General features: G+C 50.2%; 41 protein-coding genes (1 of these 41 running past the window's edge). 21 read left to right on the top strand and 20 right to left on the bottom strand.

What is annotated here, in order from left to right:
• The 3 genes from betB to betA form a co-directional block, all read left to right on the top strand.
• Positions 1-295, top strand: partial view of a betaine-aldehyde dehydrogenase gene (gene betB, locus ACXAFR_RS20315; protein WP_475180257.1) — the 3' end only. The gene continues 1,166 nt to the left of window position 1, outside the view; the window shows 295 of its 1,461 coding nt (coding positions 1,167-1,461); its start codon lies off the left edge, out of view; the stop codon is at positions 293-295.
• 340 nt (positions 296-635) lie between these two features.
• On the top strand, positions 636-2,921 hold the full coding sequence (locus ACXAFR_RS20310; RefSeq protein WP_475180255.1) for a TonB-dependent receptor: 2,286 nt from the start codon (positions 636-638) through the stop codon (positions 2,919-2,921).
• 84 nt (positions 2,922-3,005) lie between these two features.
• Complete coding sequence (betA, locus tag ACXAFR_RS20305) at positions 3,006-4,688, top strand: choline dehydrogenase (RefSeq protein WP_475180253.1); 1,683 nt, start codon at positions 3,006-3,008, stop codon at positions 4,686-4,688.
• Positions 4,689-4,852: 164 nt separating this feature from the next.
• Here betA and ACXAFR_RS20300 read toward each other — a convergent pair whose 3' ends face one another.
• From ACXAFR_RS20300 to ACXAFR_RS20285, 4 genes are all read right to left on the bottom strand, one after another.
• A complete protein-coding gene (locus ACXAFR_RS20300) occupies positions 4,853-5,368 on the bottom strand; it encodes an acyl-CoA carboxylase biotin carboxyl carrier protein subunit (RefSeq protein ID WP_475180251.1) in 516 nt (171 codons plus the stop codon).
• Between the two features lie 30 nt (positions 5,369-5,398).
• Entirely contained in the window at positions 5,399-6,904 is a 1,506-nt protein-coding gene (locus ACXAFR_RS20295) for an ATP-binding protein (protein ID WP_475180248.1), read from the bottom strand.
• 31 nt (positions 6,905-6,935) lie between these two features.
• Positions 6,936-8,498: an acyl-CoA carboxylase subunit beta gene (locus ACXAFR_RS20290; RefSeq protein WP_475180244.1), complete on the bottom strand. Its 1,563-nt coding sequence runs from the start codon at positions 8,496-8,498 to the stop codon at positions 6,936-6,938.
• Positions 8,499-8,561: 63 nt separating this feature from the next.
• Positions 8,562-10,511, bottom strand: a complete 1,950-nt coding sequence (locus ACXAFR_RS20285; protein WP_475180241.1) for a 3-oxoacyl-ACP synthase III family protein — start codon at positions 10,509-10,511, stop codon at positions 8,562-8,564.
• A 934-nt stretch (positions 10,512-11,445) separates the two neighbouring features.
• Here ACXAFR_RS20285 and ACXAFR_RS20280 point away from each other — a divergent pair.
• The 5 genes from ACXAFR_RS20280 (at position 11,446) to hpaI (ending at position 19,506) form a co-directional block, all read left to right on the top strand.
• On the top strand, positions 11,446-14,346 hold the full coding sequence (locus ACXAFR_RS20280; protein WP_475180239.1) for a chemotaxis protein CheB: 2,901 nt from the start codon (positions 11,446-11,448) through the stop codon (positions 14,344-14,346).
• A complete protein-coding gene (locus ACXAFR_RS20275; RefSeq protein WP_475180236.1) occupies positions 14,333-16,906 on the top strand; it encodes a sensor domain-containing protein in 2,574 nt (857 codons plus the stop codon). The genes ACXAFR_RS20280 and ACXAFR_RS20275 overlap by 14 nt, the downstream gene beginning before the upstream one ends.
• A gap of 277 nt (positions 16,907-17,183) precedes the next feature.
• The gene (locus ACXAFR_RS20270; protein WP_475180235.1) at positions 17,184-18,071 is read left to right on the top strand and encodes a LysR family transcriptional regulator; all 888 of its coding nucleotides are present in this window, start codon (positions 17,184-17,186) and stop codon (positions 18,069-18,071) included.
• Between the two features lie 115 nt (positions 18,072-18,186).
• Positions 18,187-18,588 (top strand): GlcG/HbpS family heme-binding protein, encoded by a 402-nt coding sequence (locus ACXAFR_RS20265; RefSeq protein WP_475180231.1) that lies wholly within the window; start codon positions 18,187-18,189, stop codon positions 18,586-18,588.
• A gap of 57 nt (positions 18,589-18,645) precedes the next feature.
• The gene (gene hpaI / locus ACXAFR_RS20260; RefSeq protein WP_475180227.1) at positions 18,646-19,506 is read left to right on the top strand and encodes a 4-hydroxy-2-oxoheptanedioate aldolase; all 861 of its coding nucleotides are present in this window, start codon (positions 18,646-18,648) and stop codon (positions 19,504-19,506) included.
• Between the two features lie 55 nt (positions 19,507-19,561).
• On the opposite strand, the gene ACXAFR_RS20255 is transcribed toward hpaI, so the two are convergent.
• Together ACXAFR_RS20255 and ACXAFR_RS20250 are read right to left on the bottom strand one after the other, a co-directional pair.
• Complete coding sequence (locus ACXAFR_RS20255) at positions 19,562-20,575, bottom strand: MsnO8 family LLM class oxidoreductase (protein ID WP_475180224.1); 1,014 nt, start codon at positions 20,573-20,575, stop codon at positions 19,562-19,564.
• Between the two features lie 163 nt (positions 20,576-20,738).
• Entirely contained in the window at positions 20,739-22,445 is a 1,707-nt protein-coding gene (locus ACXAFR_RS20250) for a sigma 54-interacting transcriptional regulator (protein WP_475180221.1), read from the bottom strand.
• A gap of 351 nt (positions 22,446-22,796) precedes the next feature.
• On the opposite strand from ACXAFR_RS20250, the gene ACXAFR_RS20245 reads away from it, so the two are divergent.
• The 8 genes from ACXAFR_RS20245 to ACXAFR_RS20210 all read left to right on the top strand — a co-directional run bounded on the left by ACXAFR_RS20245 (position 22,797) and on the right by ACXAFR_RS20210 (position 29,984).
• Positions 22,797-23,156, top strand: coding sequence for a 2Fe-2S iron-sulfur cluster-binding protein (locus ACXAFR_RS20245; RefSeq protein ID WP_475180218.1), 360 nt, complete (start codon positions 22,797-22,799; stop codon positions 23,154-23,156).
• 6 nt (positions 23,157-23,162) lie between these two features.
• Positions 23,163-24,086, top strand: a complete 924-nt coding sequence (locus ACXAFR_RS20240; RefSeq protein ID WP_475180216.1) for a catechol 2,3-dioxygenase — start codon at positions 23,163-23,165, stop codon at positions 24,084-24,086.
• Between the two features lie 466 nt (positions 24,087-24,552).
• A complete protein-coding gene (locus tag ACXAFR_RS20235; RefSeq protein ID WP_475180214.1) occupies positions 24,553-26,013 on the top strand; it encodes a 2-hydroxymuconic semialdehyde dehydrogenase in 1,461 nt (486 codons plus the stop codon).
• A gap of 67 nt (positions 26,014-26,080) precedes the next feature.
• On the top strand, positions 26,081-26,866 hold the full coding sequence (gene dmpE, locus ACXAFR_RS20230) for a 2-oxopent-4-enoate hydratase (protein ID WP_475180213.1): 786 nt from the start codon (positions 26,081-26,083) through the stop codon (positions 26,864-26,866).
• A 47-nt stretch (positions 26,867-26,913) separates the two neighbouring features.
• The gene (locus tag ACXAFR_RS20225; RefSeq protein WP_475180210.1) at positions 26,914-27,831 is read left to right on the top strand and encodes an acetaldehyde dehydrogenase (acetylating); all 918 of its coding nucleotides are present in this window, start codon (positions 26,914-26,916) and stop codon (positions 27,829-27,831) included.
• Between the two features lie 11 nt (positions 27,832-27,842).
• Positions 27,843-28,865, top strand: a complete 1,023-nt coding sequence (gene dmpG / locus ACXAFR_RS20220; RefSeq protein WP_475180207.1) for a 4-hydroxy-2-oxovalerate aldolase — start codon at positions 27,843-27,845, stop codon at positions 28,863-28,865.
• A 5-nt stretch (positions 28,866-28,870) separates the two neighbouring features.
• Positions 28,871-29,662, top strand: a complete 792-nt coding sequence (dmpH, locus tag ACXAFR_RS20215; protein WP_475180205.1) for a 2-oxo-3-hexenedioate decarboxylase — start codon at positions 28,871-28,873, stop codon at positions 29,660-29,662.
• Between the two features lie 130 nt (positions 29,663-29,792).
• Positions 29,793-29,984, top strand: a complete 192-nt coding sequence (locus tag ACXAFR_RS20210) for a 2-hydroxymuconate tautomerase (protein ID WP_475180202.1) — start codon at positions 29,793-29,795, stop codon at positions 29,982-29,984.
• Positions 29,985-30,034: 50 nt separating this feature from the next.
• On the opposite strand, the gene ACXAFR_RS20205 is transcribed toward ACXAFR_RS20210, so the two are convergent.
• Positions 30,035-30,859, bottom strand: coding sequence for a SphA family protein (locus ACXAFR_RS20205; protein WP_475180200.1), 825 nt, complete (start codon positions 30,857-30,859; stop codon positions 30,035-30,037).
• A 318-nt stretch (positions 30,860-31,177) separates the two neighbouring features.
• Between ACXAFR_RS20205 and ACXAFR_RS20200 the strand changes: the two genes are divergently transcribed.
• The 3 genes from ACXAFR_RS20200 (at position 31,178) to ACXAFR_RS20190 (ending at position 34,238) form a co-directional block, all read left to right on the top strand.
• A complete protein-coding gene (locus ACXAFR_RS20200) occupies positions 31,178-31,576 on the top strand; it encodes a bacteriohemerythrin (RefSeq protein ID WP_475180195.1) in 399 nt (132 codons plus the stop codon).
• 308 nt (positions 31,577-31,884) lie between these two features.
• Positions 31,885-33,033 carry a DUF2891 domain-containing protein gene (locus ACXAFR_RS20195; protein WP_475180193.1) on the top strand — a complete coding sequence of 383 codons (1,149 nt, stop codon included), beginning with the start codon at positions 31,885-31,887 and terminating at the stop codon, positions 33,031-33,033.
• Entirely contained in the window at positions 33,030-34,238 is a 1,209-nt protein-coding gene (locus tag ACXAFR_RS20190) for an Nramp family divalent metal transporter (protein WP_475180191.1), read from the top strand. Before ACXAFR_RS20195 ends, ACXAFR_RS20190 begins: the two co-directional genes overlap by 4 nt.
• A gap of 80 nt (positions 34,239-34,318) precedes the next feature.
• On the opposite strand, the gene ACXAFR_RS20185 is transcribed toward ACXAFR_RS20190, so the two are convergent.
• Positions 34,319-34,771, bottom strand: a complete 453-nt coding sequence (locus tag ACXAFR_RS20185; RefSeq protein WP_475180188.1) for an acyl-CoA thioesterase — start codon at positions 34,769-34,771, stop codon at positions 34,319-34,321.
• Between the two features lie 458 nt (positions 34,772-35,229).
• Here ACXAFR_RS20185 and ACXAFR_RS20180 point away from each other — a divergent pair, with 458 nt between their 5' ends.
• Positions 35,230-35,835 carry a glutathione S-transferase family protein gene (locus ACXAFR_RS20180; RefSeq protein ID WP_475180186.1) on the top strand — a complete coding sequence of 202 codons (606 nt, stop codon included), beginning with the start codon at positions 35,230-35,232 and terminating at the stop codon, positions 35,833-35,835.
• Positions 35,835-36,326, top strand: a complete 492-nt coding sequence (locus ACXAFR_RS20175) for a GNAT family N-acetyltransferase (protein ID WP_475180183.1) — start codon at positions 35,835-35,837, stop codon at positions 36,324-36,326. The genes ACXAFR_RS20180 and ACXAFR_RS20175 overlap by 1 nt, the downstream gene beginning before the upstream one ends.
• A 70-nt stretch (positions 36,327-36,396) precedes the next feature.
• On the opposite strand, the gene ACXAFR_RS20170 is transcribed toward ACXAFR_RS20175, so the two are convergent.
• From ACXAFR_RS20170 to ACXAFR_RS20115, 12 genes are all read right to left on the bottom strand, one after another.
• Positions 36,397-36,714, bottom strand: a complete 318-nt coding sequence (locus ACXAFR_RS20170) for a Rieske (2Fe-2S) protein (RefSeq protein WP_475180181.1) — start codon at positions 36,712-36,714, stop codon at positions 36,397-36,399.
• A gap of 14 nt (positions 36,715-36,728) precedes the next feature.
• The gene (gene nirB / locus ACXAFR_RS20165) at positions 36,729-39,197 is read right to left on the bottom strand and encodes a nitrite reductase large subunit NirB (RefSeq protein ID WP_475180179.1); all 2,469 of its coding nucleotides are present in this window, start codon (positions 39,195-39,197) and stop codon (positions 36,729-36,731) included.
• Positions 39,198-39,274: 77 nt separating this feature from the next.
• Entirely contained in the window at positions 39,275-39,622 is a 348-nt protein-coding gene (locus ACXAFR_RS20160; protein ID WP_475180176.1) for a hypothetical protein, read from the bottom strand.
• A 190-nt stretch (positions 39,623-39,812) separates the two neighbouring features.
• Positions 39,813-41,933 carry a molybdopterin oxidoreductase family protein gene (locus ACXAFR_RS20155; protein ID WP_475180174.1) on the bottom strand — a complete coding sequence of 707 codons (2,121 nt, stop codon included), beginning with the start codon at positions 41,931-41,933 and terminating at the stop codon, positions 39,813-39,815.
• A gap of 398 nt (positions 41,934-42,331) precedes the next feature.
• Positions 42,332-43,465 (bottom strand): PQQ-dependent sugar dehydrogenase, encoded by a 1,134-nt coding sequence (locus ACXAFR_RS20150; protein WP_475180171.1) that lies wholly within the window; start codon positions 43,463-43,465, stop codon positions 42,332-42,334.
• 139 nt (positions 43,466-43,604) lie between these two features.
• Positions 43,605-45,011 (bottom strand): efflux transporter outer membrane subunit, encoded by a 1,407-nt coding sequence (locus ACXAFR_RS20145; RefSeq protein WP_475180169.1) that lies wholly within the window; start codon positions 45,009-45,011, stop codon positions 43,605-43,607.
• Positions 45,012-45,016: 5 nt separating this feature from the next.
• Positions 45,017-48,097 (bottom strand): efflux RND transporter permease subunit, encoded by a 3,081-nt coding sequence (locus ACXAFR_RS20140; protein ID WP_475180166.1) that lies wholly within the window; start codon positions 48,095-48,097, stop codon positions 45,017-45,019.
• Entirely contained in the window at positions 48,094-51,171 is a 3,078-nt protein-coding gene (locus tag ACXAFR_RS20135) for a multidrug efflux RND transporter permease subunit (RefSeq protein ID WP_475180162.1), read from the bottom strand. Before ACXAFR_RS20135 ends, ACXAFR_RS20140 begins: the two co-directional genes overlap by 4 nt.
• A gap of 8 nt (positions 51,172-51,179) precedes the next feature.
• The gene (locus ACXAFR_RS20130) at positions 51,180-52,502 is read right to left on the bottom strand and encodes an efflux RND transporter periplasmic adaptor subunit (RefSeq protein ID WP_475180158.1); all 1,323 of its coding nucleotides are present in this window, start codon (positions 52,500-52,502) and stop codon (positions 51,180-51,182) included.
• A 212-nt stretch (positions 52,503-52,714) separates the two neighbouring features.
• Entirely contained in the window at positions 52,715-53,890 is a 1,176-nt protein-coding gene (locus tag ACXAFR_RS20125; RefSeq protein WP_475180432.1) for a PepSY-associated TM helix domain-containing protein, read from the bottom strand.
• 82 nt (positions 53,891-53,972) lie between these two features.
• Positions 53,973-56,285, bottom strand: a complete 2,313-nt coding sequence (locus ACXAFR_RS20120; protein ID WP_475180154.1) for a TonB-dependent siderophore receptor — start codon at positions 56,283-56,285, stop codon at positions 53,973-53,975.
• A 398-nt stretch (positions 56,286-56,683) separates the two neighbouring features.
• A partial coding sequence (locus ACXAFR_RS20115; protein ID WP_475180152.1) for a FecR domain-containing protein occupies positions 56,684-57,671 on the bottom strand: 988 nt, incomplete at its 5' end.

Below are 57,671 nucleotides of genomic sequence, written 5' to 3'. Positions count from 1 at the left end.
GTCGGTGTTGAGTTTTGACGATGAAAATGAGGTTGTAGCCCGCGCGAATAATACCGAGATGGGGCTGGCCGCTGGGGTCTTTACTCGGGACATACAGCGGGCTCATCGCGTGATCGCCAAGTTGCAAGCAGGAACTTGCTGGATCAACAACTACAACATAACCCCGAGTCAAATGCCTTTTGGTGGCTACAAACAGTCGGGTATTGGCCGGGAAAACGGTATGGCGGCCATAGAGCATTACACACAAATTAAATCTGTCTATGTCGAGCTTGGTGATGTAGACGCGCCTTATTAAGGCACCATTAGAACAATAAAAAAGGATATCTCCACGCCAATAGAAATGTTGCAGGGGGCACGCCCGGTACGGCTTCAGAGTAGAGATCCGGGCTGTGTCCAAAGACCATGGTTGTTGAAGTATTTATCGTAAGCGCAGGCTAACGTATTCGCATTTCCAGACTATTGCGACCATACTTTTCACATTTACGACATGGACGTGTTAAACACCATTCGGTGGTTTGACTCGGTATTTGTATTCCTGTAGCTTATTTTTATTGAATGCTCAATATAAAAAGAATCAGAGAGATACCAGAGAGAAAACAACGACTTTTAAATTCGCTTGTATGGGAAGGGTATCAATGAGACAAGTTAGTCAACTGGTAAAGGGGTCACTGGCAACCGCAGTCGCCATGGTCATCAGCAGCACCGATGCTGCGACATTCGATATAGAAGAAATTGTTGTTACGGCGCAAAAACGGGAGCAAAGCCTGCAAGACGTAGGTGTCTCCGTTTCTGCATTTTCTGGCGAGCAAATGCAGGCCCTGGGCTGGACCAACAGTATGGATGTTGCTGCACAAACGCCCGGGTTGGTTGCCACCAGTAACACCGGAGACGCTGCGAACATAGCGCTGTTTTCGATTCGCGGGGTCAACCAAGGGGATTTCGCTGAAGGTCAGGAAGCCCCCGTCGCGATTTATAACGATGAAGCCTATCTATCTTCTCCGGGAGCCTCAGGGGCACCTGCGTTCGATATTGAGCGTATTGAAGTGCTCAGAGGCCCCCAGGGGACGCTCTACGGTCGCAATGCCACCGGCGGCCTGGTGCATTACATCAGCAACAAACCCACGGAAGAATTCGAGGCGTCTATCGATTTAACCCTCGCTCAGTACGGCCAGCAGGGTGTTACCGCGACGGTGAGTGGGCCACTGAGTGATGGCGTTCGAGGACGTCTTGCGGTGTACCACAATGAAGACGACGGTTACGTAGATAACGAGATAGGTCCGGACTATCGCTCCGATGATACTTGGTCTTACCGAGGCATGTTGGATATCGACGTCGGGGCTGATTCGTCTCTCTTATTGATCGGTCGGGCGACGGATATTGATACTCGTGGCGGTGTTTATGACGCTCGTGCGACCAAATCCGGTGCCATTGGGCCGGTTTTCTGTCAGGCGGGAGATACCGATTGTGGTGCCGGGTTGCAGCTCGATAGCGAAGGCAATCCTGTGGCTGGCGCGCAGAACTTTTTTGGCGGAGACAAGATCGTCGCCGGGAGTCTGTTTGATCCAGCGAACGGTCAACTCGATGATGGCATTGGCGATGAGCTTGACGGTGCCTACGATTTCGACAGTGGCGTCGATCGTACCTCCGGTAGTTTTACCGGCATTTTTACCACGGGTTTTTCGAACGGTATCAATTTAACCAGCGTCACTGATTACACGGAGAGCGACAAGGAGTATCGGGAAGACGACGACAGCACCCGTTATAATCTAGTGACCTATGCCTCCACGGCAGACGTCAAGCAGTTCTCGCAGGAACTGAGGATCGATGGCGAACTGGACAATCTTCGCTGGATTTCCGGTCTCTACTATCTGCACATCGACAACGAGTTTTCCGGGGCCTTTCAGTTCCCGTCAGATGCGTATTTTCCCGAGTATTTTGCGGACGCGACGACTGAAACCTTTTCGGTTTTTGGGCAGATCGATATGGATTTGACCGACTCGTTGCTGCTTACCGCCGGGCTGCGTTGGACCCAGGATGACAAGGATATGTCTTATCTGATGACGGGTGAAGGCGCTGTTTATGCCGATGGCTCAAACTATCTTTATACCGGTGATACCTATCATTTCACTCGTACCGACGATGAATTTTCCGGAAAGCTGCAATTGGACTGGTCGCTTACCGACAATCAACTGCTCTATGCGGGCTTCAACCGTGGTATCAAGGGTGGTGGTTTTAATACACCTTCCGACGGTGTTGCTGAAGGCACGGAAGAAGCCATTGGGTATGATCCCGAGATCCTGAATTCCTACGAAATCGGATCAAAGACCACGTTTGCAGAAGGGCGCGGACGTCTGAATGCCAGCGTGTTCTATTACGATTATGAAAACTATCAGGCATTTTTCTTTTCGGGCACGACCAGCTTGCTGATCAACTCAGAGGCAACCTTTTACGGCGGTGAAGTCGAGCTGACCTACAGTACCGATAACGGTTGGGATTTTCTGCTTGGGTTCAGCGCTCTAGATACGGAAGTTAACGGTGTATCAAACGATGGCAGCCAGCAGATTGTCGATCAGGAAGCGCTATTGGCCCCGGACATCACAGCCAATATGATCGTCAGGAAAGAGTGGGAATTGAGTCAGGGGCGTATCGCTGCACAGGTATCGGTAAACCATGTGGGTACCGAATATTTTAACCTGGTGAATTCTGAGGCAACCGAGATTGGTGACTATACCCTTGGAGATGTCAGGCTGACTTATTTCTCTCCGGATGATCGCTGGGAAACCAGTCTCTATGTCAATAACGTCACTGATGAGCGTGCCGAAACCTATGGCTATGATATTACCGGCTTCGGAAACTACTCAATCTATGTGGTCAGTCCGCCAAGATGGGCCGGCATTAACGTTAAATACAACTTTTTCTGATTCTTTATAACAAGAGCCACTCGCGCCGGTGACAGTTTATTGCCACCGGCTATATTTCTATTGGGTTACGGGGATGTCGCCGATATGAAAGCGCGTCATTATGATTATATTATTGTCGGTGCCGGGTCTGCTGGCTGTGTGCTGGCAAACCGCCTTACGGAAGACGGCCATCATCAAGTGTTACTGATCGAAGCGGGCGGCAGTGATAAGAGTCTTTTTATCCAGATGCCAACCGCTCTCTCTTATCCAATGAACATGGATAAATACAACTGGAATTTTGATTCTGAGCCTGAACCTCACGTTGATAACCGTCGCTTGCATTGCCCCAGGGGTAAGGTGCTGGGAGGATCTTCGTCGATTAACGGGATGGTTTATGTTCGCGGGCACGCTCGCGATTTCGATCAGTGGCAGCAGGAGGGCGCGCTCGGCTGGGACTACCGGCATTGTCTGCCTTATTTTAAACGTGCCGAAACCTGGAAAAAGGGCGGCGACAGCTATCGTGGCGGCGACGGACCTTTGGGGGTTTGTGCGGGTAATGATATGCAAAACCCGCTTTATCGAGCGTTTATCGACGCAGGCGCCGAGGCCGGTTACCCAACCACCGAAGATTACAACGGTGAGCAACAGGAAGGGTTTGGCGCCATGCACATGACTGTGCGGGATGGTGTTCGGGAATCCACCGCTCGTGCTTATTTGCGGTCCGCTCTTAAACGATCAAATCTTACCGTGGTAAAACACGCTTGCGTCGACAAGGTGCTGACCGAGCGTGGACGTGCAATTGGGGTCAGCTATCGAGTGGGGAACCAGGAGCATCGCGCATTCGCGGAAAAAGAAACCCTGCTTTCTGCGGGGTCGATAGGTTCGCCAACGCTTTTGCAGCGGTCTGGCATTGGGCCTGAAGGGGTATTGCGCAAAGCGGGTGTCGACGTTGTTCATTCGCTGGCCGGTGTTGGTCAAAATCTTCAGGATCACCTCGAGGTTTATTTTCAATACTACTGTAAACAGCCAATCACACTGAATGCCAAGCTCGACCTTGTCAGTAAGGGGCTCATCGGTACACGTTGGATCTTGCGTCGCGATGGCTTGGGTGCAACCAACCATTTTGAATCTTGTGCGTTTATTCGCTCAAAAGCCGGCCAGGAATGGCCCGACATTCAGTACCATTTTTTGCCCGCCGCCATGCGTTACGATGGCGGTGCTGCTATCAAAGGTCATGGCTTTCAGGTGCATGTCGGTCCGAACAAGCCTCACAGTCGTGGGGAGGTTAATATCCTGTCGGCGGATCCTCTGGCAAAGCCCAGCATTCGTTTCAATTACCTGGAAGATTCAAGAGACGTTGAGGACTGGCGTTCGTGTATACGGCTGACCCGTGAGATTCTGAATCAACCCGCGCTGGATGCGTATCGCGGTGACGAAATTCAACCGGGAGCGTCCATTACCAGTGATCAGGACATTGATGCCTGGGTGCGGCAAAACGTGGAAAGTGCTTATCATCCGTCCTGCAGTTGTAAAATGGGCAGCGACAGTGATCCAATGGCTGTGGTGGATTCGGAGTGTCGCGTGATGGGTGTCGAGGGTCTACGGGTTGTCGATTCGTCGATTTTCCCAACAATCACGAACGGCAATCTCAATGCACCAACCATTATGGTCGCCGAAAAAGCTTCCGATCATATTCTGGGGAAATCAATGTTGGCGCCCATGGATAATGCCGTATGGATTGATCCGGAATGGGCGACTCGACAACGTGCTGGCAAGCCCTCACGTTAGCAGCCTGTAGATATTCTCTCCACGCGGCCTCTAAGGCGTAAAAAAACAGGCTCAATTCGGGCATTTACCACACATAAATGCCCTTATTGCGCCTGCTTTTGTTTTGCAGACCAGTCTCGAAAACGAAAATCCGCAGGCTGTAGGAAAGGTTAACGACTTGCGATTTAGAGCACCTCGAACAACAAGTCGCCTTTCATAACCATATCGCCTTCTTTAATCTGTGCGTAGCTCAGCTTGCCGCTCTTGGGAGCGAGAATTTCATTTTCCATTTTCATGGCTTCAAGAATGAGTATGGGTTGTCCTTCAACAACCTCTGTCTCGTTATTAACGAGGAAAACGACCACCTGTCCGGGCATGCTGGCCTGCATTTGACCAGATATCGCTTTGGGCGGTGCGCTTGGCCGGTAACGGGTCGACTCAATGCGTTCCAGTTCCACCTTGTAAGGAACACCTTTTAACACCACTTCATCCGGAAGGCCATCAGAGCGATGTCGAACGCTCACATGGTAGATTTTACGGTTTATCATGACGACTTTAAGCGCGCCGCTGGTATCCGTATCCAGAACTCTTACCTGATAGGTATTGTTGCCAACGGTAACCGGAGACTCTTCCAGAAAATCGTATTTGCCATCGATTTCCACAAGGTGGCTGACGTCGGTGCTCTTAATTTGATATTTCATAATCTCGTATGTCCCGGGATATCCGTCAAGTTAGCGATTTAGCCAATCTGTGGCCATGTCCCAGATCTTTGAACGGGCGTTTTGTCGAACCTGGTCGAGAAGAATTTGATGATTGGCATCGCGCTGAATAGACAGAGCCGCAATGAGAGCAGCCACGGCAGATTCATCGGTGGTACGAAAATTCTCGAAAATGCTCTCGCGACTGGCGGCGTCGGTAATCAGGCTGGTATCGTATTTGTTCTGAATAAAATCCGGATAACGCAGCAGGGCGCGCAACAATGGAATATTAGTGCGAATACCATCAATATGAGCGCCGTCGACCGCTGTGCGGAGCTTGTCGATGGCCTTCGCCCGATTCTTTTCTTTAACCATGATCATGCCAATGATCGGGTCGTATTCCGTGCCCACACGATCACCAGAGAAAACATTGGTCTGACTGTAGACGCCATCGCCGAAGGGCAACAACAGACGCTCGACAATACCGGGCGAGGGGGCAAACCCCTGATCAGGATCTTCCGCCGATAAAAAAACACTCATGGCAACGCCGCTGGTCGCAATGTCATTCTGCCGAAAAGAAAGAGATTGTCCTGTGGCCAAGCTCACCTGCTCTCGAATGATGTCGACGTCACTCAGCAGGGAAGATACCGAATGCGATGGCTGGATGTAGTCGTTTAACTCCAGAAAATACGCTTGATTGCCATCGTACAAGAAATCAGCGGATACAAAGCCAGTAATGTCGAGTCGATCCAGCAGGGTTTGCACCGCAATTCTTAAACGATTGCGTACCGCTTCCGGTAAGGCTTCGCTCGGGGTTTCCACCACGACCTTGCGGAAGCGTCGTTGAATGGTGCAATCACGTTCTGGAAAAAACACCACATTGCCAAAGGTATCTCGAGCAACCGGAATCTCGAGCAAGCGCGCATTGGGCAGGTATTTTTCTAAATAGACCTGGGGCGTGTGCAACAGTATACGGTCGGTCTGTGCCTGAATACCACGCAGGTGAGCCTCGATATCCGCTAGCCGTTCAACCAGACGTATGCCCAAGCCTCCATAACCTTCGCAAGCTTTCATCATTAGGGGCAGGCCGAGTTCCTCCGCCTGGTGATGTAAGTCGCTGAGACTTTCCAGTGGCCCTGTACCCGGCAGAATGGGTATGCCGGATTTTACCGCCAAGTCGCGTACCGCGGGTTTGTTTTCTAACTCGATCTCATGATTGTGGCTGGCCCCAATAAACTTGATACTTTTTTCGGCAAGGCGCTGTCGAAATTCAACATTTTGGGCTAGAAATCCATAGCCGGGATGCACGGCTTCGATGTCGAGTCGTGTCGCCAAGTCGACAATCTGATCGATATCCTGATAGGGAATTCTGGCGTTGCTGGTATGCAGCTCATGAGCTTCGTCGGCATTGCGGACACCGGCGCTGTGGCGATCTGCGCTATCGTAGACGGTGACTGCGCGACACCCCAGTTCCTTTACCGCTCTGACACAGTTCGCCTGAATGAGTCCGCGATTAGCGATAAGTACACTTGAAAACATAATATTACCGGTCTCTGTTGGTGAGTTTGCGCTACAGTGGAATGTTGCCGTGTTTACGGCGTGGCAATATCTGTTTTTTGTTGAAGTGTGACTTCAAGTATTTGATGATCACACAGCGACTTTGGGCGGGCTCGATAATATTATCCACGTAGCCGAGCGATGCCGCGAGCTCTGGAGTTGCGAACTTGTCGGTGTATTCCTGCTCCAATTCGACAGCGCGCTGGCTTTTATCTTCCGCCTCTGCGATCTCTTTCCGGAAGATAATATTGACGGCGCCTTTGGGGCCCATGACCGCAATTTCTGAACCAGGCCACGCCAGCACCATGTCGGCTCCAAGGTGTTTGGAACACATACAGATATAGGCTCCACCATAGGATTTACGCATTATTATGGTTAGCTTGGGTACCGTCGCTTCGGCATAGGCATAGAGCAACTTGGCACCGTGCCGTATAATACCGTTGTATTCTTGATCAGTACCTGGCAAAAAGCCGGGCACATCCACGAGCGTTAACAGGGGAATATTAAACGCGTCGCAGAAGCGAACAAATCGAGCCGCCTTGTCGGAGGCGTCCACATCGAGGCACCCGGCAAGGTGTTTGGGATTGTTACCGACAATACCAACACTGATGCCATCAATACGGGCGAAACCTATATTGATATTGGCCGCAAAGCGCTCCTGCAATTCAAAGTAACTGCCAGCGTCGACGATGCGATCAATAACGTCGTGTATGTCGTAGCCCTTGTTTGGGTTTGAAGGGACGACATGAGCCAGATCTTCCCCATGGAACTTAGGCATCTCCGGTTCGAAACGTGTCGGCGTCTCTTCATTATTTGAGGGCAGGTAAGACAGCAGTAGTTTAACCCAGTCGAGCGTGGTTTCATCATCCGCACCGACGTAGGTGGCGACCCCAGATTGTTTGGCGTGGACATCGCCGCCGCCGAGTGTGTCTTTGGTCACTTCTTCACCGGTGACTGTTTTAATGACATCCGGCCCGGTGATGAACATGTACGAAGTGTCTTCAACCATTGCGACAAAGTCGGTGATCCCTGGGGAATACACTGCACCGCCAGCACAGGGACCCATAATGACGCTGATTTGTGGGATAACGCCTGATGCGGCGGTATTCCGGAAAAATATTTCACCGTAACCGCATAGAGAGCCAATACCTTCTTGAATGCGTGCACCGCCCGAATCATTTAGGGTAACCATAGGAGCGCCGTTGGTGATAGCCATGTCCATAATGTTGGCGATCTTACGACCATGCATTTCGCCAAGGGATCCGCCGGACACGGTAAAATCCTGAGCCGCCATATATACCAGGCGTCCATTGACCAATCCAAATCCGGTGATCACGCCATCGCCAGCAGGACGTGATGCATCCAATCCGAAATTGGTACTTCGATGTTGAATAAAGCCACCGACTTCTTCGAAGGTCCCCGAGTCAAAGAAATAATCAATGCGTTCCCAAACGGTGAGCTTACCTTTTTCCCTTTGTGACGCTAAACGCTTTTCTCCGCCACCCAGTTTCATGGAGGCTTTGCGGTCGCGGAGTTTTTCAATCCTTTCTAAATTGGTGTTGTCGTGGGAAAGCATTTGTATAGCCTCTTGGTCCTAAGTCGCAAAAATGTTGGCAAAAAGCCAGTTGGATCCAACGAGTTAAGCAAAGCCTTGTTGTACATCGTCCAAGGTGGAACTGTTGGTTGGAAAGATTCGTTTTTTCTTTTGTGGATGCTCAGCCGTGGTGATAACCGCGGGATCAATCCGCAACACCGCATAGCCGCCGACGGCGCCAGCACCAAATCCCGGAGCGAAAATTCGCATGGGTTTATCGATGACGCCTTCGTTTACCGCGTCGAATATGGCCAGTGGAATACTGGCGGCTGATGTGTTGCCGACCCGCTCGATGTTGAAATAGAGTTGGTCGCTGCGCAATCCACCGTTAGTTGCCAACTCGGTTACCATGGTTTTATTGGCTTGGTGGGGAACGACAAGATCAATTTCATCAATGACGCTCGCGCCTCCATGATTCCCGGGAAGTTCTCGCAATTCGCCAATCATTTGTAGCAGATAGCGTTGCGCCAGGGCCTTAACCGGTGGGCCGTAAACCGTAATAAAATTGTCAAAGTCTGGATTCGGCCAGACAATGGCGTTGACCTCTTTTTGGGGGCCACTGGCGTAGGTCTGAACGATGTCGATGTCGCTTTCGCCATCTTCGCTTGGCGCGATCACCATCGCGGCAGCGCCATCTCCAAACAGCATGCGGGAGGTTCTAACATTGCCAACTTTATCCGAAAACTTCTCTGCGCAAACCAGTAATACCGGCCGGTTAACTTCCTGCAAGAGGCGAACCGCTTCTGAGATGCCATAGGGCATGCCAGCGCAGGCCGCGACGATATCAGACGAATTATGGGTTTGATATAAACCCAGTTCTGCGGATAACCAGGTCGAGACGGACGGGATCAAACGGGTGCTGGTACAAGAACAGAAGAGTACGGCGCCAATCTCCTCGGGTTTCCGGTCGGCGTGAGTCAGCGCGCTGCGAGCGACTTCTAGCGCCATATCTTCGAGCCGACGATTGGTGTAGCAGCGTGCTTCTATCCCGGTTTTGGCAGAAATTTCTTCTGCGGTCATCGGCGACCAATTCATCGCGGCATTGCGAATCAAATCCTCGTTCGTACAGATTTGGTCTCCCGCCAGCGCAGACAAGGCTTCGATTTTGGGCAGTACTTTAAAGTGCTCTTTGACGATGACCGGCGGGTAGGGCCGTAGCGGCTGCACCGGTTCTACGCTTAGAGGCTTAGACGCTGACGAATGGGTCTCTTTGCGGGAATCTTTAACCCGGTGAATAAAATCGAGAACTTCTCTGTTGCGTGGTTCAAACACGATAACCACATCGTCGTCGTTTATTTCGTCAGGTCGAGCCAGGCGCTGTTGCGAGCGATTCCATGGGTATTGATTGTGCAGTAGCATCGCCCAGCGGTGTAGCGCTTCCAGTTCGGGCACCGAATTGTCGCAATCGATAATCTGCTGCTCTGTAAATACCGGAAAATCCGGATCGTAATCACTGATCGCCACGGTTAAGTTAACCGAGCTTGCAATAAATTCCGCCACCGTCGGCTTGATCGGCGGCATATAGGATGCATGATGTCGTTTATGGCGCACCACTTCGAAGAGTAAATTGAAAATCGTATCTTCAGAACTGGTGGCGTCCGGGTGAGTCGTCGGTAGTGATTCGTAGGAGGATTTAATGGCCGCGATTTTTCGATCACCATTTTCCCAGGGAATTTGAACGGGCAAGAACAGAGAGTCCCGGTTTTTGGGAACATCTCGCCAGCGCATAGGGCGCTTGTGGTAGAGGGTTAACGCGTTACGATTTACCCAATAGAGATTGAGAGCGATATCGTGTAGCAGTTCGATGCGGCTCTTGTAGGCCTCCGATTCGTTTTTCTTTAAGATCTCTGTTCCCGTCGGGGCTTTTGACTCCATGTCTCTGCGGATAATCGCTTCGAGTTGTTCCAAAGATGAAATAACCGAGAAGTCGATTTCCGGAAATAAGTGAGAAGGTAAAACGATGTTTCCGCTTTGGTTGATCAGGAAAGACTTCATTGTCAAGAACCAGCCGTTTTTTGTTGACGATGAGAATACGAGTTTGATGATGATTAATAAATACAGTTTTTGCGCTTTAATAATAAATTCTTGTAACGCAAAAACAGTAAAACAGCAGCGCTGACACTCGTATTTTTCAACGCTGGCGGCTCGTCAACGAGGACGATGGAGAACGTATTGGGGGACTGGTTATCCGGAGTTTTTGAAGCAAGTCGACTCCGGTGATGCTGGGCTCCGATACCACGAGATGGAGGCGAGGTCACCCGTATATGTTGAATCCATTCCTACTGATGTCATCCCTGCTGATACTGCGCCCTTAGGCGAGAGCGAATGAGTGCTTGACCGTGGCCAGTTTGCTGGCCCGTTCATCATGAACGGACCGAAACATGGTCAACATTGGCTTACGCGCTCGATTACGCAAATCAGCGCCGACATGATCAGTTTGTTGACTCACGCGAACTACAATACCTACTAAATGGGATGGTTGCAAGACTCTTCACGCGACGCTTTCGTCTCACTAATTACGGCCTTTCCTGTAGGGATTTTCGCGCCGAACACATAAGCGTAGAGGGGCGATGAAAAACCTCCTGGACGCAAAAACGGCAGTATACGTTAGATCGCATTTTTTAGAGCAAAGTGCTCCAGTGATGTACTTCCACCAAATCTAAATAGGTGGACGACAGAAGCGTTTATTCTGATTTCGACTTCGACTAATTAGTTTACAGGTCACCAACACTGTGAGCGTTTGAAATCTTGTAGCGTGGATTCGGCGCTCCTAAAAAGAGTGCATTAGCGTGAATGAATCGAGATGTGGTGACTGGGTTTCGATTGACGTCTAAAGCGCCTCAAAAGGTCGCTAAATTTTGTAATATAGCGTATAGAAATAGAATCAATAAAAATCCGGTCACCGGGTCTTACAGACCTAAAGGACATCATGGAAGAAACAGCGAGCGAAATCACACCGGCATCTTGGCTGGTAGCTATCGGCGCATCGGCGGGTGGCTTAGAGGCTCTACAGCAATTCTTTAGTGCCTGCCCCGAAGATCTTCCCGCAGCGTTTGTCGTCATTCAACATTTGTCTTCTGAATACAAAAGCATGATGGATGAGCTCATTGCCCGCTGCACCAAAATGAACGTGTATCTCGCCGATGAAGGTATGGTTCCCGAAGCAAAAAATGTGTACTTGATCGCGCCGGGAACAACGCTTCAGCTCGTAGGTTCAAACTTTAAAGTTACTCCGAAACCAAACCAGACGTTTTCACTGCCCATTGATATTTTTTTTGATTCTGCCGCAAAGGAATACGGGCGTCATTGCATTGGTATTGTGCTTTCCGGTACAGGATCTGATGGCAGTCGTGGAATTCGGTCCATTAACAGCCAAGGTGGTTTGTGTATTGTGCAGGACACTCTTGAGGCCAAATTTGATGGCATGCCATCGAGCGCATTAACCACTGGGGTCGTTGATCAGATATTACAGTGCAAAGAAATGCCTGCGATGATAAACGATTATTTGGAGCACCCATTTTCCCGTTCAAGATCCTCTCAAAATCCTGCCTCAGTCGCTCAAACCAAAGAAGATGCCGTCGCAGAAATCATCGAATTACTGCGCAACGATCATCGGTTGGATTTTTCAGAATATAAACCTGCTACTATCATGAGGCGCATCGAAAAGCGAATTCAGGTCAATAAGCTGGATTCGTATCTTGCGTATACGCTGAAGTTGGCAAAAGATGCAGATGAGCTGAAAAAATTGCGGCGTGAATTGTTGATTCCCGTGACGCGATTTTTTCGTGATAGAGAGGTGTTCGATCGACTGGCAACGAAAATAATACCTAAAATCGTTTGTCATTTGGAGCCGAAAGAAGAAATTCGTGTATGGATTGCAGGTGTCAGCACTGGTGAAGAAGCTTATACCTACGCGATGCTTTTTAAAGAAGCCGTTGAAGAGATTGATGGCGACAATCCGATCAAAATATTTGCAACGGACGTCAGTAAGGAGTGTCTAGAATACGCGTCTTACGGTGATTTTCCGGAATCCATCAGTGTCGAAATACCCGAGTTGTTGCTTTCCAAGTATTTTTCGAAGAACCAGCAAGGTTATCGAATCAGTTCAAAATTGAGAAAAAGTGTACTATTTGCGCAACACAATTTATTGATCGATGCGCCATTTACACGAATGCATCTTGTCAGTTGTCGCAATACACTTATTTACTTTAAAAGTGATGCTCAAAAAAAAGCACTTCATAAATTACAGTTCTCATTATTGAAAGAAGGTTTTTTGGTGCTGGGTGAAAGTGAGACGCTATCAACCAACATTTCAGCCTTTTATATCGTGAGCGAAAAACTAAAAATATACCAAAGAAATATAAATTCATTAGCAATGGCACCGGTCGATAGCTTAGAGGCAGGCATAATCGCTAGCGAAGATAAACGTAAAAGTACAGATGTTCTCACGGGATCGTTTAGTAATGCTTCGCGAGAGCTCACTGCGGCGACAGATATTCTTCTCGAAAATTTTTCCCCGTCCTCCCTGCTCACCAATAAAGACGGTGTAGTTATTCATTTTTATGGTGATATTTCTTCTTTAGTTCGAGTCAGGCATGGTTCAGCGGAGCTGAATTTGTCGAAATTATTACCCACGGAAATCGCCACAGTAACCGCAGCTTTGCTTCACCGATCCCGTAAGGAGTGTCATCGAGTCATCTCAGAGACATTGGCTGTTACTGACTTTAACAAGAAGCAGCGTTATATAAAGATTTCTGTTATTCCCGTGGTTGTACCTGGCAATAGTGTTGCAAATCTCTCATTAATCAGTTTTCTTGAAGCTGCGGAAAAGACTACGGATAATCCGCTGACCGTAGACGAAAAAGTCACTGCGCGAATTGAGGCACTGGAATACGAGCTTAATGCGACCAGAGCCAGCTTGCAGTCAACCATCACGGAGCTAGAGACGTCAAATGAAGAGTTACAGGCGACCAATGAAGAATTGATTGCGTCTAACGAAGAGTTACAAAGTTCCAACGAAGAATTACAGTCGGTCAACGAAGAACTCAATACCGTTAATACCGAGTATCAAGAAAAAGTTGGAATTCTCCATCGGATAAATGCTGACCTAGATACAATGTCTCGTGCGGCTGGGATTGCAAGCGTGTTTCTGGATCAGGACTTGCGGATTACTCGTTATACACCGGATATTAATAAATTATTTAAATTGCGTGAGCAGGATGTTGGGCGTCCGATCAACGAAATTGTTTATAATTTGGATTTTACCGATTTTGAGGCAACGCTTGTTGATACCCTTGAGTCTCAGAGAGGCGTAGAGCGGGAAATTTTCAGTACAGACAATGTGCCCTATTTGATACGGATTCTACCTTATCGAATCAGTTCAACGGGATTTGTTGGTGTCGTTATTTCCTGCATTGATATCAGTGCTCTCAAATCGTCGGAACTGTTGCAAGAGACGATTAACTCACTGCCTGAGCATATTGCGGTTCTAGATGATATTGGTCAAATCGTGCTGGTTAACCAAGCTTGGGATAGGTTTGCAAAGATAAATGGTGATGCAAACTTAAGCTGTTGCAGCATTGGCTCTAACTACCTGGATGCCTGTCAGAAGGCTATGAAAACGGATGTGTTGGCGAAAAAGGCTTTTTTTGGTATTAAAAGTCTTATTGAGAAGCGAGAAAATACGTTTACGTTAACATATCCCTGCCATTCTGCCGAAGAAAAACGATGGTTTTCACTAAACGCCCGCTCGATTCACCATCAAAAATATTCCGTCGTGATCAGCCATTTTAATATTACCGAATGGGTAACAGAAGATGCCATCGAATAAAAGTCGGGTTGATGCACTGCGCCAGCGTGCTATTGATGTACTCAAGCGGAAAAACGAAGAAGATCTTTTGATGTCAACCTCGCAATTTTTTGAAGAGGTTCAAATCTATGAAGCCGAGCTTGAAATTCAAAACGATGAGCTCAAAAAAAGTCAACAACAACTGCAAGAGCAACTCTTTCACTATCGGCAATTGTTTCATTCTCTTCCCGGGATTTCGTTACTGATCGGCAAGAAGGGTGAAGTGCTCGATGTAAACGGGCAGGGGATGAGTGCTCTAGGTTTTCGTGCGCCTGAAATGATGCGTAGTAAGTCGCTGCTTAGATTTATGGATAGAGACACGGGTCAGTGGTTAATTCAATTGTTGCGCGGAGATGTCAGTTTTTCAATCGATGACATCATTTATCCGGTTTTAAGAAGTCGAAAAGGACAAACCATTCCTTGTCGAGGGAATTTTGTTCGGTTGCCAGAAAAAAATTCTTTGGATGCCAGTTTTATTTTCAGTCTAATGGATATTAGAAGTGAAGTTGCCTTGGAGAATGAGAATGATCTGTTTCGGTTGATCCTCGATAACAGCCAAAATATGATTTTCGTTGTTAACCATGACTATGAAATTTTGTTGGCCAACAAGGAACTTGCGCGATTTACCCAAATGAAGGGCGCGGATCCTTGTGGTCAGAATCTACAGGATTGCATGCCGGAATCCTATATCAACAAAATGACGCAATTCTATGATGGTTTGTTTTTAAGGGGTATACCGACGTCATTCATCTACGAAAGTTCTGTTCAGACGAATAAACAGACTCTTTCAACCACAGGGTTTCCGTTACGTGATTCTGAGGGAAAGATATTCGCGGCAGGGTTTATTACATCGGATATCACTGAGAGGACAGAAATAGAGGAACAGTTACAAACGGCAATGCAGATCTTTGGTGAAGGATCGGAAGGGATTCTCATCTGTAATTCAGATATTGAGATTAATAGCGTCAATAAAGCGTTTATTACGATGACGGGGTGTTCCGAGAGTGAACTTATCGGATCGGTTCCCGAGTTTTTACGTGAAGATTTTCGCAACGACGGAGCCCGTGAGGAGCTTTTGCAAATTTTGGCCGAAACGGGTCACTGGGAAGGTCAAATTGCCAATCAGCGCAAAACCGGTGATACCTTTCCCGCGTGGATTAGTATTTCTCGTGTTCCGAGATTTGGCAAAACTCGTAACTATATTGTTTTGTGTAGCGATTTGACAGAGCGAATCAACGCCCAGAAAGATATTGAAAAATTAGCGTTCTACGACGCGCTAACGGGCATGGCGAATCGAACACTGTTAAAGGATCGATTGGAGCAACTTATTCGCAACTACAATCGCAGCAACATTGGGTTCTCGTTGATCTTTGTTGATCTAGACCAATTTAAGGAGATCAACGACGTGCATGGTCACGATACGGGCGACAAAGTTCTCAAAGAGATCGCCCTTAGAGCGGGAAAACTCTTTCGTGATACAGATACCTTATGTCGACTTGGTGGCGATGAATTTGTCTTTGTACTGCTCGATTCTGATGTGGGGATTACCCAATTTAAAGTTCAGCAATTGTTGCTGGAGATACAAAGGCCGATCAATGTTGATAATTTAACCTTGGAGGTGACAGCATCCGCAGGTATCGTTCGATTCCCGGAAGACGGTGCGACCTACAACAGTTTAATGCAGTATGCAGATTTTGCGATGTACCATGCGAAATCTGCAGGTAAAAATCAATACAGTGTTTTCGAGCGTGAGTTAATTGAGGAAATGCAGAATAAAGTCAATTTGTCATCCGCCTTAAAAGAAGCCTTGGACAAAAACGAATTTTCTGTAAATTTCCAACCCATTTTTAATGGCGGTGGTGCCATTGTCGCGGTTGAGGCCTTGTTACGTTGGAATAACCCGAATTTTGTTGGTGTCGGACCAGAGAATTTTGTTCCAGTTCTAGAGCAGAACCGGTATATCGTTGACGTTGGAGAGTGGGTGTTAAGGCATTCTGTCGCGTTTATGGCGAAACTGAATCAAGATTTAGATATGAGGATATCCTGTTGCGTGAACATTTCGTTGATTCAGTTTTCACAAGATAATTTTCCGGACGTTCTTCAGGACATTCTTAATAGCTTTGAATTTCCGGCAGAGCTTTTGGAATTGGAAATTACGGAACGCATTGCGATGGAAGAGCCCTATAAAGCAAAGCAGATGATTGAACGGATTAAACAATGCGGTATTCGAATTGCGATGGATGATTTTGGTACGGGTTATTCATCTTTAGCCTATCTCAAACAGTTGCCCATTGATATCTTAAAAATAGATCAGTCTTTTGTTCGGGATATTGGAAAAGATCGGGATGATGAAGCGATTTGCCAGGCGATCGTCCATTTGGCGGAGACCCTCAATCTTAAGACGATTGCCGAAGGTGTTGAAAACGAAGAACAGCTCAGCTATCTAAAGTCGATAAACTGTAATTACTTTCAAGGTTACCGACTTTGCCATTATCTGACAGAGCAGGAGGTCTACGGCTTCCTCAGTCAGTACCATCACTGATCTTATCTCTGATAGACTCCACAGACGGTTGATTTTCTATCCTGGCCTCTGTAGTGAGCCCTGTGGTAAGCCTTACGGTAAAAGAGATACGTTCATCCCGGTTATTTTTCATACCGAAACGTTCTTTTTTCGCCCAGCAGGACAGCCTCGTACAAATCAACCACCCGCTTACGAAAAAACGTTATTCTATTGACTAAATCGTAACATGTACGCTGCGTATTTTTGTCATTAGGGTGTTTTTTCGGTTTAGGGCGTTTTTGAGTTACTTGAGGTCGTTATGAATTATCAGGATCTATTCCTATTTATTAAAGTGGCTGATAAAGGCAGTTTGGTGGCTGCTGCGCGTTATCTCGGTGTCCCTTCATCGACGCTCAGTCGACGTTTGCAAAATTTCGAGAGTGATCTTGGCTACAAGCTTATTCATCGCAGTCCAAAGACCTTTGGGATGACGGCAGCGGGCCAGCGTCTCTATGAGTCGCTGGGTCCGACGGTGCGAGAGCTGGAGACCCGGACCGAAGATGTCAACAGCGAGCTCTCATCGCTTTCTGGCGATATTAAAGTCACGGCTCCCGTCACCTTTGGCCATCATTTTGTGAAGCCCTGGGTGTTGGATTTTATGCGGGATAATCCACGTATTACCGTTGAGGTATTTCTAACCAACGAGAATTTGGATCTCGCCCGCAACAGCATTGATATCGCTTTTCGTATCGGCCCTGTGACTCTGAACGATTGGATTTCCAGGCAGCTTTTCCAAACGCGAATGGTGCTCTGCGCGTCGCCCGAATTTGTCTCACGGTATGGAATGCCTACGCATCCGCGAGATCTAACCGAATTGCCCATGGTCGTTCTCAAGCGTTTTCCATTGTGGCGGTTTCACGATGGGGAGGAGAACACAGAGACCTTTAGCCCCAAGCCGAGTTTGAGAACGGATGAAATCACCTTTGCGCTAGATGCCGTCAAAGAGGGCCTTGGGGCAAGTTGTATACCGGAATATACGGTCCATCAGGCGATTGAAAACGGCGAATTATTACCACTTATGTCAGGGTGGCATTGTGAGCATAGGCCTGCGAGCATACTTTATCCTCATCGCGAAAATCTGCCGTTAAAAACTCGTGCTTTCATTGATTTTGTCGTAGGTAAGGTCCGCAGCAGTCAAGACAGTTAATCGAACAGTTCGCCAATTATGGGATCAGCAGATCTCATTTTTATCTCTGTTATTCACCCTATAGAAACCCGTATAAAGGGCGCTCGGATTGATTTGGATAGCAAGAGGGGAATCAATGGCTGCTCTGTCGAGCGTGAAAATACAGGCAACAATCGATGCTGCCGTCTCAAAAGCCCAGGATCTAGGGCTCAGTGTCTGTATTGCAGTTGCTGATTCTGGTGCGAATATTCAGGGTTTCTTACGCATGGATGATGCGTTGTTGGGGTCTGCCGATGTCTGTCAGAGCAAGGCGAAAACAGCGGTGTTGTTTCGCTGCCCAACCGATGATTTTGGAGCGGCGATAGAGTCGGAAAAGTTAGTCGGTATGAGTTTAACGAACGGTGGTCTGGCCGCCTTTGGTGGCGGCTTACCGGTTTTTGATCAAGGTCGATTGATCGGTGGTATCGGCGTTTCTGGCGCGACGGCTGCGGAAGATAAGCAGATTGCCGAGTACGCGTTATCCTCACTGGTGGAATAACGCCGTTAAGTATCTTTGATCCTTTCGTCGCACAATAGACCTTTTTGGGGAGTTTTCATGCCCGCACCGATTAATCACTTCAAATGCGCCATACAGCTCTCGGATGACCGTGTGGCAGAGCCTCAAATTGGTTTGTGGCTGGGGCTGGCCAACAGTTACTCGGCAGAGCTTTTGGCGGGTGCTGGTTTTGACTGGCTGCTGATCGATGGTGAGCATTCTCCCAACGAATTGCGCTCTATGCTGGAACAGCTTCAGGCGATAGCCCCTTATCCAACGACGCCCATCGTTCGTCCTGCGTGGCCAGATGCCGTTCGTATCAAACAGATTTTGGATTTGGGTGTTCAAACACTCTTGGCGCCAATGGTCGAATCGGCTCAACAAGCTCAGGATATTGTCGCTGCCACGAGATATCCACCCGAGGGGATTCGAGGTGTTGGTGCGCCTTTAGCGCGCGCTTCCCAGTTCAATCGCACTCACGATTACCTGGAGACGGCCAATCAGCAGATTTGCGTTCTTATCCAAATAGAGACGGTTGCTGGTATTGAGAGCCTTGATGAGATATTAGCGGTGGAGGGCGTCGATGGTGTCTTTATCGGGCCCGCAGATCTCAGTGCCTCGATGGGCTACCTCAGTGATCCGGGCCATGCCGATGTGCAGGACGTTATCGAAGACAGCATCGCGCGTATCCTAGCGGCGAATAAAGCGCCGGGAATTTTGATTGGCGATAGAGTTCTGGCTCAGCGGTATATTGACTTGGGCGCTTTGTTTGTCGGTGTGGGTACGGATACCGGCTTACTTTTGAAAAGCTCTGCGGAATTGGTGGCGTATTTTAAAGAGGCTTCACCGGCTTCTAAGGAGGCCTCACCAACTGTTAATGAGGATTCACCGAAGCAGAAAAAGCCCTCATCGGTCTATTGAGACATCCTGAAGAACTCCCTGATTCTTGAATCTCCTCCGCGATACTAAAGCGGCATTACAGCGCCGCCGCTTTGGCCAATAACCTAAGGCTGTCCAGTTTCTCTCGTTGCGTATAAGTGACGCACACGATCGCGATTTCACCTGTGTCGAACTGTTTGCTGAGTTGATGAATCTCGTCGAGGCAATCGTCCGGTGTACCTACGGTATAGCCCTCCAAGATATGATCAAATCTCGCTTGTTCCATGGCTGACATGTTGCGGTAGCGATCCTGAACGTTTTCCGGTGATAAAAAGGGTTCTTCGATACCCACTTGCATGCTGTATTTGCGATAGGCGGCCGTGCTCGCGCGCAGTGTTGCTTCTTCTTTGGTTTCTGCACAGATACAGGCAATGGCCAAAAGGGTTTGTGGCTCTCCGCCATGGCCGGCCTGGTTCCACGCATCGCGATACTCGCGAAATATCGACGGTGCGCAGTGATCCGGTGCGATAAATCGAGCAAGTCCCAACCGGTACCCCAATTGCCCTGCCAATCTGGCGCTGCCGCCGCTTGATCCAAGCATCCAGCGCTCGGGCATCGCACAATTGTTTGGCATGACGGTGAGGTTGGCATACGGGTGGCCGTCTGGGAGATCCCCATCCAACAGCGCTGCCAACAGTTGGGCTTGTTCCGCATATATGCTGCTGCCGACCGGGCGAGAGGGCCACGCCAATGCGGATGTACTTAAATCGCCGCCCCCTGGTGCGCGACCAATGCCCAAATCAATACGGTCTTTATGCAAGGACGCGAGCATGCGGAAGATTTCCGCCACTTTGTAGGGGCTGTAATGAGACAGCATGACACCGCCGCTACCTACGCGAATGCGATCTGTAACCGCAGCGATGCTGGCGACCAGTATTTCAGGACAGGGGTTGGCAAAATGCAGGCTGTTATGGTGTTCGGCGACCCAGATGCGATGGTAACCCAAGCGGTCACACTGCTGTGCTAATTCAATAGTTAATGCTGGCGCTTCGTCGGCTGCATGGCAGGCGTGCACCGGTGATTGATCCACAACAGAGAGTTTTAACGTCATTGGTTGATGTCTCGACCTTGATTTCTTTTGGCTGTGCCGCCGGGCAAAAATTACGTAACAGCGGAATCTGGTTTTCAGGTGAACAGGTTAACCTTCTAACCGCTAGACTCAAGGGGTCGAAATGGGATTTCAGAGGTGCATAATTGGGCGGAAAATGCTTTCGTCAATCACTTCGTGCAGAGCGTTTTTTGATTCGATAATCGAGGGACGGGCGAGTGACCTTTAAGGCTTTGGCTGTATGGGAAATGACTGAGTCACAGCGTTGCATGGCTCGATCAATCATCATGTCTTCCAGTTCTTCCAATCCAACCGACAAGTCCAATAGCTCGTCGATCAACCGTTCTTTTTCCAAGCCTGTGCCGGTCTGTGTTGAGTGATCCTCAAGGCGACCGTCACTGTCTAATCGATGAGTAGTCCGTGTCGATTCAAAATGGGTGGGGAAGAGGCTTTGAGTATCAATTGAGTCATTGGCGTCCGTGAGAATCACGCCGCGTTCTATGGTGTTTTCTAATTCACGAATATTACCCGGCCAGTCATAATTTTGCAGAAGCTGTATTGCACGATCGGTGAGCCCGAGTGTGCGCTTTTCATACTGTTGGTGGTACTTGCAGAGGAAGTGCTCGACGAGTAGTGGCAAGTCTTCTTTGCGCTCACGCAGTGGCGGCACGTGCACCGGAAAAACGTTTAAACGAAAAAACAGATCCGAACGAAATCGGCCTTGCTTTACGGCTTCCTCCAGATTCTCATTGGTGGCGGCGACGATGCGAACATCAATGGTGCGGGTTCTGGTGTCGCCAACCCGCTCGATTTCTCCTTCTTGCAGAACACGCAGTAGCGCCGCCTGTGCTCTGGGGGTTAACTCAATCACTTCATCCAAAAAAATGGTGCCGCCGTCGGCGCGCTCGAAACGTCCCTCGCGACTTTGCGTGGCACCAGTGTACGCGCCTTTCTCGACACCAAAGAGTTCCGCTTCAATCAAATCCGGTGGAATACAGGCACAATTAACAGCCACAAAATGGGATGATGCTCGGTCACTGGCGCGATGGATATTTCGCGCAAGAACCTCTTTACCAACGCCGGTTTCACCCGTTAAAAGAATGGTGACTTTCCCCGCAGAAGCGGCTTTATGAACGAGCTCGCACACTTCTCTAAACTTAGGCGAGCGGCCAACGGTAGAAAACACAAAGCGATCGTCGGAGCGATTGAAACGATTTTTTAATTTTTCGAATTGAGTGCGAAGCAGTTCTAACTCGTCGATCAGGGGGCTGGGCTCAAGAAATCGCTTTAACTCTTCGGCGTCTTCCCATTCTTCAATAGGTCGGCCAACGTTGATGCAGTGTTCAGCGCCGCAGGCGACACACTGGGTTTCTTTAAAGAGGATCTGACGCCCCATGTAATGACTGGTGTAGCCACTGGCGTAGCCGAGCAATGTCCAGCAGACGGCTTCTTCACTGGGACCATATTCTAAGAGGTGCTGTTCCGCCTCCCAGGAATCGTGCCAGTAAAATTCTCCATAGTAAGCCCCAGTTTCAAGGTCAAAAGACAATTCGATGGGCTCCACATTGGCTTGCCCTTCAAGCTTGTGCAGTTGCGGGCCAACGACGAAGCTCTCTGGTGCATCTAGGTCATTGCGCAGTCGGTGGGCGAGTTTGGCGTCGTGGCAGCCGGCGTTGTAGCCAAACCGCATTAAAACGCTTTTGGCTCTATCCCAGCCAAGCATGGTAATCATTTCTTTCCGTAATTGACCAAAAACCCGAGAGTGAACCAGAAGCATGCGGCTCTCATCCATCCAGATCGTACCGCTTTCAGGTTCGAATTTGATGCTGTCGAGGAGATCTCTGGAATTGGGTTCGGGTAACGGTTTTCCCATGATTACGTTTTTCCTGTTGTTATTGTCGTTTGACCTTATGTCAGGCGGTCAGTGCCTGTGGGGTTCATCATATCCTGAATTCGGCTTGATCAAATCACCTTTTGCTAAATCATTATCGGGATATAGCCTTCCCATTAATGGAAATGGCGTATTAATCATCTTATGTAGAAAATAAAAAACGTTTTAAAACAAATAGATAGGTGATTTTTATCGAATTAATTATGGGTTTGGTACACGGGTTGCTCAAGTCGCTTCGATAAACAAAATTACGTGAAAATTGGCCTCTGGTTGCTGTCTACAGCCAGCTGTGCGATCGGAGTCATATAACAACAATGGGGGTAGCTCTGACCGATGCAAAATTCTCCGCTTAGCCACACTTATCTCGTCACAGTAGACGAAGAGCATTCGTTTTACGCAGATCAACAACACTCTGTTCTGCATTGTATGGAGCGCCGTGCGCGTTCAGGCATTGAAGTGGGATGTCGGGGTGGAGGCTGCGGACGCTGCCGAATCAAAGTCCACTCAGGCAGCTATGAATCCAAAAAAATGAGCCGTGACCACATTCCCGCAGAAGACGAGCAGCGCGGGATTGTGCTTGCCTGCCGAATTTTTGCCACCAGTGATCTCGTGATTGAGCCTATCCCACTGGATCGCAAATCACGCCGACTCAACCGACAAACTATCTGCAAATCACACATAACAAAAGGGTAACTTATAATGAAAAACGGTGTTATTAGACCAGGCCATATTCAGATCCGCGTTCTCGATATGGAGGAGGCGTTAGCCCACTATCGCGACTTGCTGGGATTGATCGAAATGGATCGGGATGATGAAGGCCGGGTATACCTGAAAGCCTGGTCAGAAACCGATAAATTCTCTGTCGTATTGCGTGAAGCAGATCAGGCAGGTATGGACTTTCTCGGTTTTAAATGCGTCAGTGAAGACGTGGTTGATCGCCTGCGGGATCATCTTATTGAATATGGTTGCAATGTAGAAGATATTCCCGCGGAAGAAATGAAAGGCTGTGGTCGTCGCGTTCGGTTTGATTCTCCAACGGGGCATTTTTTTGAACTGTATGCGACCAAAGAGAAAACCGGTAAGTGGGGGATTGAAAAGCGTAACCCTGAATCCTGGCCGCGTAATTTGAAAGGCATGCGCGCTGTACGTTTTGATCATTGTCTGCTTTATGGCCCAAACATTAACGCCTCTCTGGATTTGTTCGAGAAGGTGCTGGGGTTTGAAATGGCAGAGCAGGTGATCGACGATGACGATGTGCGCTTGGCAGGCTTTATTACCATCAGCATGAAAGCCCATGACGTTGCGTTTATCGAGCATCCAGAACCGGGCAAATTGCATCACGCATCCTTCTTTCTTGAAACCTGGTCAGACGTTTTGCGTGCTGCCGATCTGATCAGTATGACCGATACCTCTCTGGATATCGGCCCAACCCGACACGGTCTGACAAACGGGCAGACCATTTATTTCTTTGATCCTTCCGGCAATCGCACAGAGGTCTTTGCCGGTGGTAATTATCACTATCCGGATCATGAACCGATTACCTGGGATGCGTCGCAATTGGGTAAAGCCATTTTCTATCATGATCGGGCACTCAATGAGCGGTTTCTTACCGTTGTAACCTGATCGCGAGTTACGGACAGGCTTTCTATTGATGTGATCAACGACATCCTGTTTCCGGATCTTAAGTGCTCGCTCTAACAAGCCTTGGGATTAAATCCGTGGCTATGAATATTCTGTGTGGCAAACACCTTGTGCCTACATTTGTAGGCTCGGTGCCGCATACCTGCGATACACGGTTTGCCACACGGTCTATTTATTGATGTCAATGGACGAATAGATGCCTCTTTTGATCAATGCTAAGGGTGAGCTGGCAGGGCACTTACTAAGTCCGCTCTGCGATTTACCCGTTAAAACTCCGATCCCAAAATTGGAATTTTCTCTTCTCGTTCTTACCGCTGGGCCTTTTAGCGTATCGGCTTATACTCGGTCTCCAGTAGCGGCGCCGTTGAAGACGAAGTCACGTTTCCAATTTCGACCTATGTGAACACCAAAAAATACGTGCGCTGTACAGCGGCGGGAGAATAAAACCATGCAAGAATTTAAACACTTTATTAACGGCGAATACACGGCGTCACTGAGTGGTAAAACCTTTGAAAATCGCTGCCCCGTCGACAATTCTCTGATCGGATTGGTTCACGAAGCCGGCGAGCAAGAGGTAGACATGGCCGTCAGCGCGGCACGCCAGGCGCTGCGTGGCGAATGGGGATCCATGACTCAAGCCCAGAGAACAGAATTATTGAATCGAGTCGCCAATCGGATCAACGAGCGCTTTGATGAATTTCTTGAGGCAGAATGCCGAGATACGGGTAAGCCGTTCAGTATCGCCCGTCATATCGATATTCCTCGAGGCGCCGCCAACTTTACCGCCTTTTCGGAAACACTGGCGAATCATCCGACCGAGTCTTTCCGGTTGGATACGCCCGACGGTTTGGGTGCGGTTAACCTCGGCCACCGCACACCCAAGGGCGTTATCGCCGTTATCTCTCCCTGGAACCTGCCACTCTTACTGATGACCTGGAAAGTCGGTCCCGCGCTCGCTTGTGGCAATACCGTCGTGGTTAAGCCCTCAGAAGAAACTCCGGCGACGACGACTTTACTGGGCGAGGTCATGAACGAGTGTGGCGTTCCTGCGGGCGTCTTTAACGTTGTGCACGGCTTTGGTCCCCAGTCTGCGGGCGAATATGTGACGACTCATCCCGGCATTGATGCGATTACTTTTACCGGTGAAACCCGTACCGGCGAAGCCATTATGAAAGCCGCAGCCGTAGGCCTGCGGAATATTTCATTGGAATGTGGCGGCAAAAATCCCGGCATTGTCTTCGCCGACTGCGACCTGGAAAAAGCGGTGGCGGGCACCATGCGTTCCGCCTTTGTAAATTGTGGCCAGGTGTGTCTGGGAACAGAGCGCGTCTATGTGGAAAGACCTATTTTCGAACGCTTTTTGGCGAGAATGAAAGAAGAGGTCGCCAAGTTGACCTTAGGGCGCCCAGAAGATGAAAGTGCGAATTTTGGTCCCCTGGTTAGCCTTGAGCATCGCGATAAGGTCTTAAGCTACTACGAATTGGCCGTAAGCGAAGGCGCCACAGTCGAGGCGGGTGGCGGAGTCCCGGACATGGGGGCTGACTTGAATGGGGGGGCATGGGTCGAACCCACCATTTGGACGGGACTTGCTGATGACAGCCGTACTGTTCGCGAAGAGATCTTTGGTCCCTGTTGCCATATACGTCCGTTTGATGATGAAGAGGAAGTCATCGCGCTCGCCAATGATACCGACTATGGATTGGCAGCGGCCATCTGGACAGAAAATTCATCACGCGCGGTTCGCGTTGCCGAGCAGATCGAAGCCGGCATTGTTTGGGTGAACAGCTGGTTCTTAAGAGATTTGAGAACCGCGTTTGGCGGTGCCAAACAATCGGGTATTGGCCGTGAGGGCGGTGTGCATGGTTTGGAGTTCTATACCGAGCTTAAAAACATCTGCCTCAAGCTTTGACTCCGATCAACAATGGCAACCTGCTGCCAAATTAAAACCCTAAGCCGAATACAACTGGAAACACACTATGGATAAATCACTGATCGAACAATGTGGCGATGAACTCTACACCGCATTGCGGGAAAAGACGACGGTCGCGCCGCTCACTCAGCGGTTTTCAGACATCACCATTGAGGACGCGTACCACATTTCACTGCGAATGAACGAACGCCGTCTGGCCGATGGTGAAACCATTATTGGCAAAAAAATTGGCGTGACATCAAAAGCCGTGCAACAGATGTTGAATGTTCATCAGCCAGATTTCGGCTATTTGACCGATAAAATGGCGTACAGCCAGGGTGAAGAAATGCCGATCAGTGAGCAGCTGATTCAGCCCAAGGCCGAAGGTGAAATCGCCTTTATTCTGAAGCAGGATCTGCTCGGACCCGGCATCACAAATGCGCATGTGTTGGCGGCAACCGAATGTGTGATTCCCTGCTTTGAAGTGGTGGATTCTCGCATCGAAAACTGGCAGATCAAAATAGAAGACACGGTCGCCGATAACGCGTCTTGTGGATTGTTCGTTTTGGGAGATAAGGCCGTCTCTCCTCGCAGTGTGGATCTTACCACGTGTGGCATGGTGGTCGAGAAAAACGGCGCCGTCATCAGTACCGGTGCGGGTGCGGCAGCTTTGGGTAGCCCGATCAACTGTGTTACCTGGCTGGCCAACACCTTAGGACATTTTGGCATACCACTGAAAGCCGGGGAGGTCATCCTCTCAGGTTCTCTGGTGCCTCTGGAGCCGGTGACTGCGGGAGATTTCATGCGTGTGGATATTGGCGGTATCGGTAGTGCATCGGTTCGGTTTGTCTGATCCATTGGGCGAGCCGCGAACCTAACGAGAATATGGAGGAGACTTGCATGTCGAAAAAATTACGCGCTGCGATTATCGGCCCAGGCAATATCGGTACCGATTTATTGATGAAAATGCAACGGTCAGATTGGGTAGAACCGGTTTGGATGGTCGGTATTGATCCCGCTTCGGAAGGTTTAAAACGCGCTGCGGAAATGGGGATTAAAACGTCCTCTGAAGGTGTAGATGGATTAGTACCACATGTCATTGAAGACGATATTCGCATCGCCTTTGATGCGACCTCTGCTTACGTTCATGAGGAAAACTCTCGTAAATTGAACGAGCTCGGCGTGATTATGATTGACCTTACGCCCGCGGCCATCGGCCCGTTTTGCGTCCCGCCGGTCAATCTCTCCGCTCATACGCGCAACTTGGAAATGAACGTCAATATGGTGACCTGCGGCGGTCAGGCGACGATTCCGATGGTCGCTGCCGTCAGTCGTGTGCAGCCGGTGAGTTACGGTGAGATCGTCGCTACAGTATCGTCCCGCTCGATCGGCCCTGGAACTCGCGCCAATATTGATGAATTTACTCGTACGACCGCTGCTGCTGTGGAAGCCGTTGGTGGCGCTAAACAAGGTAAGGCGATCATCATTATCAATCCTGCCGAACCACCTCTGTTGATGCGAGATACGGTTCACTGTTTAACCGAATCAGAACCGGACCAAGCCGCAATCACCGATTCGATCATGACAATGATCGCGGAAGTTCAGCGTTATGTGCCCGGATACCGGTTGGTCAATGGGCCGGTCTTTGACGGCAATCGTGTGTCTGTATTCCTCGAGGTTGAAGGTTTGGGCGATTTCTTGCCGACCTATGCCGGCAATCTGGACATCATGACAGCCGCAGGGCTGAGGACTGCAGAAATGTTTGCCGAAGAGGTTGCCAGCTCTACGATTTCCCTGCCATCGCGCGGCGACGCCTGAGGAGAATTGCAATGAATATTACCGGTAAAAAAGTTACGCTTCATGATATGAGTCTCCGCGATGGCATGCACGCAAAGCGCCATCAAATCAGCCTCGATGACATGGTGAAAATCGCCTCTGCATTGGATGAATCAGGAATTCCAATGATTGAAGTGACCCACGGTGATGGCTTGGGTGGCGCGTCCGTTAACTACGGCTTTCCCGCGCACAGTGATGAGGACTATCTCCAAGCGGTCGTCCCGAACATGAAGCAAGCCAAAATATCAGCACTGCTGCTCCCTGGAATTGGCACGGTTGATCACTTGAAAATGGCCAAGGATTGCGGCGTATCCAGTATTCGTGTGGCGACTCACTGTACCGAGGCGGATGTCTCTCAGCAGCATATTGGCGCTGCTCGAGACCTTGGGATGGATACGGTCGGATTTTTAATGATGGCCCACATGGTGTCTGCCGAAAAATTACTCGAGCAGGCTCAATTGATGGTGGGTTACGGCGCGAATTGTATCTACTGCACCGATTCAGCGGGCTTTATGTTGCCTGAGGAAGTGACGGCGAAAATCAGTTTTTTACGCGCGAACATTGCGGCGGATATCGAGATTGGTTTTCATGGCCATCACAATATGGCTATGGGCGTCGCAAACTCCGTTGCCGCTATTGCGGCGGGTGCAGATCGCATCGATGGCTCTGCTGCGGGCTTGGGCGCGGGCGCTGGCAACACGCCATTAGAAGTGCTTGTCGCTGTACTCAATCGTATGGGGTGTGAAACCGGTGTAGATCTCTATCGCATTATGGATACCGCAGAAGATTTGATCGTACCCTTGATGGATCATCCCATACGCATCGACCGCGACGCCTTAACCTTGGGTTACGCGGGTGTTTACAGCTCTTTCTTACTGTTCGCGAAGCGTGCAGAGGCGCGCTACGGCGTATCAGCCAGAGACATTCTCGTTGAACTCGGTAAGCGCGGTACTGTTGGTGGACAAGAAGACATGATTGAAGACCTGGCCATGACCATGGCTCGGGCAAAAGGATAAAGACAATGAATAATCTATCGCAAGACGACATTGAACTCTTGGCAGAGCGCTGTGAAACCGCTGAGCGGGAAGCGTTTGAAATCACCAAGATTACGGACGACTTTCCAGACATGAGTTACCGGGACGCCTTTGATATCCAGTGGGCTATCCGCCGTCGAAAAGAGTCCAGAGGCACAAAAATTGTCGGCATGAAAATGGGGCTGACATCTTGGGCCAAGATGGCACAAATGGGCGTTGAGCATCCGTGTTATGGGTTTCTGGCGGACTATTTTGCGGTTCCGGATGGTGGTGAGGTTAAAATCGATGAATTGATTCATCCGCGTATCGAAGCTGAGTTGGCTTTCGTCACGAAAGCGCCATTGAAAGGGCCTGGTATTCATATCGGTGATGTCCTCCGTGCGACAGATTTTGTGATGCCCGCTGTGGAAATCATTGATTCCCGCTATAAAGATTTTAAATTCGATCTCAAAAGTGTCATCGCAGATAACTCCTCTTCGAGTCGTTTTATCGCGGGATCAACCATGAAGAAGGCTGAGGAACTCGATCTTAAAACCCTTGGCGTGGTGATGGAGGTCAACGGAGAGGTTGTTCAAGTGGGCGCGGGTGCCGCCGTTCTGGGACACCCTGCGGCGTCGATCGCTATGTTGGCCAATATGCTGGCAGAGCGTGACGAAGAAATTCCCGCGGGTAGTTTTATCATGATTGGTGCCATTACCGCTGCGGTTCCGCTTAAGCCCGGTGACAGTGTTTGTGTCCACTACCAGGGGTTGGGTTCAGTCCGCTGTCAGGCGGTCTAGCGACTGTAGTCTAGCGACTGCGGACTGATGACAGGGAGTTCCCGTCAACAGGGCAGGGACGCTCTACCTTTATACGTTGCGTCCTTTTTAGCGAAGAAAAATAGGGCGCGGCACTCTATGAGGAATTGCTATGCCAATTATTGAAATCAACATGTTGGAAGGTCGTAGTGACGAAATGAAGGAAACACTGATCTACGAAATTTCTCAAACGGCATCGAAGGTCCTGGATGCGCCGATAGAAAGTGTCAGAGTGATGATCAATGAGCTTCCAAAACAACACTTTGGTATTGCTGGTACCTCGGTTAAAAAGTTAGGACGTTAGTACGTGTTTGGTCGTTATGGCTACGGGCAGTAGCCATAACCTATTCCAGTTTAGAAAACCTTGGTTAAGGTTAGACGCAAAGTATCGCCTTCAAAGGTGGATTTGTTGTTGTACTCTTTGTAAGCAGCCACATTGATACCGACCATGAGAGATGGCCAGAAATAATTCGCCTCCACACCGGCTGCATGTTTCTCGACATCGCCACCGTCTAGCGACCATTGGTCATAGCCTGAGATACCCAGTTTTAAGCCGTTGTCCAATTGGTGCAGTAGACTCCATTCAACAACCCATTCATCGTCATAAGCGGCATCGCTCGGTGTCGTGTAGCGAGAGAGTAGACTCAGTTGGTTTCTGCCGTCGCTACTCAGCTTAAGGTTGCCGCCAAGCGTTAACATGGTTTCTCCGTATCCCAAGCCCGGTGCTGCAGGGGAGTCGTCATCCCCGGTCTCAAACCAGTACCCCAGTGCCGCGACGGCATCCCATCGGGCTCCATGCCATCCCAAAACACCTCCCAAAAAGCTGTCGCCGATGCCGGTTTCATCATCGTTTACAAGGCCACCAGCAAGCTGTAGATCCGTTTGAATAATGGGGACAATAGTCTCTACACCCACGTTTGCACCGAGGAACGTTTTTTCGGTGATCCATACGAAACGATTCGCCAAGGCATTGACATCGACTTCACTATTACCGGGAAGGCCGTCACCGCCGTCAGCCTGGTAGTTAACGGCGTAGCCGCGATAGTAAACACCTGCAGGCGGAACAACAGACCCATCGATTCCTTCGACACCGGCAACATAGTGACTTGCTAGAGATTCGCTGGCGCCGAACACGAAAGCGGAAACGGCCAACGTAGTGGTTGTTATCTTTATTTTCATACAAACTTCCTCATTGTTATTAATTTGATTCAAGGAGAACCAAGTTCCATCTCTAACAAAAGCAATGCCAGATATTCGGTCGATTAAAGGCGCTTAATACGCTATTTCGGGTGTTTTTGAGCGTCGAGACTGATGAAATGCTGAAACCCGTCATAAGGTTTCACGAATTGGTTAAATGGCAATCCTTATTTATATTCTGGCGCGTAGGCCTTCAATGAGTTAATTTCATTTTTAACAACGTTGACTGAGGGTTATTTTTACGTACAGTTGATATTGGGGTCACTGTTACGGAATAAACTGTATTGAAGGGAGAGCGCTATGAGCTTAGCTAAGAAATATCTCGCTCGTTTTGAAGCCGACTACCGATTGGGAGTGGCGTCGATGGACGACACTCATGTTGAGTTTCTCCAACTCGTCGACGCTTCTGTTAATGCCGATAAAACCACCTTTGCAGGCAACTTCGAATGCTTGTTCCTCCATACGCAATCTCATTTTGCTGACGAAGAGCGTCGGATGGCAGAGATCGAACACGGTTCAAGGGCAGAGCACATCGCTGATCACCAGCGTATACTCGGTGATATGGAACGTTTTAATCAGCGTGCAGCCGCAGGGAGGCAGGCGATGCCCAGAGCCTGGGTCAGTGACAGCCTGTTGCAATGGTTTCATACCCATGCTCAGACCATGGACAGTGCATTAGCAGCAGATCTGAAAGGTTGATTCCGTGAGGTCGTCAAACTGAAGATTTTTATAATGTCTTATTGTACCGAATTTCAGTCCTGTCGATGTTTGTATTTCCAGCCTAGGGAACCTCTGATTAATGTCGGCGAGGCAGCCAGCGCAAGGCAAAAATGACCGAAAAAGCAGAGTTTACGCGGTGTAAATGAGCATTTTGAGATCATTTTTAACGAAGGGATAGCAACGCAGGTAATTAATCAGAGGTTCCCTAGCTTTCCAGACACGTATACAGTCGTTGTAAGCGTTAAAAGCACCCCATAGAATGGACCTCTCGCCATCAGAGGTTCACTATGAAATGGATATTATGGAGCTTGTGTGCTGTTGCGCTGATCGCCTGTTCAGAGCCGCAAGACACGGAAGACATGACGCTCGAAAAGGATAATCGACCCGTCAATGACAGGCCAACGCCGGTTACTTTGGAAGATCGTTTTGCCATATTGGCATTGGATTGTATTCATCGACAGTACCCGAATAAGCTCAGCCATGTATTGCAATCTGCTGCCGATGTTAAAGCGCCGCAAGACCTTACGCCCGCCTTTTACGGATGCTTCGATTGGCATTCGGCCGTTCACGGTCACTGGCTATTAGTTCGTTTGTTAAATACACAACCGGACAGCGTATTGGCGAGTGACATAAAAGCTCAGTTGGCTCAGAGTTTCACACCTGAAAACCTGCAGGGGGAGTTGACGTATTTTTCCGGTGAGGATCGTCAGTCTTTTGAAAGACCCTATGGCCTTGCGTGGTATCTGCAGCTGGTGGCTGAACTGCAGGAGAGTAAGGATGCTGACGTGCAGACCTGGCGAGAGACTTTGCGCCCTCTGGAAGAGCGAATCGTTACGAATGTTCGCGACTGGCTAACAAAACTGTCTTATCCCATACGTTTGGGCACTCATAATCAGTCGGCGTTTGCCTTCGGTCTGATGCTCGATTACGCACACACTATTGGAAATCAAGGTTTTGCTGAGGAATTAAAGACCAAATCCCTACAGTTTTATTTGGACGATGTGGATTGTCCCTTGGCCTACGAGCCCTCTGGTGAAGACTTTTTATCGCCGTGTTTGATGGAGGCCGATCTGATGCGGCGGGTTCTGGATCAGGAGGCATTTTCTCGCTGGTTAACGGATTTTCTTCCGCAGATTCCTTCCGATGGCAGTGTTGACTGGTTGGCTCCTGGAATCGTCCTCGATGCGTCGGATGGTAAATTAGTCCATCTCGACGGCGTCAATCTGTCTCGTGCCTGGGCGTTAGAGGGCATTGCCAGTGCGTTGCCAGAAGACGATCCACGGCAATCCTCTCTGGCAGCAACGGCGCAAGTTCATCGTGAGCTGGGCATTGATGCCGTTTCAGATGAACACTATTCCGGCAGTCATTGGTTAGCCAGTTTTGCGACCTACCTCAGTACCCTTAGAGGTATTGCCGCGGCTGTAAGTACTCCATGAAGCTGTCGTTTGGCCCCGGCGTTCTCGTTGCGGCTGCGTTTATCGGACCGGGCACGGTGACGACCTGTACCTTGGCGGGTGCGCAATTCGGATTTGCGTTGGTTTGGGCACTGGTCTTCGCCACAATTGCCACTATCGTCTTGCAGGATATGACGGCCCGGCTTGGGGCAGGCGCTCGCTTAGGGCTTGGTGAGGCGCTTTTGCAGAGTGCGTCCAAGCCTTTATTGCGGTTTGTGCTCATGGGGCTGGTGATCGTAGCCTTGTTTATTGGCAATTGTGCGTATGAGAGCGGCAATCTCTCTGGCGGTGCCTTGGGATTAGAAGCGCTTTTAGGGGATTTCTCGCCGGGATTGGGTTGGCTGGTCAGCCTGTTGGCCGGAGGGGCGGGTATCGCCATTGCCGTCGGCAAGTACGATGTTCTAGAGAAGTTTCTGATCCTGCTGGTGATGATCATGAGTGCGGCGTTCGCCGCGAGCGTTTTATTCGTGCGGCCAGATTTCGGTCAGCTTGCTGCTGGATTTGTGCCGTCAGTGCCCCATGGGGCTGCGTTGACCACCATCGCGCTGATTGGCACAACGATTGTGCCTTATAATTTGTTTTTGCATGCCGCAGCGAGTCGTGAAAAGTGGGCAGGGGAAGACGGTACGCAACAGGCACGTAGAGATTCATCCATCTCGATTGGATTGGGTGGCTTGGTTTCCGTATTCATTTTATCAACCGCAGCGAGTGCACTTTTTCAGCAGGGGCTTGATATCGGTAATGCCGTGGATATGGCCCGAGCGATTGAGCCGGTGTATGGGGAAGCTGCCCGTTTCTTCATTGGTGTTGGGCTGACCGCGGCCGGTTTAACCTCTGCCATAACGGCGCCTTTGGCAACGGCTTACGCGCTTTCTGAAATGATTAATCGTCGTGGTGGGGCGCAATCGCCGTTTTTCCGAAATGTCTCCCTAGCGGTGTTGCTGGTCGGAACGGGTATCAGCCTCCTGGGTATTAAGCCGGTATCGCTGATACTGTTGGCGCAATACGCCAATGGGCTGTTGCTGCCGTTACTGGCGGCGTTTTTGTTATATGTTATGAACCGCAGAGATCTGCTGGGGGATCACAGGAATTCATACGTCGCGAACATTGCGGGAGGCGTGGTACTGCTGGTGACGCTGTCTTTAGGTTTGCGGTCGATTTTACGGGCATCGGGCATTATGCCTTAACGCAAGCCGTTACGTTTCTATCGACGCAACCCCTACCTAGAAAACGAAATTCAACGGTTGCCGGTAGGGCGTGTATTACCTCAAGTCGCCGGCACCTGCTTACGAAATTCCCGACGTTTGATGGCATCTTCCCAGCGACGTTTTTCCAAGTCAGTTTCTGGCGTAAACGCTTCAACTGGAAGTGGTTTCCCGTCGGCATCCACAGAAACCATTGTAAAATAGCTTGAATTGGTATGCCGAATCAATCCAGTGCGGAGGTCTTCTGCGATAACTTGAATGCCGACTTCCATGGAAGTATTACCGGTGTAGTTGATGGCGGCGCGAAAGGTCACCATCTCACCTATGGCGATAGACTGCTTGAACAGGACGGAATCCACAGAAAGGGTGACCACATAGTTGCCACAGTAGCGCATAGCACAGGTGTAGGCGACTTGATCAAGTAACTTTAAAAGTTCACCACCGTGCATTTTACCGCCGAAATTGGTCATTTCAGGCGTGACTAAGCGGGTCAGTTCTGTTTTGGCCGTGCGCATATAAACTCTCCAACAATTCCTATACCAGCATGGGTTTATCGTGCCATGACTGCATTAGAGCATGCTAATTAACGTCATTAAAGCCCTTTCGGCGGCGATTTCATGATTAGATGGCGGGGGATAATAGGCAATTTTGGCGTTTATATCATCAATTTTGGGTGCATGGGATTTAAAGATCGTTATGATAACCATGACTTGATCTTTAATCGCCACCGAAACTGTAATTTTCCCCGCTTTCCGTTGAAGGCAATGCGTAAGCCTCGAATGGGTATCAATGAAAATGGGCTCACACCGTTTGGAATCTCTGCTTTCCGGGATATTTAGCTGGCGAGCAACGTGCTCTAGCCTATTGCGATGCAGTTTTACATTTGGTCGCTAAGTTTAGCGTTTTAACTCCCGACAGTTCCTATGCCTCAGCTTACAACCGTTTAATGAGGCCATAATTCCTTTCGTAGGTCATGACGATGTACAAGCTTTATGACTTTCAACCGTCAGGTAATTGTTACAAGCTGCGGCTTTTAATGAGTCAACTTGGAATCAATTACGAAACGATAAACATCGATATTCTGCGAGGTGACTCCCGTACTCGAGATTTTTTATCCATAAACCCCAATGGACGGGTGCCTGTGCTACAAATTGATGAGCACTTTCTTCCCGAGTCTAATGCCGCACTTTGGTACTTGGCGGAAGAAACCCGTTATCTTCCAAAAGATCGGTTGCAACGGGCAAAGGTCTTACAATGGATGTTCTTCGAGCAATACAGTCATGAGCCCTATATCGCAACGGTGAGATACTGGATTTCAATTCTCAACGACAAGTCAGGTAAGCTCGATCAAATTCAAGAACGCAGGTCTGCTGGTTATGCGGCTCTGGATGTTATGGAAACACACTTGAATACGAATAATTATTTTGTCGGGGCGAGCTATACCATTGCAGATATCGCGCTTTATGCCTACACACACGTAGCCGGAGAAGGGGAGTATGATCTTTCTCGCTACCCTCATATCGGCAGCTGGATGCAGCGGGTCGAGTCGCAAAAAGGCTATGTACCCATATATGTCTAATGGATATAGAGTTAATTTCAGTCAAATCTGAAGATGACAATCAGGTCATTGAGATACTGCGGGCCAATGCCCTCTGGTTAGAATCACTGGATATCCTGCAATGGCCGCTGGATTGGTTCGCGTCTATCGAACATGAAATACTCCGTTCTGTAGAAGAGGGCAACTATTACTTTGTCCTTAGTGGTCTGCAGCAAGTCGGTGTTGTTGAAATTCTTACGAAACCGGAAGAGATTTGGGGTTTCGATGCAGCGCCGTCACTCTATCTTCATAAACTGGCGATCAAGCGTCAATACGCCGGAAAAGGGCTGGGACGGCTCGTCATTTCACACTGGGAAAATCAAGCAGCTAATCTCGGTAAGACATTTCTGCGACTCGATTGTGTCGCTCATAATTTTAAGTTGCGTGCCTATTACGAAGGTTTGGGATTTAAACCAGTGGGAGACGTTGATGTGGGAATCGTCAAGCTCGCACTGTATCAAAAGCATGTTTGACATTGAGACTCAAAATACATAGCGAAATTAAAGAAAAAACTGGAAGCTCAGCTCCCAGTATCGATTGAGATTAGATTAACATAACCAACATTTCCTGTTGGTCATTTAACTCGATTTGATAGGCTTTAATTTCAAAGTCTGAGTTGCTGGATTTTCCACGGGTTAGATCGAAAGCCTTATCGTGTAGCGGACAGACAATACGGCCGCAACCAACCAGTCCATCTGCTAGTGGTCCACCGGCATGTGGGCAGGTGGGCTCGGTCGCAAATAGGCCTCCGAACCTATCCCGAAACACGGCGACCTGGGTATCGTCGACATCAAATACTCGGCCTTCGCCGGGCGGGACTTGGTCCAGAGAGCCCAGATTTTTTATTCCACTCGATTCCATAAAAAATTCTCCGATCAGGAATCACTGACGCTGGCAACAATGCGTTCACTGAATTGGTTTGCCGTTTTCGGGGTGATTGCCTCAAGCCAAGGATCCCGACTATTTACCAGTGCTTCTATTGCCCTCTGCATACGGGCGTCCAGCTCGGCCGCGATACCTTCACTATCGTCAACAACGATGGTTTTAATTTTTTCAAAGCCAATACGTTCAATAAACGAGTGAGTGCGCTCTTTATACTTTGCGTGTTCGCGGTAGTACTGAATAAAGCGACCACTAAGTAGAAGAACATCGTCCTCACTGTCAACGGTACACATGAGATCCCCTTTGCGGATATGAGAGCCGGCGGCGCCACCAATATATATCTCCCATTTTCCTTCGCCGACAGCTACCGCTCCGACATCTTTGACATAGGCTTCGGCGCAATTGCGAGGACATCCGGTCGTGGCCAGTTTTAGTTTCCCCGGCGTATCGAGACCTCGAAATCGAGCTTCGATTTTTTCCGCTAATCCCATACTATCGCCAAGACCAAAGCGACAAAAATCCGTGCCAACGCAACTCTTGCAGGTACGATAGCTTTTACCCCACGCCCAGCCCGCTGGCATCCCTATATCTTGCCAAACGCCAGGTAGCTGTTCTTTGGGGATACCGAGGAGGTCAATGCGTTGACCGCCAGTCAGTTTAACCAATGGGATTTTATATTTATCGGCAACATCAGCAATTCTGCGTAGTTGATCGGGCGTGGTAATACCACCCGGCATTTCGGGAACGACAGAAAAGGTTCCATCTTTTTGAATATTGCCGTGTACGCGATCGTTGATAAACCGTGCGTCTCGTTCGTCTTCGTATTCTTCAGCCCAAAGTATATTTAACAATGACGCAAGCGCAGGTTTACTGCCTGGATCTTCCTGGCCGTCGGCGAGCGCTGCAAATACCGATGACACAGATTTAAGACCTCGGCCGCGAATTTCTTCTACCAATTCGGGCTTCTGGAGAGGGATACCGGGCACATAGTAGTGAACCGATGGATCTTCTTCGGCGGCGCCATCACAAAAGTAGTCGACCACATCGTTGATCAGTCCTTTGCAGGAACCACATCCCATGCCGGCGCGGGTTGCATCCATAACCGCTTTGCCAGAGCGACAGCCACCGGCGACGGCATTGCCTATATCTGCCTTGGTGACACCGTTACAGTTGCAGACTTGAATGTCATCGGACATTTCGCTGATGGAAACGGCCTGATCGGGCGTACCCAGGTCGAATAACAGCGACAAACGTTCTTCAGGTAGCGGCGTGTTGCGGTCGAAGGCCTGCAGAAGAAAAGCTACTTTGTCCAAGTCTCCCATCATAATGGCACCAACAAGGCGCCCGTCTCGAACAATAAGCTTTTTGTAAGTTCCCTGGCGCGGTTCATAAAATTGGACGAGCTCATCGGCATCGGTTTCGGGTTCGATAATTCCCATGGAAGCAACGTCGATTCCCATGACTTTCAATTTGGTGGATACTTTGGATCCATGATATGCCGCAGCGGGATTTACACCGGTCACAACATCGGCAAAGACTTTTGTCTGTTCCCAAAGAGGCGCGACCAAACCATAGACCTGACCGCGGTGTTGAGCGCACTCTCCGACGATAAAGATATTCGGATCGTCTGGTGAGCGTATTTGATCGTCCGTTACTATTGCCCGTTCTACCGTGAGGCCGGCACGAATGCCCAATTCACTTTTGGGACGAATTCCGGCGGAGACCACCACCAGATCACATGCCAGCTCACTGCCATCGCTAAACGCAAGGCCTGTGATTTTATTTTTGTCTCCCAACACAGCACTGGTATTTTTATTGAGATGGACCTTAACGCCCATCGTTTCCATGGACTTGGTTAACAAATTGGCGCCGGTGGTGTCCAATTGCTGACCCATCAGTTTGTCACTACGATGCACGACGTGCACCTCGCAACCATATTTGAGTAGCCCATAGGCTGCTTCCAGGCCTAGTAAGCCGCCACCGATAACAACGGCTCTCTTACCTGGACCCGTGGCGTTGATGATATCGTTACAATCGTCCAAGGTTCTAAACGCAAAAACGCCGGAGCGAAGCCAACCGGTGGTATCATCAAGGATGCCTTCGGCAGGGGGAACATAAGCACTTGAACCTGTGGCGATTACCAAAATATCGTAACTTTCTACGGTGCCTTTATCTGATACGACTTTTTTCGCCCGTCGATCAATTTTGGTGACCTTTTCGCCGGCGTGTAGAGTGATATTATTTGCTCGATACCAGTCCAGCTCGTTGAGGAAGATTTCACTGGCGTCTTGTAGACCGCTAAGCACGTTGGATAGCATGATGCGGTTATAGTTGCCATAGGGCTCGTCGCCAAACATGATAATCTCAAAAAGATCGGCGCCACCCCGAGCCAGGACATCTTCTACAGCTCGTGCGCCGGCCATACCATTGCCAACGACGACCAATCGCTGTTTACTTGCCATGATCACTGTCTCCGGTTGTTCTTTTGCGGTTGACCTTATAAGTCAGAGGTTGTCAAAGAGTTTTGAGGTGGAAGCCGTTAGAGCTCGACAAAACCAATATCCAACACAACACTGCCTTTGGCATCATCTTCTGCCGCGATGGCTACGGTCATTTCTGTTTCTGGCTCTAGCTCTTCCACTACCGCGAGCGAAACGTGCATAGCATCCTTGGCTCCGATGGGAAATAAGCGCATTGGTTTGGCACCACAGTAAAGAGTAATGTTCACAAGCGACTTGGATGAATTCCCCGCGCGAAAGTAGATTAATTGAGCCACTTTATCGAAAGGTACTTTGTAAAAGGCGCCTTCAAGTAAGGTAGCGTCGGTCAACCCTTTTCCTTTAAATGGAAAAATGCCTTGAATGAAAGCGGATTTGGATAAGTCCATGGTGAGATTCCCCCAGTATTAAACAGCTATTACGGTAAAATATTCGCTCTTACGTGACACAAACATATGTGGACGATCGGCTATTTTCGTAACCTTTGTCATAGGTTGATTGAACCAGGTTGCGGTTAAGCAAACCTACGCAAAGGTTGGCTTGGTTCACGAAATTGTGTTCTTCGGTGAATCCGAGCCATTAATGTTTAGGTGTTAAGTCGTTACCATTGTTGATGGTTGATACTTTTGTCACTTTTGCGATGACATATTTAAACGCAGGTATCTTTGCATCTCTGTCTACTTTGTTGCCGGTTAGGTTGTTAGCGCAAGCGCTTCCACCCCAATGCATAGGTACAAATAATGTATCCATGCGGATATCGGCAGAAAGACGAGCAATAAATTCACCTATTCCATAGGGGGTCGTCACCTGTACAGGATCTTTCTCCTGTATGTGATAGTTTTTTGCCATGGCGGGATGCATGATCACGGGTGCATCGGGCTCGTTCGTATAGAGTTCCGGAACACGGCGGGTTTGTACACCGGTTTGATAGTGTAGGGGAAGTCGCCCGGTGGTAAGATAAAAAGGGTAGCGCTCATCGGGCTGCTCCGAAGGGCTGTAGGGAACTACTGGACTGAACGCGAGGCGGCCGTTAGGCGTTGGGAACCCATCGGTGAAGAGTCGCGGTGTTCCCGGATGGCTTGTGTTAGGACAGGGCCAAAAAATGCCTGACTCGGTGCGTAGCCGAAAATAATTTATCCCCGAGTAGTCGGCAATAGCGCCAACAGTCGCTTGACCAAGCTCGCTAAAGACTTCTTCTGGATCGTCTGCAAATGTGCCCTGATAGTCGAGCTGCTGTGCCAATGCAGCCATCACTTGCAAATCACTTTTAACTCCAGGCGGTGCCGACGTGGCCGCCTGCCGTAAAATAACTCTTCCCTCAACATTGGTCATCGTACCGATTTCCTCTGCCCATTGGGTCACGGGGAGAACCAGATCCGCGAGGGCTGCGGTTTCTGATAGAAAAGAATCAGCAACCACAAGAAGATCCAGTTTTCTCAGTTGCTCAAGAAAATGATCTGTTTGTGGCGCAGAAATGACTGGATTAGCGCCAAATATCAGCAGCGCGCGAATATCTTGGCCAAATTGTTCGAACATTTCGGTCGCGGAAACACCGGGTTGGGGCAAATCATCGGCGGACATTTGCCAAACCTCGGCCATATGAGCCCGAGCGAGAGGATCTACGAGTTCACGATAACCGGGCAACTGATCCGCCTTTTGACCATGTTCCCGGCCTCCCTGACCATTACCTTGACCTGTCACTATGCCAAAGCCAGAGTAGGGTTTGCCTGCAGCGCCCCGGGCGAGGATTAGATTGATGAGGCCAAGGTCATTGTCGACACCTTGCTGTTGCTGCTCTATACCGCGTCCACTCAATGCAATTATCCGCTGGGTTGCTGCCAGCATGTCTGCGGCTAAGTGAAGTTGCTTGACTGGGACACCCGTCAGGCGTTCTACCTGATCCGGCCAGTATTGTGCCGTTATGTGTTTAACCTTTGAAAAATCGATGGTTTTCGTGCGTATAAAATCCGTATCGAGCTGCTGGTTTTGGATGAGTAGATGAAGAATCCCGTGGTAGAGAGCGATATCAGAGCCTGGGCGAGGTTGCAGGTAAAGATCGGCACGAGCCGCTGTCGAGGTCTTTCTGGGGTCGATGACAATGAGCTTGCCATGGCTTTGAAGATCATCTAGGTGCTGGGCCGCAGGAGGCATGGTGTCGGCGATATTACTACCGGCCAGAATAAGGAGGTCGGCTTTACCGATATCTTCGATGGGAAAAGGCAAACCGCGATCGATTCCGAAGATTCGGCGATTTGCCGTCGCTCCAGCGGCCATGCAAAAGCGGCCGTTGTAATCGATATAGCGAGTTCGCAGCACACTTCGGGCTAGCTTACCGAGAGCATAGACTTTTTCATTGGTTAGGCCACCGCTACCGAAAAGGGCGATGGTATCTCGCCCACTTTGTTTCTGCAGTTGCTGTATTTGGCCGCCCAGAAACTCTAAAGCTTGCGTCCAGCTCACCGGTTTTAGAAGCCGATCTTCTGGGTCGCGCAGCATCGGTGAGGTCAGCCTGTCCTCTACACGTAATAACTCGGTACTCGTCCAGCCTTTTCGACACAAACCCCCACGATTCGTAGGAAAGTCGCGGGCATCTATGTGCAGCTTGCCATCTGGCAGCTGTTGGAGGGACATAGCACACTGTAATGAGCAATAGGGGCAATGAGTGGCGACGCTTACAGAAGGCTCTTCAGTTAGCTCCATCGTGTTGCCGGGTACTCCACGGTTATTGCTGACAGTTGCTGGAAGGTTTTACGCTTATCCGCCTTCTATGTAGCCATCAAACTGCGATAAATGCAATACCATCAGTCTGCTTTGAAACTGCTTTCATATCCGTATATCGCTGCAGTTCGCATCTGACTTCCACTAGAACGCCTATTGGATTTAAAATCACGTTATTATGAGTGCCAGAAACTGTGGTATCCATAAGTCTATTGCTTGCCGAAATCCTCGAGAAAATAATATCGCCTGACTTGGCATCATAGGCAGCTTTGTTGATATCGGTTAGCGGTAAGATCAAGTTGTTATCAGCAGTGAAAATCGCAAACTCTTACATTCGTCGACAAGTAGACCATCACTAAAGTGGCAGCAGATTACCGATGTTATTCCGAATATGAAATTCGATAGATCACTCCAGTAAAATCATCCGATACCAGTAAGGATCCATCGCGCATTTCCATAAGATCAACCGGTCTTCCCCAGTATTGGTTTTTGTCATTGAGCCAACCCTCCACAAAAGTCTCGATTCTAGGAGGAGCGGCCTCCGAGAAGTTAACCCTAAAAATTTTGTACCCGGTTGGTGGTGATCGATTCCAGGAGCCGTGAGATGCGATAAAAAGATCACCTTGATACTCTTTCGGAAAACTCTTGCCTCGATAAAATGTCATGCCCAACAACGCACTGTGAGCAGGAAATTCAAGTTCTGGAGCCTGAAAATTAATACCCTCTGTCGAAATCGGGTAGTCTAGGTCTCTGTCTTTTTGAGCGTAGACATACGGGAAGCCAAAATGCTGCCCCGCCTCGCTTGAGCGGTTGAGTTCTTCGGATGGTTTGGTGTTGCCCCAAAGGTCTCGACCATTGTCCGTAAACCAGAGTGATTGATCTTCCGACCAATCGAGCCCCAGAGAATTGCGCACGCCCCGGGCTATGGTTTCGACCTGACTGCCATCGGAGTGCATTGCCACAATGACGCCTTCGTGAGGGCCGGGTAAGCACGTATTACAAGGCGCGCCGAGGGTAATATAGAGTCTTCCATCGGGTCCAAATTTTATGTATCGCCAGTCGTGATTGCGCCCCGCTTCAAGACCGTCATAAATGACGCTGGGCGGAGGAAGCTCTGTCGATGAGAGGTGCGCTTCAATATCTGCGTAACGAAGAATCCGGGTTCTTTCAGCAACAAAGAGATCGCCCTTAAAAAACGCGACACCATTCGGCATATCCAAGTTGTCGGCGAGCCGAATCACTTTTTGGGGATGTTTGCCATCTTCCGATGGCGTCATGACATACAAAAATCCCATAGGGTTTGAATGCTTGTCAGCGCGAGTGCCAACAAAAATATTTCCCGCTGGACTGATGGTCATTGAGCGTGCGCCGGTAACTTCAGGTGCGTAAACGTCTATCTCAAATCCCGGAGGTAGCGAGAGTTGTTTGACGGCCTCTTCAGGCGCGGGGTATATCGGATTGAGTTCTGCTGCAATCGAAGAGAAGCTGGTCTCTTGAGCTTGTATCGGTGTCATGTAGGATAGCGACGCGGATGCTAGGAAACATACTGAAATTCGGTAGAGCATTGGCTTGTCAATTCACTCAGAAATACAGGGAAATTCTTCATCACAGTATAGTTTATGACTTAGTCCGTGGTCTTTTTATTCATAAGGCTTACGGCTCAATTTCCCAACTGCCGCCAATGGCGGCGGCTAAATCGGCGGCGGCAGACAGTCGCTCAGAGGTAACGTTGACCAGACTTTGTCGTGCATCGAGCGCGCTGTTTTGAGCCGTGGCAACTTCAAGGAAAGAGACCAGCCCCGATTTATAGCGATTGGTGATGACTCTTAGGTTTTCTTCCGCGAGTTCAACCAGCTTTTCCTGTTGGACGGATTTCTGACGCAAAATGGTTGATGTTGCCAGGGCATTTTCGATTTCCGCGATACTGTCGAGTACGGTCTGCCGGTAGACGGCGATCTGCTCGTCGTAATCCGCCAGCGCAACATCTTTTGCCGCTCGGCGACTGCCGCCGTCAAACAGCGTTTGCACCAGCGATGGTCCCACGGACCAGATTCTTATCGGTGAATCCCACAGGTTGTCAAAGGTGTTTGCATTGGCCGACAAACCGGCGCCAAGACTGAAGGTCGGCAACCAGGCGGCAGTGGCCACACCAATGTTCGCGTTGGCCGCGGCCACCAATCGCTCTGCCGCGACGACGTCCGGGCGGCGAGCAATCAATGAGCTGGGAAGCTGTTGTGGTAAATTCGGAACCAAGAGGGCGGTGGGCTTGCTGTCCAAGTTGAAACTGACCGGCGCCATGCCCAGCAATGCTGCCAGCAGATTCATTTCCACGGCTTCTTGTTCCCGCAGATCATAACGATCACTTTCCAGCGACTGCAATTGCGTTTGCGCCTGTATCACGTCGGCCCGCGATACAATTCCGGCGTCGTATTGATTGATGGTGAGCGACAGAGCCCGTTCTGCGGTCTGTTGGGTTTCTGTCAGAATCTGATATTGCTGCTGTAAAGATTGCAAGGTGATGTAGCTGTAAACAACCGCGAGCTGAATCGACAGTTTGGCTGCCGCCAGATCGGCAGCACTCGCCTCCAGAGATGCGGTGTCGGATTCAATTTGGCGTCGAATGTTTCCCCACAGGTCCACTTCCCAATCGATGTTTAATCCGGCACTTACCGATTCAGAAACGGCGGAATCACTGCCGCCAGCACGGGTTCCCAGCAAGGATGCTGAGAGCTCGGGGCTGAGATTCGACAGGCTACTGCGACGTAAGGCCAGTGCTGCCCGGTAGCGGGCTTCTGCCTGAACCAGGGTTTGATTGTTGCGATTGGCGTCATCAACCAGTTGATTCAATTGCGTATCGCCGAAGGCTTGCCACCATTCGCCACTCTGTTCCCAACTGTTTTCAGGGACCGGCGCCCAGCCCTCGTCATACTTGAAGGTTTCGGGAACCGAATTGGCAGGTTGCTGGTAATCTGGCCCAACCGTGCAGCCGGCGAGCAAGCTGATACAGACCGGCAGCAGCCAGCGGCGAAAGGATTGAGTTGCGTGGGTGGGTATAGCCATAGTCTTTAGGGGGAGGTTAAATGTGTCTTACGAGACCGTTTAAAGATGCGCTCACGCAGTCGTTCCAAGGTCAGATAAATTGCCGGCGTGGTATAGAGCGTTAACAGCTGGCTGAGTGCCAATCCGCCAAAGATGGTAATGCCAAGCGGGCGTCGTAACTCTGCACCTTCGCCAAACCCAATAATTAATGGCAGTGCACCCAGCATTCCGGCGAGGTTGGTCATTAAAATGGGTCTGAGTCGTTGCAGTGCCGACTGTTCAATTGCCTCCGCTGGATTCAGTCCTCGGTCACGTCTCGCGGCCAATGCAAAGTCGATCATCAAGATGGCATTTTTCATCACAATACCAACCAGCAAAAATAGCCCGAGGAGGGCAATCAGACTTAAATCCTGGCCGGTCAGTTTGAGTGCCAGCAAAGCACCAAGCCCGGCCGGAGGAAGGGTTGAGAGGATGGTGATAGGGTGTAAGAGGTTTTCGTAGACGACACCCAGAACAAGATAGACCGCCAATAGCACCCAAAGAAAGACCGCGGGATCGTTCATCTCCTGGGTGAAATCATTGGGGGCGGGTGGCGCTTTATGAACAGAATTTGGCAGCATGACGTTATTGAGAATTTCATCGATTGCCTCTTCGGCTTGCACCGAGGTAACACCCGGTGCGTAGCCGTAGCCAATGCCCATGGACGCAAACTGTCCCTCGTGTCTGACGCGATCCTCTGCCATGCCATAATCCCAGTGGGCAAAGGTAGAAATCGGCACTCTCTCCCCGCTGGCGGTTAAGACTTCCAAACGTCTCAATGTGGTGGGGCTGGCGGTGTATCGAGGTTCCAGTTCCATCACTACACGGTACTGATTCAACTCATCGTAGAGCGTGGCCACCTGGCGTTGCGAGAAGGAGTTGTTCAGTACGGTAGCGATGGTCGCCATGTCTACGCCTTGGCGACGGGCGGCTTCCCGGTCAATCTCAAGAACCACCTGACGAGCTTCATCCCCATCGACGGACTCGACCTGGGTCAACAGCGGACTGTCTTCCATTGCATAGGCCACCAGTCGCGCCCATTTTTTGAGCTCGGTGAGGGAGTCGGATCTCAAGACCAACTCGCCATCACTGTTGTTGCCGAAAGGGCGTCTGACATTCAGATCTTGATCGACCGACAAAAACATCATTGCTCCGGCGACCAGTGGGGCATTTTCCATCAGCCGGTCGACGACTTCCTGGGCAGAAACGCCACGCTCAGCAAGTGGCTTTAATTTGATGGTGACTCGAGCGTTGGTCAAACCGCCACTGCCGCCACTGGTACCGGTCAGATCCTCAACGGCGGGATCGGTTAAAAGATAGCGCCGAAACACTTCGATTTTTGGCTGCATTACCTGAAACGAAAAGCCATCATCGCCGCGGATAAAACCACGAATTTGTCCGGTATCCTGTTCGGGCAGAGGCTCCTGTGGCAGTTGGCCAATCAAATGTACGCTGTACGCCACCGCGCCCACAATGATGAGAAATGTCAGCGCCCGCTTGTTAAGAGACCACTGTAAGCTGGTGATGTATTTTTGTTGCAAACGTTCAAAAGCACCGGGCTTTCCCGTGCTGTTCCGAGTCGCTTGCGGATGGGCTTTTAAGCCGATGGCGCCAAGACTGGGCGTTAATGTGATGGCGGCCAGCAAAGAGATAAACATTGACGCGACCAGCGTAATCGAGAACTCGCGAAAAAGCTGCGTGGCCATGCCGCCAGTCAATAGTATGGAGGCGAAGACAACGGCGAGCGCCAGTGTCATGGCAACAAGGGTAAAACCAACCTCACGGATACTGGCATAGGCTGCCTGTTTCGGGGACATGCCTTCATCGATGTGTCGCTGAATATTTTCAAGTACAACAATCGCGTCATCAACGACCAATCCTGCGGCCACGATCAGTGCCATTAACGAGAGGTTGTTGAGTGAAAAACCAAAGAAGTACATAACAACAAAACTGCCCACCAACGAGACGGGAATTATGGCAGAGGCGATTAGCGCGGATCGCACGCTGCGCAAAAACAGCCAAATCACAAACATGACGAGAAGGCAGGCCAGCACTAGGGTCGTCTGGGCTTCGTGCAGGGATGCACGAATTCCCGGGGAGCGATCCATAATCACAGACACTTCGATATCCGCAGGTAAGAGTGCTCGAAGCTGTGGCAATTTTTCGTAAATGTTATCAATGGTCTCGACAATGTTCGCACCATTCTTGCGATTGATATCGAGAATAACGGCAGGGCGATTATTGTGAAAACCGCTGCTGTAACGATCTTCAACCGAGTCGGTTACGGTCGCTACATCTTCCAGCCTGACGATTGCTCCGTCGACATGACGGACGACCAGATTGCGATAGGCAGCCGCTGTGCGCAGTGGATCGCTGGTCTGAATTTGCCAGCGTTGGTGACCTTCCTCTATCGCACCCAGAGGCCGCAGGGCATTGGTGCGGGAAATCACATTTCGTACATCGTCCAACGCAATTCCGTAATGCAGCAGCGCGCCGGGGTTCAACTGCACCCGCACGGCGGGTAGTGACCCTCCGTTCACAGCGACTTCGCCAACTCCGGAAATCTGCGCCAGCTTTTGAGCGAGAATGGTCGAGCCGGCATCATAAAGCTCACTCGGGGCGCGATTTTCCGAGCTTAGCGCCAAACCCATAATCGGAGCCTGCGACGGATCCACTTTATCGTACTCGGGATTACCGGGCATGCCCGCGGGCAATTCGTTACGCACTCCGTTGATTGCCGCCTGAACTTCGCGAGCGGCTTCGTTCAAATCGCGACCCAGTTCAAAGGTTAAATTGACTTCGGTTGAGCCTTGATTGCTTCTCGATGAGATGGCTGTCACACCGGAAATACTGCCCAGTGATCGTTCCAGCGGCGTTGCAACGGTGCTCGCCATACTTTGCGGACTGGCGCCAGGTAAGCTCGCAGAAACGGAAATCATGGGCACATCGAGCTGGGGCAGTGGCGCAACCGGCAAAAGACGCCAGCAGATTGCGCCACAGAGCACAATCGCAATGGCCAGCAGACTGGTTCCTATCGGCCGGTCAATAAAGACCTGTGCCTGCCTCATGGCTGGGGCTCCAGCGCGACGGAAGCATCCTGGCGCTTGCGGCCCAGGCGATCAAAAAACAAATAGACCACCGGTGTGGTAAACAGCGTGAGTATCTGACTAACCAGTAATCCCCCAACCATAACGATACCCAGTGGTTGTCGCAGTTCTGCGCCTGAGCCGCTCGCCAACATCAGAGGCAGGGCGCCAAATAGCGCTGCCAGCGTCGTCATAAGAATCGGTCGAAAACGCAACATCGCCGCCCGGAATATGGCGTCTCTCGGTGTCATGCCCTGATTCCGCTGCGTCTCAAGGGCGAAGTCCACCATCATGATGCCGTTCTTTTTCACCAGACCAATCAGCAGCACAATACCAACCACAGCAATCATATCCAGCGCTCGGTCTGTGATAAGCAGTGCGAGCAGGGCGCCTACGGTGGCAGACGGTAGCGTTGAAAGAATGGTAATCGGGTGAATGGCGCTTTCATAAAGCACACCCAGTACGATGTACATGGTGATGATAGCGGCCAATATCAGCCACAAACTGTTGTCCAAAGAACTCTGAAAAGACGCCGCGGCACCTTGAAATTCGCTCTCGATGGCGGTGGGCATGTGCAGCTGTTGCTGCACCTCTTCAATGGCCGTTACTGCCTCACCGAGCGATGCGCCTTCGCCTAAGTTAAAAGAGACGTTGGTGGCGGGGAACTGGCCCTGATGGTTGATCAACAGTGGCGTTTGCCGTATCCGCACATCGGCAAGGTTTGACAGGGGAATGGCGTCGCCCTCAGCGCTCAAAACGAAGAGTTGACCCAGGCTGGTCGGGTTGTTCGCAAAGGCGGGATCAACCTCCATAATCACTCGGTACTGATTGGATTGCGTAAACAGGGTCGCGATCTGACGCTGGCCAAACGCGTTGTAGAGGGTGTCGGCAATGTCAGAAACATCCAAGCCTAAGCGAGCGGCAGCGTCCCTATCAATATCAACATAGGCCTCTCGCCCTTGTTGCAGTAAATCGGAAGCGACGGCATCAAGCTCGGGCCGCTTGTTCAGCGCTTCAACCAGTTCGGGTACCCATTCCCGCAATTCGCCGCTGTCGAGGCTCGTCAAGGTAAACAGATATTGGGTGCGGCTCACACGGTCTTCAACGGTTAATTCCTGTACGGGTTGAAACCAGGCCTGAATCCCTTGCACCTCATGACTGAGTGCTTCCAATCGGTCCATTACCTCGAACAGGCTCTCATTACGTTCGCTGTGGGGAGGAACATTGATCAGCATTCTGCCGCTGTTGAGGGTCGTGTTGGTGCCATCAACCCCGATAAACGATGAGAGATTTTGTATGCCGGGATCTTCGCGAAATTTTTTGGCGAGCGCCTGCTGGCGCTCGGCCATGGCGGTAAACGAGATATCCTGGGGCCCCTCGGTAATGACTTGAATAACACTGTTATCCTGAATGGGGAAAAAGTCTTTATCGACCCAGAGATAGAGCAACCCCGTCAGCGCGATCGTTGCCACAAGCACGCCTAACGTCAATGTCTGATGGTTTAAAACGCGCTGCAACAATAAGCCGTAACGGTCAATCAGCTTCTGTAGCAATCCCTCGGGATTTTCTTGCGGAGGTGACGCCAACATCCGTGCGCACATCATCGGCGTAAGCGTCAGTGAAACCAATAGGGAAAGACCGATCGCAACCGCCAGTGTAATGGCAAATTCATGAAACAAACGACCGACCACGTCTGGCATAAACAGCAGCGGGATCAGCACGGCGACCAGGGAAAAGGTCAGCGATACCAGAGTAAAACCAATTTCTGCAGAGCCCTTTAAGGCCGCCTGCAGCGGTGACAACCCCTGTTCTCGATGACGCGCGACATTTTCGAGCATGACAATCGCATCGTCGACCACAAAACCGGTGGCGATGGTCAGCGCCATCAGCGTGAGATTGTTTACGGAAAAGTCGAGTAAATACATGATCGCAAATGTGCCGACAAGGGATAACGGCACGGCGATACTGGGAATAATGGTCGCGGGAATGTTACGCAAAAAGGCGAAGGTCACCAGCACAACCAGACCGATTGCAAACAGGAGTTCCATTTGCGTATGAGACACAGACGCTCGAATGCTCTGAGTTCTATCGGATAAAACGTCAACATCGACGGAATCCGGCAAAGTCGCGGTCAGCTGCGGCAACAGATTTCGCACCTGATCGGTGACTTCAATAACATTGGCACCAGGCTGGCGTTGAATGTTCATCAACACAGCGGGTTGATCGTTTGCCCACGCAGCGAGGAAGCGGTTTTCTGCCCCGTCGACAATTTTGGCAACATCCCCAAGTCGAAGGGCTGCGCCGTTTTGCCAGGCGAGGATCAATAATTCATAGTCACTGACCGAGCGAATTTGATCATTCGCATCCAGCGCTGTGGAGCGGGTTGGTCCATCAAAACTGCCTTTGGGCTGATTGACGTTGGTAGCGGCAATGGCCTGTCGAACCTCGTCTAGGCTTAACCCGTGATACGCCAATGCCATGGGATTAACCTGGACGCGCAATGCCGGGCGTTGACCGCCAGCCAGGCTGACCATGCCCACGCCGGACAGCTGCGCCAGTTTTTGCGCCATACGGGTATCCACCAAGTCGTGAACTTCCGGCAGTGGCAGATTCTCAGCAGTAATGGCCAGCGTCATGATCGGGGCATCGGCCGGATTCACTTTACGATAGATCGGGGGCGTTGGTAGATTGTCCGGCAACAGATTCTGGGAGGTATTCATTGCCGCTTGAACTTCCTGTTCGGCAACGCCCAGATCGACGTCCAGATTGAATTGCAGCGTGATAATGGATGTACCACCGGAGCTGGTGGAAGACATTTGTTTGAGGCCGGGGATCTGCCCCAGATAACGTTCCAGTGGGGCAGTAATGGTCCGTGCGGTAACTTCTGGCCCGGCGCCTGGCTGAAAGGTAAACACCTGGATAATGGGATAATCGACCTGGGGTACCGCCGCCACGGGCAGCAGGCGCCAGGACAAGAGACCGGTGGTCAGCAACGCCAACATCAACAGTGAGGTGGCGATGGGGCGCAGGATGAACGGCTGAGAAATGCTGGTCATCGCGGCGCTTAGCTTGGATTGGCTGCTGCGGAGGCAGGTCGCTCACCGCGGTTAGAACCCGAAGGTCTTTCTGGCTCAGGCGTGTCTGATTCGGATTGACCGATACGAATATCCGGTGCTTGGTCGACCACGTCTCTGCCTTCGCGCAAGCGATCCAGCCCCTCAAGCGCGACTCTTTCTCCCGGTTCAAGTCCGTCGACGACCGCAATTTTCTCGTAGGAAGATTCGCCTAAGGTAATCTGCCGACTGTAGGACTTACCATCTTCGATCACGTAGACGTAGGTGCGATTGTTTCCGTATTGAACGGCATCTGTGGGGATGACGAGGGCAGATTGAATGGTTTTCAGCCGTAGCCGAACGTTGACGAATTGATTGGGAAACAGCGCCAGATCTTCGTTATCAAAACTGGCTCTGACCGTTAAGGTCCCTGTCGCCAGATCGATCTGGTTGTTAAAAGTTTTTAATGTTCCCGTCGCGAGGATCTCTGTTTCGTTGCGGTCCAATACCTCCACTTTTAGATTGTCTGAGCCTTGGTAGGCTTTGCGCAGGGCGGACACATCTCGCTCCGGCACCGTGAAATTCACTGCGATCGGCTGCATCTGGGTAATCGTCACCAGGCCATCGCCACTGCCACTGGTAACCAGATTGCCCGGATCAATCATCCTCAACCCTAAATAGCCATCAATCGGCGCTTCTATTCGCGTCCAAGACAACTGCAAGCGGGCATCGACCACCGCCGCTTTATTCGCTCTTACGGTGCCTTCCAGCTCACCGACAAGAGCCTGTTGATCGCTGAGGACTTGGCGGGCGATGGAATCCTGATCCCACAGGCGCTCGTACAGCTTGAGGTCTGCGCGGGCATTTTCCAGGCGTGCCAGATTCTGCTGTAAGGTGCCTTCAGCTTCTTCCAGTTGAGCTTCGTAGGGGCGAGGATCAATTTCTGCCAGCAGAGTGCCTTTTTCAACCAAGGTGCCTTCTTCAAAGGCAACACGATCGAGAACGCCATCCACTCGACTATTGACGGTAATGGTGTTGAGTGGTGTGACCGTGCCGATTGAGCGTATGGGAACTTCCAAATCGCCAAATTCAACCGCATGGGAGATCACAATTGCGGGTTGATCCCAGTTTCTCCCGGGACCCGGACGGGATCCATCATTGGCAGACGCATCAGTTGCGGCGTCACTAAAGAAAAAATACCAGACAATGGTCACCACAAAACATGCAATAACAGCCAGAATGATAAGGTTTTTTGAAGAGGTGCCGTGGGCTCTTTGCTCTAATGACATACCGTCGAACGTTGTAGGTGATTGAAAATAGGTCGAATTCTGCATCTGTTTTAACAACAGACGTATCGAAGCATGTTACCTGCAAGAGTTGAAAAGGACCTTAACTTACTTTGTATCAGAGTGTATCAATTGTATATTAGATGTTGCTAAATAGCGGGAGGGTTTTATGGCTGAAGTTTGCCGTTGGTGTGGACCTAAAAAACGTCCGGTGACAAGCAGTATTTCTAGTTGCCCCAAACGAACGGACTTTCTGTCTGTTAAGACCTGCGCTTTTTGAGTCTTCTTGGTCTTCGTTTACGCCACCAGATGACGACACCAGTAACTGAGAGCATCACGACAACCAGCCCCATACAACACACCAGAATCCGGTAGGGCAATCCCCAGACGTCGGCAAAGTGTAGGTCGATCAGCCAGCGTGTAACAAAATCACCAGCACGTTCTTTGTCTGGTTCAACATCTTCCCCGTTAATTTCCAGCAGCTCACCTGTAGAGGCGTTAAACGTTACGCCAAACCAATCATACGCTTTCTGCCGGTTTTTAAATTTTGTCGCGATCCAAAAGGTCAGCTTGCCAGTGTGCTGATCGTAACGCAGAGCGTCTTCTCGGTAGTGGTCAATGTGGTGGGCAATGACGGCATCACGCATTAATTCCCTGCCGCGTTGGTATCCCGCCCGCCAACCCATGGCGGGTTGAGGGGGAAATGTAGACGCGTCCTTGTCTCGATGGTGGTGTTCCTCCTGTTCGGCGAATCCGAACAGGAAATCGGTGATAGGGTAATAGACCGTTTCGAGATTGAGCGCGACGCTAGACCAGGCAAACACGAACAGCAGCAACCAAGTCCAAAGGCCAAAGGCACGATGAAGATCGTAGTTGAGTCTTTTTCGGTTGATACCCCAGGCGATTTTCCACTTAGTCAAAAAAGGATGACCCCTTGGAAGGGTTAGATAGGCGCCGACAAAGCAATCCAGGCTCCACAATAACGCAATGATTCCAAAAGCCAGGGTGCCAATCTCACCCAACGCCAAGCTGTAATGTATCTTGTAAAGAAATGGCATTAGGTTGATTAGCCCCTGGGAGATATCTCCCCAACGGCGACTGGCCAATATGTCACCTGTGTATGGGTCGAGAAATAATTGACCATCCACTGGAAGATTATTCGGTTCGCGGGCTTCAACCCATAGCTCTAGCGGGGCATCGCGTCGATAGGGGGCCAAAGCGCTATCAGAGATGATGTCCGGTCGTTGTTCATAAGCGCGCTCCAATAAGGTGACCATATCCAGCATGGGGGCTTGTGGTGAGGGCGCGTGTACGCTTCCGGCTCCAGGAATCAACAGCGCGTCCAGTTCCTCATAAAATGCCAGCAAGCTGCCAGTTAATCCTGCAGTAATCAAAAACGCTGTCATTGATAGTCCTACCCAGCGATGCAACAGCACCCAGGTAGGACGTTGACGCAAGAGATGAATCCGTGTCCATGCGCTCACAGAATTGACACAGTTTGTGTTTTTATGGACGGATTCAAAAGGCGTAACGTACAGTCAGTAAAATATTGCGAGGTTCCCCATAGACCGCATTGCCTCCCCATTCTGACGGCTGCGCCTGGATTGAACTGTAGTATGTTTCGTCCGTCACGTTACTGACATTGACTTGCAGGTCCAGTCGCGCAATTGGCTTGTAACCCACCATCAGATCCACGACCGTATAGGCTCGCTGTTCGGAGCGGTAGTTTACGGGGATATCGTCGTAGTAGCTTTCAAAATAGATATCGTCTTGCCAGCGGGCGGCACCGCCAATACGCCATTGGTTATTTGGAAATCTATAGGTTGTTGATACCTTAAATTGGTTTTCAGGCAAATCCGTTTCCGGATTAGTGCCTTCCGAATCGGGGTTATCTGGGTCTTCCTCGATACGTTTTTTCACAGAGGTAAACCCCGCGCCGATTTGCCAGTTTTGGGTTAATTGTCCCTGCATTTCGAGCTCGTAACCTTCACTGCGCACCAGCCCTGCAGGTCGGTAACAGGTTTGCATCAGATCGAAGGGGCAAACGCCGTCAGATACGGCCTTATTCCCTTCATCGAGTCGAAATAAGGTCGCAGAAACATTCAGCGAGCCATCAAAATACTCCCCCTTTAGGCCTAGCTCATAGTTCTCTCCAACGATGGGTTCAATAAAATCATTGGATCGGGTTTTTTGACTTTGCGCCTTAAAAATCTCCGTATAACTTGCATACACGGAATATTGCCGACTGATGTCGTAAATCAAACCGCCGTATAAAGAGTCGTGGCTATCGTAATCATAGTCTTCGCCCCAATTTGTCCATCCCGTGCGCGCAGTTCCATCCCATTCGTTCCACTCGGATTCACTCTGGTATTCGAACCAGTCAACGCGAAGACCTAAGATCAATTTCAATGGGGCGGCGAGATCAATTCTTGCCGTAATATGGGCACCATATTCCGTTTCTTTAAAGTCAGAGTAATAGTCGATTTCGAAATCTGGCTCTGGCGCGTCATGAGTCCAGTTGAAAATATCAATATCGGTTGCATAGATTGGACCGGGCCAATAGCCTGCGGTCGCCTGTTTTTGTTCTCCTTCACGATAACTGGCGCCGATCACCAAGTCGTGGATGCGATTGAACAATTGCAAGGTTCCTTTGGCATTTGCACCGTAGGACAAACGATCATGATTGTAGTTGGCTTTACCGCCACCTTGATCCCAGCCTCCTGTTTCGTTGAGGTTTACCCCAGCTCTAACCATCTCTTCGTCGCCCCAAATTCTGTTTACCGCCAGGGTCGCTGACCAGTCGTTGTTGATGAGATGTTCCACTGTAAAATAGAGGGAGGTGATGTCATCGTCCCAATAGTTCCAGTCGTTGCCGAGGTAAGTTGACCGAGGCAGATTCAGGTCACTGCCATCTTCAGCGGTAGGTAAACCACCGTAACCCGTTACATTTTTGTTTTCCTGTCGGGCAAAACTTAATGAAAACAAGGTGCTGTCAGTAACATCATATTCACCGACCAGATAGACGAGTTGGCGATCTTCCGTGACCAGATCCATAAAACTGTCGCTGTCTTGCCAGCGCGCTACACCGCGAGCGCGTAGACCACCTGAAGTGTTCAGTGGTCCTGAAACATCCGCTTCGGTTGCCGCGTGATTCCAGCGACCCGCTTCTCCCTGTACATAGAATTGAGTATCTTTCGTAGGACGTTTACGCACAAAATTAATCGCTGCCGACGGCGTTCCCGAACCTTGCATCAGACCGGCCGATCCACGCACGACTTCCGTCCGATCGTACATCGCCAGGTCTGTCAGCAAATTGCCTCGACGCGTATCACTGGCGATGATAGGCAGTCCGTCCAGCAAGTAGGTATCAATATCAAAGCCACGTGAATAAAACGTTTCTCGATAGGGCGCGGTCGCGGTACTGCTGATTCCAGGCGTATTTCTCAATAGATCGGTCGCAGTTTTTAGTGCTTGATCCTCGATACGCTGTGTGGTCATTACGGTGACAGACTGAGGTGTTTCTCGTATGGACAAGGGTAATAAGGTCGCAGTACTCATCAAGTCTGTGGTGTAGGATCTGGTGTTTTCTGTTGTGGCACTTGCGATAGCGGCGGAAATTTTTACCGGTGGTAATTTCACGGCACCGCTATCCTCCTCGACAATGATATAACTGCTGCCTTCCTTGCTGACGGTTAAGCCGGTTCCAACGAGCAAAAGATGAAGAGCATCTTCGATAGCATAGGTGCCGTTAAGTCCGCGACTTGCAATACCATCCGTCATGGCTGCGTTGGCGGTCAGAAGGATGCCTGCGTCCGCTGCAAACTGACTCAAGACCCCGCTTAATGGGCCAGAGGCAATGTCGTACGTTTGGGGTGGCTCGGGTGCGCTGTTGGTTTGAGCTACTGCATTGGGGATGGTCAGAACTATGATGACCGCCAGACTGCAATAAAGAATCGATAATGAGAGCAAATTCCTACAAGATCTCTGTGAATGTCGCATGGTTTCCCCGATAAATATTTCTGGATATGAGTCTGCTATCGGTATTGCCAATTGACGGTCAAAAAGGGGAAGGGAATTTACTCGTTTTTTTGTCTCTCGGTATTTGCGGAACGTCGACGCTGTTTTTGTAGGCGATGATGAGTTCACAAACCAAGGGATTGAGAAAGCTTGTGCGGGTAGGAATAGGGGCGTTGTAATGCGACGTAACACTGCCGCTTGTATCGGCTAATTTATTTGGCGGCCTGGATTTGCACCCACCAAGGCGTCAGTCGCAAGACTTTGACCGGCAAAATGCGTTCGATGGCTCTCAATACGTCGTCGGTGTTTTGCAGGGGAAAGGCGCCGACCAGTCGCAGGTCTGCTACCTCGTCAGTGACACCAAGATAGCCGCGGCAATAGCGACTGAGCTCGGCAATTACTTCGTCTAGTCGCATACCATCGGTGACCAACATACCCTGTGTCCAATGAGGCCGTATTTCCGACAAAGGTATCGGCAGTGAGACTGTACGACCAGTCATAGTGGCGCGCGAGCCACTTTCAAGAATACGCTGATGTTGTGATTGTTTTGGATACAGTGCTACCCGGCCGTCGTAAACACGAATCGTGATCTCGTCCTGTTGAACGCGAACACTAAACCAGGTGCCCAGTGGTTGTACTTTCCCCAGAGGCGTATTGACCTGCAAAGGGCGAAGGTCGTCACCGGTGCGAATCGACAGTTCACCGCGCAGCAACTCGAATTCACGCACTTGCTTATTGAAACTCACATTTACAGCACTCGCGGTATTCAGCCAAAGTTCCGAGCCATCGGCCAAGGTAAGTTGCCGGAGTTCACCCACCGTTGTGGAGTAGTCGGCACGCAAAGGGGCGCTAAATTTCCAACCTGTGCTCGCAGCGAAAGGTAAGCCAATACCGGCGAATACCAAATTCTTTAGCAGGCGGCGACGGCTTCTTGCCGCGTCGCTAAGTGTGGCTTTGCCCGGTGCTTTATCCAAGGCTCGGATACGGTTGTCGATTGCCTCCACTCTCGCCCAGGCTTGTTGGTGCTCAGGGCTGATGGCGAGCCAGTCGCGCCATTCACTTTCTGCTTGCTGGTCGGGGGTATCACGATTTAGACGAGCAAACCATCCCGCAGCATCGCGTAACACGACTGGATTGATCGTTGCGGATGTTCGAGGTGCCATAGTCCTGTCGATTCCTAATGCATTAATCAGAGGTTCC

The organism is Pseudomaricurvus sp. ABR4_320 (assembly GCF_056159445.1).
The sequence above is the reverse complement of the archived record's forward strand: the minus strand, read 5'-3'. Positions and strand labels throughout refer to the sequence as shown.

Bases quoted from the DNA above. Each gene is read 5' to 3' on its own strand.
- ACXAFR_RS20250 (WP_475180221.1), bottom strand. From the start codon at position 22,445: ATGGGAAAACCGTTACCCGAACCCAATTCCAGAGATCTCCTCGACAGC.
- ACXAFR_RS20265 (WP_475180231.1), top strand. From the start codon at position 18,187: ATGGCTGCTCTGTCGAGCGTGAAAATACAGGCAACAATCGATGCTGCC.
- ACXAFR_RS20285 (WP_475180241.1), bottom strand. From the start codon at position 10,511: ATGAAGTCTTTCCTGATCAACCAAAGCGGAAACATCGTTTTACCTTCT.
- ACXAFR_RS20200 (WP_475180195.1), top strand. From the start codon at position 31,178: ATGAGCTTAGCTAAGAAATATCTCGCTCGTTTTGAAGCCGACTACCGA.
- ACXAFR_RS20155 (WP_475180174.1), bottom strand. From the start codon at position 41,933: ATGGAGCTAACTGAAGAGCCTTCTGTAAGCGTCGCCACTCATTGCCCC.
- ACXAFR_RS20280 (WP_475180239.1), top strand. From the start codon at position 11,446: ATGGAAGAAACAGCGAGCGAAATCACACCGGCATCTTGGCTGGTAGCT.
- ACXAFR_RS20160 (WP_475180176.1), bottom strand. From the start codon at position 39,622: ATGGACTTATCCAAATCCGCTTTCATTCAAGGCATTTTTCCATTTAAA.
- dmpH (WP_475180205.1), top strand. From the start codon at position 28,871: ATGAATAATCTATCGCAAGACGACATTGAACTCTTGGCAGAGCGCTGT.
- ACXAFR_RS20170 (WP_475180181.1), bottom strand. From the start codon at position 36,714: ATGGAATCGAGTGGAATAAAAAATCTGGGCTCTCTGGACCAAGTCCCG.
- betA (WP_475180253.1), top strand. From the start codon at position 3,006: ATGAAAGCGCGTCATTATGATTATATTATTGTCGGTGCCGGGTCTGCT.
- ACXAFR_RS20180 (WP_475180186.1), top strand. From the start codon at position 35,230: ATGACGATGTACAAGCTTTATGACTTTCAACCGTCAGGTAATTGTTAC.
- nirB (WP_475180179.1), bottom strand. From the start codon at position 39,197: ATGGCAAGTAAACAGCGATTGGTCGTCGTTGGCAATGGTATGGCCGGC.
- ACXAFR_RS20185 (WP_475180188.1), bottom strand. From the start codon at position 34,771: ATGCGCACGGCCAAAACAGAACTGACCCGCTTAGTCACGCCTGAAATG.
- ACXAFR_RS20195 (WP_475180193.1), top strand. From the start codon at position 31,885: ATGAAATGGATATTATGGAGCTTGTGTGCTGTTGCGCTGATCGCCTGT.
- ACXAFR_RS20135 (WP_475180162.1), bottom strand. From the start codon at position 51,171: ATGACCAGCATTTCTCAGCCGTTCATCCTGCGCCCCATCGCCACCTCA.
- ACXAFR_RS20175 (WP_475180183.1), top strand. From the start codon at position 35,835: ATGGATATAGAGTTAATTTCAGTCAAATCTGAAGATGACAATCAGGTC.
- ACXAFR_RS20225 (WP_475180210.1), top strand. From the start codon at position 26,914: ATGTCGAAAAAATTACGCGCTGCGATTATCGGCCCAGGCAATATCGGT.
- ACXAFR_RS20130 (WP_475180158.1), bottom strand. From the start codon at position 52,502: ATGCAGAATTCGACCTATTTTCAATCACCTACAACGTTCGACGGTATG.
- ACXAFR_RS20140 (WP_475180166.1), bottom strand. From the start codon at position 48,097: ATGAGGCAGGCACAGGTCTTTATTGACCGGCCGATAGGAACCAGTCTG.
- ACXAFR_RS20190 (WP_475180191.1), top strand. From the start codon at position 33,030: ATGAAGCTGTCGTTTGGCCCCGGCGTTCTCGTTGCGGCTGCGTTTATC.
- ACXAFR_RS20290 (WP_475180244.1), bottom strand. From the start codon at position 8,498: ATGCTTTCCCACGACAACACCAATTTAGAAAGGATTGAAAAACTCCGC.
- dmpG (WP_475180207.1), top strand. From the start codon at position 27,843: ATGAATATTACCGGTAAAAAAGTTACGCTTCATGATATGAGTCTCCGC.
- ACXAFR_RS20205 (WP_475180200.1), bottom strand. From the start codon at position 30,859: ATGAAAATAAAGATAACAACCACTACGTTGGCCGTTTCCGCTTTCGTG.
- ACXAFR_RS20145 (WP_475180169.1), bottom strand. From the start codon at position 45,011: ATGGCTATACCCACCCACGCAACTCAATCCTTTCGCCGCTGGCTGCTG.
- ACXAFR_RS20275 (WP_475180236.1), top strand. From the start codon at position 14,333: ATGCCATCGAATAAAAGTCGGGTTGATGCACTGCGCCAGCGTGCTATT.
- ACXAFR_RS20270 (WP_475180235.1), top strand. From the start codon at position 17,184: ATGAATTATCAGGATCTATTCCTATTTATTAAAGTGGCTGATAAAGGC.
- ACXAFR_RS20245 (WP_475180218.1), top strand. From the start codon at position 22,797: ATGCAAAATTCTCCGCTTAGCCACACTTATCTCGTCACAGTAGACGAA.
- dmpE (WP_475180213.1), top strand. From the start codon at position 26,081: ATGGATAAATCACTGATCGAACAATGTGGCGATGAACTCTACACCGCA.
- ACXAFR_RS20295 (WP_475180248.1), bottom strand. From the start codon at position 6,904: ATGTTTTCAAGTGTACTTATCGCTAATCGCGGACTCATTCAGGCGAAC.
- ACXAFR_RS20310 (WP_475180255.1), top strand. From the start codon at position 636: ATGAGACAAGTTAGTCAACTGGTAAAGGGGTCACTGGCAACCGCAGTC.
- ACXAFR_RS20300 (WP_475180251.1), bottom strand. From the start codon at position 5,368: ATGAAATATCAAATTAAGAGCACCGACGTCAGCCACCTTGTGGAAATC.
- ACXAFR_RS20235 (WP_475180214.1), top strand. From the start codon at position 24,553: ATGCAAGAATTTAAACACTTTATTAACGGCGAATACACGGCGTCACTG.
- ACXAFR_RS20210 (WP_475180202.1), top strand. From the start codon at position 29,793: ATGCCAATTATTGAAATCAACATGTTGGAAGGTCGTAGTGACGAAATG.
- ACXAFR_RS20255 (WP_475180224.1), bottom strand. From the start codon at position 20,575: ATGACGTTAAAACTCTCTGTTGTGGATCAATCACCGGTGCACGCCTGC.
- ACXAFR_RS20240 (WP_475180216.1), top strand. From the start codon at position 23,163: ATGAAAAACGGTGTTATTAGACCAGGCCATATTCAGATCCGCGTTCTC.
- hpaI (WP_475180227.1), top strand. From the start codon at position 18,646: ATGCCCGCACCGATTAATCACTTCAAATGCGCCATACAGCTCTCGGAT.
- ACXAFR_RS20150 (WP_475180171.1), bottom strand. From the start codon at position 43,465: ATGACACCGATACAAGCTCAAGAGACCAGCTTCTCTTCGATTGCAGCA.